The following is a 42,149-nucleotide window of genomic DNA, read 5'->3' as shown; positions in this document are numbered from 1 at the left end:
ACCCCCTCCTGCATTCACCTTGTCCCGGTTCCGGGACATCCAAAAATACAAAAAGGGGTGCCCTTTTGAGACACCCCCTCCATGGCGTATATCCGAATCACTGATCTCTTAGTCTGCCCTCGATAGTTCCCGCCATTGCCTGAATGTAATGAAAATCCTTCACGTCATCAACAAGAAGAAAAACGGCCAGGTTGTCTTTTGGCAGAAGAATGGCGCGGTCGCTGTTATAGCCCACGAACTCCTGAAATTTTCTCAGTTCATCCTTTGCCGCTATGGTGTCATTATAAAGGATCACATAACAGACGATATCATCACTGAAGGGCTTCTCCCGGTTGGCCAGTATAGTCACATGTATCTGCGATACCTTCGTGTAATCCCCCCCGGGATATATGTGCTGGGTAAGTTTTTGGATGGCGTTTCGGTCCATGAGCCAGGGATTTCCCTTGAAGACGACCTTGGCTGGGCCGGGTATCTGCCCCAACATGAATCCTTCGGGGATTTCCGTATCGGAAAGGCGTACCTTGTCGATTATATCGGTCTTGAATTTGCCGATGGCGAATCCCGAAGATAAAATGAACATCATGGCCAGCGTAAAGGAAAGGGCAGTAATTTTTTTCATGGCAATTCTCCTTTTATACACAGTGCCGGTTTCGTGCACAGGTATCATGAAATATTAAGATTTATATAAACATTTTCTGATGTGATGTTTTTCGTTTAGTGAAAAACCCGTTTGTTCAGGCGGGGGTTCACACCAGATCGTTGTTTATGCTTGGAACACATTTCCTCAGGATATATTATCGGCAGATTCGGGATTTTTTTAAAAAAATTTATTGGAGACATAATATTTTATTTGACTTAAATTCAAAAAGTGTTAATCATAGTGTAACATTCAAGACAAATATTATGTCGCATTGGAACTGGTCTCCAGTCTAAACCCAAACTACATCAATTATGCATTACATAAGTAGAGCATATTATTATGCCCTGACCGGTATTTCATTCTTTTTTTAAACAATGTTTCTGTTCCCGGAGTGATTTCATGAATACTGCCCCTAAAACCACATATATCCGCAAAAGGGATGGACGCATCGTTCCCTTCAACCCGGAGAAGATCACCGATGCAATTTTCAGATCGGCCGTGGCCGTGGGTGGCAGCGACAGGAGCGCGGCCGTTTCGGTCACGGAATCCGTCATCGGCATTCTGGACATAATATACAAGGATGGCAGAACTCCCACCGTGGAGAACGTCCAGGACCTTGTTGAAAAAATGCTCATCGAGCGCGGCCATGCCAAGGTTGCCAAGGCCTTCATTATCTACCGGGAGCAGCACAGGAAGATACGTGAAGCCGCCAGCCTCATGAACGAAGGGCTGCAGCTTATCGAGGATTACCTGGACCAGTCGGACTGGCGTGTCAACGAGAACAGCAATATGAGCTATTCCCTCCAGGGGCTCAACAACCATATAGCATCGGAAATAACAGCGCGCTACTGGCTTGAGAGAATATATCCGCCGGAAATCCGCGATTGCCATATAAAGGGAAAATTTCACATTCACGATCTGGGGCTACTGTCGGCCTACTGCGTGGGCTGGGATTTGCGGGATCTGCTCATGAAGGGCTTCGGCGGTGTCTCGGGAAAAATAGAGAGCAGGCCAGCCAAGCATTTCGGCAGCGCCCTGGGTCAGATAGTCAATTTTTTCTACACCCTTCAGGGCGAATCGGCAGGAGCCCAGGCCTTCTCGAATTTTGATACGTATCTCGCTCCCTTTATCAGGTATGATAACCTTACCTATGACGACGTGAAGCAGTCGCTGCAGGAGTTCATCTTTAATATGAACATACCCACGCGTGTTGGATTCCAGACGCCCTTTACCAATGTGACCCTGGACCTGAACGTTCCATCAAATATAGCCCATGAATACGTGGTCATCGGCGGTGAGCTCATGAACGAGACCTATGGTGAGTTCCAGGCCGAGATGGATATGTTCAATTCAGCCTTTGCCGAAACTCTTATTGAAGGCGATGCAAAAAACAGGATTTTCACTTTCCCTATTCCCACCTATAATATAACAAAGGATTTTGACTGGGGCAACAGGAAGCTCGATGCGGTCTGGGAGATGACGGCCAAATACGGCATCCCCTATTTTGCCAACTATGTAAATTCCGACATGGACCCGGAAGACGCCCGTTCCATGTGCTGCCGCCTGCGTCTTGACAACAGGGAACTGCGAAAAAGGGGCGGCGGACTTTTCGGCGCCAATCCCCTCACGGGAAGCATCGGGGTGGTGACCATCAACCTGCCACAGCTGGCGTATATCAGTAATACCGAGGAGCAGTTTTTCACGGAACTGGAGATTCTCATGAAACATGGCCGTGATTCCCTGGAGCTGAAGCGCAAGGTCCTGGAAAAGTTCACGGATAACAATCTTTATCCCTATACCAAGTACTATCTTTCCGATGTGAAGATGCGTGATAAGCGGTACTGGGGAAATCACTTCTCCACCATAGGTCTTGTGGGCATGAATGAGGCCTGTCTCAATCTTCTCGGCGCCGACATCGCCTCCATAGAAGGAAAGGATTTCGCCAGGCGAGTCCTCGATTTTATGCGTGATACAATAAAATCTTTTCAGGATGAAACGGGAAATTTCTACAACCTGGAGGCCACTCCGGCCGAGGGTGTCAGCTACCGCCTTGCCAGGCGCGACAGGAAAGATTTTCCCGAAATAATTACGGCCGGGACCGATGAGCCCTATTACACCAATTCAGTTCATCTTCCCGTTTCTTTCACCACTGATCTCTTTGAGGTACTGGATCATCAGGACGAACTGCAGACCCGCTTTACGGGCGGGACCGTGGTTCATCTTTTCCTCGGTGAAAGGGTCAAGGATATCGATGTCGTAAAGGGACTGGTGAGAAAGATCGCCGAAAATTATTCTCTTCCCTATTTTTCCATTACGCCCACATTCAGTGTCTGTCCCGTACACGGGTATCTTCCCGGGGAGCACAAATTCTGTCCCTATGAGCATTCGCCCGAGGATTTGCGCCGTTTTGGCATTGAAGTTGAAGCTGAAAAGGAATAATACCGATAATAATAGCAGGGGAAGGGCTCCGGCCCGTCCTGTTGATAGAGCATATAAAAAATTACAGATATAAACATACGGTAATAAGGAGACATAATAATGGAAAAAAAAGAAGTCAAGGTTCCCGTTGAGGTCTATTCCCGGGTTGTGGGCTATTTCAGGCCGGTAAACCAGTGGAACAAGGGCAAAAAAGAGGAATTTAAAGAGAGAAAAACCTATAATTTCGAAATGGATCCGGCTTACATGTATGAATATCCGAGGAATATTTAAGACTTCTCTCATAGATTTTCCCGGCAGGATAAGTGCGGTTATTTTCACCGGCGGGTGCAACCTGCGGTGTCGATACTGCCATAATCCTGAGCTTGCCAGGGACAGCAGCGAACTCGACCTGTTACAAAACGAAGAGGTGCTGTCCTTTTTGCGCAGGCGGAAGGGACTCATAGACGGGGTCACCCTCACGGGCGGTGAACCCACGCTGCGCAGCGACATTGATGCATTTCTGGAGCAGGTCAGGGATATCCCCCTGGATATCAAGCTCGACACCAATGGACTGAGTCCCGCGGTCCTGGAACGGCTCATATCGAAAAAGCTCGTGGACTATGTCGCCATCGATATAAAAACCTCTCCGGAAAAATATCACCTTCTCACGGGGCGATCCGTCGATTTCAGCCTCATACGCCGAAGTATTGACATTATCCAGGAAAGCGGTGTGGATTACGAGGTGCGAACCACCTGCGTACCTGAATTCGTCACTGGCGAGGACCTGGAAAAAATACATCTCTCCCTGGGATATGTGAAAAAATACTGCCTCCAGCAGTTTGTTCCCACGGTTCCCCTTATTGATGAATCACTCCGGGGTATACGCCCCTATTCACCCGCCGAGCTTTACCGCTTCTGTGATTATGTGGAAACCTTTACACGGACCTGCGAAGTACGCGGCGTGTAAGGGATCACAATGATCGAATATCACCGCTTCCCTTTTTTCAAAATCTGATATTTCAGGAAAAAATGTGTTGATCTAAAAACATAACATTGTTATGTTTGTCTCGAGTATTTCATACAGCTCATTAAAATGAAAATTTCATTGCTGATGAAATATAGTGCAGAAGTAATCTATAAAAGAGCACCACAGGGTCACTGGGTCACTGGGAAAGCACAGGGGGAAGAGGGCGTTTCTTAATTTGTCATAGAATTTGTTTTGGTTGAAAAACTTCAGATGTTCGGGAGCAGGATTGGAAAGATTCTCTTCTGAGCGATGTTGTTTTACCGGTATTTAATTCAGGTAGCTGGATATAACCCCTTCTCAATCCCGTGACTCTGTGCCACTGTGGTTGCTTTTCTTTTAAATAATTAATAGCAGTTTCAGTTGCATAATTCAGTGCGGTTTTATAGTTGACAGTGCCGGAAGCGGGCTGTTTTGTAAGGTACGCACTGGCAATTTCTCCCGGATTGATCTGCTATAATCGGGAGACAAAATTTTAAAAAGGTGAGTGTCATGTTCAAAAATCTTTTCAGCCCCATCAAGATCAATAAACTGGAAATAAAAAACCGCATTGCTTATCCATCACTGGGTCTGCTCTACTCCTATGATGGAAAGTTCAATGATAAATATTACGATTTCTATCAGGAAAGGGCGCGGGGAGGCGCAGGGATAGTCACCGTAGGACCCGTGGGGTTCAATGCCGTGGGGAGTGGCATGGTGACGCTCCAGCTCGGTGATGATTCGGCCATTCCCTCCTTTGCCAGGGCCGCGAAACTCATTACCGACGAGGGGGCCCGGGCCTTTGTCCAGCTCTTCCATGCCGGGGCCTATTCCTATTCCAAGAAGCTGGGCGGTGAGACTCCCGTGGCGCCGTCGGCAATATTTTCCAATTACCTCAAGGATATGCCCAGGGAGCTGACGCTGGAAGAGATCAAGGAAACACAGGAGGGATTTGTCCGCACAGCCGAGAGGGCCCGCGAGGCCGGGTTCGACGGCGTGGAGCTTATCGGTTCAGCCGGATATCTCATCACGCAGTTTTTATCCCCCCTGAAAAACCAGCGCACCGATGAATACGGCGGCAGCTTTGAGAACCGTACACGTTTTCCACGGGAAATAATTGAAATGATGCGTAAAAGGCTGGGTCCTGATTTTGCCATAACGATACGTATGGCCGGCAATGATTTTGTTCCCGGCAGCAACACTGACCTGGAGACGCCGGAGATAGCGAAGGTATATGAGGCGGCAGGGATAAACGCTATCAATGTAACGGGTGGGTGGCATGAATCGCGTGTTCCCCAGCTCTCCATGGAACTGCCCCGGGGCGGCTTCACCTACCTTGCCTCGAATATCAAAAAGGCCGTATCCATTCCCGTAATGGCTTCCAACCGCATACCGGATCCCTTCACGGCGGAGCAGATACTGAAGGATGGCATTGCAGATATTATCAACCTGGGGCGCGTACTCATCAGCGATCCCTACTGGCCCGAGAAGGCACGGCAGGGACGGGTCGACGAGATACGGCCCTGCGTATCGTGCTCGCAGGGATGCACCGACGAGCTATTTTCCGGCAAACCCGTTTTCTGTATCGCGAATCCCTGTGCTGGATTTGAAGGCGCCAGGAAAATAGAGAAGGCCGCCAGCCCGAAGAAGGTCATGGTGATAGGCTCCGGTCCCGGCGGGATGGAGGCGGCATACCGCGCCGCCGAGGCAGGCCATACCGTGGAACTCTATGATAAAAGCGAGGATATCGGTGGACAGCTCTGGATCGCCGGCACGCCTCCCCACAAGCAGGAGCTCTGGGAGCTCGTCCGTTTCTATGACACCATGCTGGACAAATATGAGGTAGAGGTGATCCTGGAGCAGGAAGTGGATCTTGATTTCATCAAAAAAAGAAATCCCGATTTCGTTATCGTTGCCGAGGGGTCAGAGCCCCTGGTCCCGCCTATCAAGGGAATTGATGATCCTTCGGTTATTTCGGCCTGGACAGTGCTCGGGGACGATCCGGCATTGGGACGCCGTGTCGCTGTCATCGGCGGCGGTGCCGTGGGCCTTGAAACGGCCGAGTTCATCGGCTCCAAGGGTACTATCAGCCCCGATGCTCTCAGCTATCTCTTCAAGTATAATGCCGAGAGCACCGATCGACTGCATGAGCTCATGCGGAAGGGCACCAAGGACGTCACGGTATTTGAAATGATGCCGAAAGTCGGGAAGGGTGTGGGCAAGTCAACGAAGTGGATACTCATGGGAAATATCGAGATGCTCGATGTGAATATAATCGCCGGTGCGAAGGTCACTTCCATAGAAAAAGGTGTGATCACCTTCGAGAAGGACGGCAAGGTGTCGACCATGGAGTTCGATACGATCGTCAATGCAGCCGGGTCACGCTCCGTGCGTAAGGTGGCCGATGCCCTGGAAGGTTCAGGCATCCCCCACGCCGTGATCGGGGACTCTGTGGCGCCGCGTCAGATTAACAATGCCATCCACGAGGCCTTTCTCGCCGTTATGAATATGAATAAATAACGGAAATTATGGGCCGGTCTCTGCGGGAGCGGTCCATGACGGATTATTCTTTCAGGATAAAAAAAGGGGCCCGACACAGGGCTCTTTTTTATTTTTCAGAAATGGATTCGGCTTTTCGGGCTCCAGGTGCCGCTGATTTTCTGCCGGATGTATCGTCATGAAAATTCGATATCACCCCATCGATGAGAATATATCCAACAAAAAAGGGGGTTGACAGATATATGACGATAATATCATTATTATCCGTTAATTTTATTAACGGATTGATTATTATCAAATAAAGAGTAGTTCACTATGACATCAGATGACAATACCAGCAGCACCAATACTACCGGAAAACCCATGGCCCTTGTCCTGGCCGGGTATAACCGGTTTGATCCTGTAACCAAAAAGAAATATAAAAGCGAGATACAGGAGGCCTATGATGGAGAGGAGATCTATCTCGGGGAAAACAAGTTCCTGTATATGCTGGCGGGAAAACCCGTAATCCATTACGTTATCGATGCCGTAAATGGGGCCCGTAAGGATGGAGAGCCCCTCTATGATAAGATATATGTCTATAACGATGTAAAAAGTTTCCGCCAGATGATTGATGTGGACAGGTATCCCCACCTGATCCTGAAGCAGATGACCGATTCCGTGGGAGGCCACTGGAAGGATTTCTACCGGCAGATTGATTACGGTCAGCGCGTCGATGTGTTTTTCGGCGACACGCCGCGTATAACCTCCGAAGATGTGGAATATATACATGGAGAATACAGTAACATCCTGGGAAAGGAAAAAGATCATCGCGGTGTTCTGATACACATGGCCTTTGGCGTCGTTGAGTTTACCGACATGACCGACGACTGGCTTGCTCACCGCGTAAAATACATCAAGCATGGACAGAACAAGGGCAAATTGAAAAGCTACGTGGGATACGATACCTACCAGGGGAGGGTGGGCAACACGGGAGCCATAATAAAGCATAAAAGTATCGATGATCTCATGGAATACGAATGCGTTAATTTCCTGTATAATCTGCGCAAGGCACTGACCCCCAGTTCTTTTTCCAAGATTCTTTTCCATCTGTGGAAGACAAGAAATTACGAGATGATCCGGCAGGTGAAAAACCGCTGCATCAATGAAAATTATTTTTATGATACGGTTCTTGAAATTTATGAAAAGCTGTATAAAATTGATCTCAGTAATTATGGCGGAAAAATATATCATATCAAAAAAAATCCGGCGCACTGGGAGAATGATATTGACGGTCCCAATGACCTGATGGAACTTCAGCGGCGATTCGTAAAGATGAAAGGTTGAAGCGTGCTGACATATGGTTTTCACTACAGGAATAGAAGGGATCAAGGCATGAGTTCATATTTTAAATCGATAATACTGCTGATACTGATATCAATATCAACGCAATCCTATGCTGCCGGTATGCGCATTGCTGTCATGGATTTTAAGGCCGACGGGGTTCCCGAAGCCACGGCCCGCCGTGTTTCAGAGCTCATCAGGACAGAGATGATCAACAGCGGTGAGTTTATCGTTATCGAGCGCAAGCAGATGGATATGATTCTTAAGGAGCAGGGATTTCAGAAATCGGGATGTACTGATGAGACCTGCGCCGTGGAAGTGGGGAAACTTGTTTCGGCGGAAAAAATACTCATCGGCACCGTGATGAAACTGGGCGATAAAATTATAATAAACGGCAGGATCGTCGATGTTGAAAAGGGCATTGCCGAAATAGGGGAAAGAGAGGAGGCGGCCACCATGACTGAACTGGCTGATGCCTCGGTCGACTTCACCCGGAACCTGACGACGAGGATGTACGGCCTTGCAAGTATGTCTCCTGGCGAATCTTCCATGAAAGGTAAAATCAGTCCGGACCAGAAGAAAAAAGATGAACTGGCCTTGAGGGCCGGTCTGCTGTCGGCTCTTCCCTTCTGGAGCGGTTCCATCGGCAACAATACTCTGGCCGGCGTCGCCTTTGTGGGTATCAAGCTTGCAACGCTGGGATTCGGGATCAAGTACGGAATCGATTACGGCAGCGATCATAAAGACGGAGACCTGGCCATGTTCACCCTTCTTGCCGGAGCATTCCTGGCCACGACAATCGTTGATGTCATATATTCATATTTTTCCGTAGGTGAGCAATACAGCTTTTTTTTCGGCGCCAATGATCATCCGCTTATGCCGGGAAGTGTCGTTATCGATGTGATCCCGCGTTTTCATGTTGATTATCGTACAACGGCCTGCATTCGAATGCCCGACGGGGCAAATCTTTCAATGACCCGGTATTTTTGATCATGGCCCGATGATCTGAAGCGGGTGTGATGACAGAATGATTTTTATCAAAAAAATACGATATATTCCGGCGGTATGCACGCTGTTTTTTTTACTATACTCCGGGGTAACGGGTCAGGGAGCGGACAAAGGCCTGCGGCCCGGTATGACCCATATTCGGATCTCCGTATCGGCACCATCGGCCTCTATCGAAGAGACTGTTCCCGTTGATATATATGTTCCGGACTGCTCCGTTATACGTGGTGATGTTCTGGTACTGCCGGGATGGAAATTTTCACGGGACCGGTGGTACCGTGAGACCGATTTGCTCCGTTTCGCCGATAGCCGTGGTTTTCGGCTCATCTTTCCGGAGATGAATATCACGCTTTATGAGTCCAGCTATTTCGAAGAAACCACACTGAAATGGGCTGCAGTTCCAGGCGGGCAATGGATAAGGGACGTGATGATCCCCTTTCTCCGGGAAAACCACGGGCTTCTCATGGAGAAAAAACGCAATTATCTCCTGGGACTTTCCACGGGTGGAAGGGGAGTCGCCCTTGTACACCTTCAGAATCCCGGGATCTTTACAGCCGGGGCGGCCCTTTCGGGAGATTTTGACCAGGTACGGATGCCCGGGGACCGTCTCATGGCGCGTGTCTACGGAGCCTTCAGTATCCGGGGAGAGCGCTGGGAAACAGTGGATAACCCGCGGCATGAGGTGGAAAAGGGCAATTGGTCCATGCCCATATACATCGGGCATGGAAAAAAGGATGGAGTGGTTCCCTTTGACCAGAGCGTACGGTTCTTCCAGGTGCTGAAGAAAAATTGTCCTGATCTTCATGTTGTTTTCAGCGATCCCGACAATGCGGGCCATGATTTCGCTTACTGGGGATCGGAGATTGAGTCGGTGTTCGAATTTTTTGATAACGTGAAATGAAATAGCCGCCAGGTAATGAATAGAGCGGACATCGGGGAATGAACCTGCCACTGCAAGGGTTTCCCTTACATATATGAGGTACTGCATGCAAAAGAGAATCGTATCCTTTTTATTATTCATAATCATCGCCCCGGTGTTCGCCGTTTATGCCGGAGTCCCTGGACAGGGAATCGTCGATGGCAGGATGATTGGCCAGAATGCCGCGACGGACAACGAGAAAAAAAACGGCCAGAATGACTATCCTATCGAAATTTATCTTGAAGACGCACACTTCCGTTACAGCGCCGAAGGAATCAAGCGATATACATTTAAAAGGAAATACCGGATACTGAACCAGGTAGGGGCCAGCAACTGGAATTATGTCAGTGCGGCATGGTACCCCTGGTACCAGGAAAGGCCGGTCATAACGGCCCGGGTCATTTCTCCCGAAGGAAGGGTGACGGAACTGGACCCGAAAACCGTGGGTGAAGTATCGGCAAAACAGAACTCACCGCTTCTCTACAGCGACAGAAAGATGATCAAAGGCCCCCTGCCCGCCATTGAGGTTGGATGCATCGTCGAGGAGGAATATGTCTACCAGGACAGGTCCCCCTTTATAAAATCGGGAAGTCAGCAATCTTACCGGTTTAACGGAACAATACCCATAAAAAAATCCGTGGTGAAAATTGATTTGCCCGAGAAAATGCCCTTCAGGTTCAAGCTGCATAACCTGGACGTGAAGCCCCTGGTGACATCGGGAGACGGCTACCGGTATTACACCTTCGAAGCCAAAGATCTGCAGGCCAGGGAATCATCGCCTCTCTATACTCTTCCGGAAAATCTTTTCTGGTCCTCCCTGGAGTTTTCCACGGTGGCTGACTGGAACAGTGTTGCCAGGGAGTACAATGCGAAAGTTGAGAAACAGCTGGGCGGTGATAACGGTGTTGACCAGCTAATGAAAAAGGCCGTTAAGAGCCGGGGCAACAGCCGCGCCGATGTTGAGGAGCTGGTGCGCCTCCTGCACGCCGAGATCCGTTATACCGGCGTTGAGTTCGGTGACGCATCAATTGTTCCCCGTTCACCGCGCGAGGTGATAGAAAGGAAGTACGGCGACTGCAAGGATAAGGCCGTGCTTCTGGTCGCGATGCTGAGAAAGGCCGGCATCAAGGCCCGCGTGGCGCTCCTCAGCGCCGGTCATGACCGGGACGTTATGCGCGATATTCCGGGCATGGATTTTTTTAATCACGCCATCGTGTACATTCCCGCTCCCCTTGATCTCTGGATAGACGCCACGGCCGATTTCACTCCCGTGGGAGAGCTGCCTGCCGTCGACCAGGAGCGCTTTGCGCTTATAATTGACGAAGGGACAAAAGACCTGGTCCGGACCCCGGGCAAGAAGCCGGAGCAGAACACGGTTCTTTTCAAAAGGGATGTGTATCTCTCTCAGCTGGGCAAATCAAAGGTGATGGAGACCTATACGGTAACGGGCGACTTTGCTTCGTCGAGCAGGGCCTTCTATCATGAAGAGGGGAGGGAAAGTCTGACCAAACAGTTTGTGGAATATATAAAGAATAATTTTAACACGGAATCCTATGAAAAATTCGATTATACCACGCCCGTCGATCTGAAGCATCCCTTCACCTACTCCTTCATGATTCCCGAAACGAATTACGGTTATACCGATATTGATGAAGCGGGGACCAGGCTGGACTTGAGCTTTTTTATTTCCAAGTTTCCCGAGGAGCTTACCGATTTCCGGGAATTTGACGAGGTGAATGTCGCTGAAAAGGAAAAGTCTCCCTGGAAGGATCGGGATTGTGATCTCCTGATTCCCATGCCGCACCTGTACAAGCTGATTTATGCCGTCCATATCCCGCCGGGCTTTGACCTTCTCCAGATGCCGGAAAACCGGGAATTTAAGATAGGGGAAACGGTTTTCTCCTATTCGTTCAAACGCACGGAAAATGATGTTACGGCCGAGTATTCCGTCAACACCGGCAGGGGACGATACAGTCCGGATCAGCTGAAGCAATTGCGAAAACAGCTCTACGAGATAAGAAAAAACGATACGCTGGAATTGAAATTCGTTTCTCAGGCATCGCGGTTCCATGAGAAGGGAGAAATAGACAAGAGCATAAGCTATTACAAGGACCTGGTTGCGCGTTACAGCAATGAGCCGGGCAATTATATCAGGCTGGGCAATATAATCCTCACAGCCGGTTTCCGCGATGCATCCATTGAGTATTATAAAAAGGCAGTCAGTCTCAACGCGAAATCCGTGGAAGCGAACATGGCCCTGGCATGGGCATATCTTCATGATCCCTTCGGCAGGCAGCTGACGGGAACCATTGAGATTGAAAAAGCCAAGGAGGTCTACGGCACCGTTGTGAAGCTTGATCCGACAATCGCCAATGCCTGGAGAAACCTGGCCATATTGTGGGAGTATGACGCTGACGGCAACCGATACAGCCCCTTTGCCGATTATAAGAAATCGCGGGAATACTATGAACATTACCGAAGCGAACTGAAAAATGATGACCTTGATTTCAATTATCTTCTTGTCCTGTTTCATGCCGGTGAGTATGATAAAATTCTTGAGATGGATGACGTAGTTTCGCGCACCGGGGATGCCTGGCCCATTTACCTTATGGCCATGGCCGTCCGGAAGGGGATTGACCCGGTCTGGGAAAAACTTGATTCCATAACAAACAGCAAGGAAAAGCGCGAGGAAATTCTCGGGAATACGGCCAACTATCTCGCCCATGCCAGGTACTACGCCCTGACGTCCGACCTTCTTAAGAAGCTGAGCGGCTTTTCCTCCAATTCGATTGAGCACCGATCCAGGGCCGCCTACACGGGAAAGCTGAAAAAATGGGAATCCATCACGGTCGATCCCGGTTCGCCGGTCAGCGCGGTATACCGCCATGTGAAGGCAAATTACATGGATCAGGTCGATGAGAAGGGCGTACGGGAACTCTATTCAGCCCATGCTCTGAAACTTAAAAATGCCGAGGATCGTCTGAAGGAGCACACCGCCACCAGGAAGGATTTCATCCGTTCCGTCACGTCGGACAGAAAGAATTACCTGAACGTTTTTGATATTATCTATTCCAATATGAATTTCAATGTGAGTGGCGATGATGGTACGGGATACCGGATCAAGGTGACATTTGATTTCTGGGACCGACAGATAAAAACCGTATACTATGTGGTCAGGGAAGGGGGAACCTACCGGGTGCTTGATACCTCGGATAAATTTCCCATGGGGCTGGCCCTGCTGGCGCTGGCACATACAAAGGAAAAACAGTACGCACGCGCAACACAGGTCCTGGACTGGGTCCTGGAATTTGAACAGCTGTCACAGAAGCGTGATATCCGGGATATTCCCTTTTTCTCCCTGTGGCAGCGCGGCAGCAATGATGAAAAGAGGATCATGATTTCGATTTATCTCCTCCTGGGCATGCTACGGGAATATGGACCGGATCTTCTCGCTATGCGGGCATCGGTGACTGATGATGAATGGCTCTACCAGATTGACAAGGTTCTGCTGGTGCATTATATGGGCAAGGAGGATTATGTAAAAGCCCTGCCCGTCGTGGAGAGGATAATACAAAAGAAGGGATTTGAGAAGGATATTCTCGAGACCTATTATGTCATTCTTGCCGAGAGCGGGAAAGCAGCCACGTTCGAGACGAAAATAAAGGAACTGCTGGATAAAGAGCCCGATAATGCCGACTATATCCAGTATTATTCCAACTGCCGGATCAGGCAGGGCGATCTGCCGGGCGCCAAAAAAATCCTGAAGGACGCCCATGAGCGGAACGTGGGCAATGCCCAGACCTACAATCTTCTGGCCTGGATGGGACTTTTTTATGACGACTCCCTTGACGAACTGCTCAATTACGCCATTATCAGCAACCGCCTGAGTAACTTCAGCATCCACGCCCATCTTCATACCATGGCCACGATCTATGCCGATATGGGTAAAATAACCGAATCAAAGCAGGTCATTTACAAGATGCTGGAAAACAGGGGAGACGACCGGGTCCTCGAAGAGGACCATTATGTCCTGGGGAGGAATGCCGAAACCCTGGGATTGCCCGATATCGCCCGTTATCATTATGGACAGATTAAAAAGTCACGTGATGAGATCGGTGAACTGGCAGTATATGAGCTGGCCGTCCGCCGGCTCAAGGTCCTTGATGATGGAAAAAAAGGACAATGATTATTTTGTGATTGATTAATTATTTTCATTTTGTATATGATACGGACCGGATGAGCATTAATCTTTCATATGCGGATACCGCGGAATCCAGAAATTATGACTCGAAAATTCTGATCGTCGAGGACGAGGTTATTATCGCCCTCTACATTCAGAATGTTCTGCATAAAAACGGGTATCCCGATACCAACCTTGTATCATCGGGACAGGCATGCCTGGATGAGCTGAAAAAACAGAGAGTAGACCTCATTCTCATGGATATAAGCCTGGACGGCGATATGGACGGCGTGGAAACCGCCGAGATTATCAATAAATCCTATGATATCCCCATCATTTTTCTCACGGCCTATTCGGACAACGACATACTTCAGAAAGCCAAGCTCATCAATCCCTACGGCTATATTATTAAACCCATCAATGCCAAGGAACTCTACGCTATGGTGGAGACATCCATGTACAAGCATAAGATGGATAACCGTCTCAAGGAGAGCGAGCAGAAGTTCAGAACCCTCTTTGAGCAGTCAAAGGACGCCATAATACTCTGCGACCGGAAGGGACTGATCCAGACCATCAATCCATCCATGATTCTCATGCTGGGATATTCCATCGAAGAAGCCGAGGGGATTCATATCGGGGAAATATTCGCCGACCGGGAAGATCTGGATGAAATCCTCTCGGCCCTGTTTGAAAAGGGCTTCATCAACGATTACGAGGGCCGCTTGAAAAGAAAGGACGGCAAGGCCGTTGATTGCTCCGTTACCGTGACAGCTCTCAGGGATGAAGAAAATGAAATCAAGGGTTACCAGGGCATCATTAGGGATATCGCCGAGCGCAAGGAAATGGAACTCAAAATCATGGACTCCGTGGACCGGGAACGGCAGCGCATCGGCCGGGACCTTCATGACGGCCTGGGCCAGATTCTCACCGGGACCGGTTTTCTCTGTGAACTGCTTATAAAGAAACTGGCAGGGCAGAATATCGGTGAAGAGGCCAATGCCAGGGAGATATACCGCCTTCTCAACGAGGCCAAGGAACAGACCCGCAATATTGCCCGGGGCCTGAGTCCCGTGAATCTGGGCGAGGGGGGATTCATCGTTTCGGTCCAGCAGCTCTGTCTGAATATCGAGCAGCTTTTCAATATACGCTGTTCGCTGGACTACGACGAGGATTTCACCATGAAGGATGAGAACAAGGGCGTCAATCTCTACTATATAATAATGGAGGCCCTGAACAACGCGGTCCGGCACGGCAATGCCCGGCATATATCCGTCGAGATCAGGATGGGTGACGACAGGACGATTCTCACCGTCGCCGATGACGGCAGCGGACTTACGGGGGTCAGGAAGAGCGGCGGTAACGGACTGGGATTTCACATAATGAAATACCGCGCCGGGCTTATTGGGGCAACACTTAACATTGAACGGGGAAACAGCCGGGGGACACTGGTTTCCTGTGTATTGAAAAATACGTGAACAATATAAAGGGGACAGTGATGAAAAAATGAGTGAAGAGAAGGAAATCAGGGTTTTTATCGTCGACGATCACTCCGTTGTCAGGCAGGGACTCAAACAGTTTATCAACACTGAGGCGGATATGTGCGTATGCGGCGAAGCCGAGGACTCAAGCGAGGCCGTCAGACTTCTGGAGCAAACAAATCCTGATATTGCCATTGTGGACATAAGCCTCAAGGGCGCCAACGGTATTGAACTCACCAAGGCGATAAAACACCGCTTCAATGTTCCTGTTCTCATTCTCTCCATGCTCGATGAGGGCATATACGCGGAGCGGGCCATAAAAGCCGGGGCTAAAGGTTACATAATGAAGAGTGAATCCATTGAACGGGTGATATTTGCCGTGAGGGAAATACTGGCAGGCAGGATTTACATGAGCCCCGTTCTTAAGGAGACCCTCCTGGTTAAACTCCTGGCCGATCCGTCGGACCGCGGCAACTCTCCCATCGATTCTCTCACCAACCGCGAACTGGAAGTATTCCGGCTCATCGGCGAGGGGCTCAGTACGCGCCATATCGCCGGTGACCTGCTTCTCAGCGTCAAGACCATCGAAACCTATCGTGAGCGCATCAAGAAGAAGCTGAACCTGGCGAGTTCCGATGAACTGGTCCAGTACGCCATACAGTGGCGTCTCGATGAGGGCAAGTAATACGCTTACGACTGATTCTGCAGCCGATCCAGGTCGCGCATTTTTCCAATGAGAATCATGATACTTTTTTCAGTTATCAGCTCATCGGCCGATGGAGCGATGATAATTCTTTCCCTCTCCGTTTTTGATCCCGGTTTCCCGTTTTTTTCAGGCAAATATTTTATCCCGATGACCTGGCAGTTATAGCGGGGCCTGATCTCCAGCTCTTTCAGGTTCTTGCCGAGAAAGCCCGGCGGGGGAGTAAGCTCGATGATGCCGTAATCCTCGCCGAGGGGAAGATAGTCCATGACATTTTTTGACGCCAGCCGGTTTCCCATCCTGACCCCCATGTCGTGTTCGGGAAAAACAACCTCGTTCACGCCGATCATGGTGAGGATCTTGCCGTGGTCCTCCGATACGGCCCGCACGATAATGCTCTTTACGCCGATTTCCTTCAGGTAGAGAGAGATGAGAATGCTCGAGGCCATGTCCTGACCGATACTGACGATAGCACCGTCGAAGTCCCTGAGGGAAAGCGACTCCAGCACCTCACGGTTGGAGGCGTCGCCGATGAGAACGTGGGTCAGGAATTCCTTGGCGTAGTTCACCGTGTTTTTTGAGGTATCTATGCCCAGGACCTCGCAGCCGTTATCCTCCAGCGTCTTCGCCACGCTTAAACCGAAATTACCCAGCCCGATTGCCACAAATTTTTTCATAGTTTATCCTATCATGATTTGTTCTACGGGATATTCAATGGAAACATCCCGGTGTTTTGATGTGAGGCCCAGAATGAGAGTAAGAGGCCCCAACCGTCCCACGAGCATGACAACGGATATGAGAAGCTTCCCGTATGCCGAAAGATGGTTTGTGACTCCCATGGAAAGACCCACAGTGCCGAAGGCAGAGGTTATCTCAAAGAAGGCCGAGAGAAAAGAGTTATTCAGGTCGAATTCATGAATGGTGAGCGTAAGGAATGTAGCGAAGAAGATAAAGGACATAGCCAGAATCATTAGGGTCATGCTTTTGTCGATAGTTTCCGGGTCCAGGGCCCGGTCCCCGAGGCGTATCTGTTTTTCACCTTTGAACTTTGCATAGATGAGCAGACATATGACGCCGGCCGTGGTGGTTTTGATGCCTCCGGCAATTGAACCGGGAGAGCCGCCGATGAACATGAGCATGATCATGATGAAAAGCGTGCTCTGGCGCAGGGACCCTATGTCGACGGTATTGAAGCCCGCCGTTCTGCAGGTCACGGACTGGAAAAAAGAGGTCAGAATTTTTTCATGGACCTGCTGTGTCGAAAGCATGTGTTTCCATTCCAGCAGGCCGAAGAACAGCATCCCTCCCGCAATGGCGATGATGGTAAGAATGAGAACGAACCGGGTATGCAGAGTAAGAGCATTTCGACGCATCCTCCGTTTTTTCCTGAAGGCAATGAACTGGGCTATCTCCTGGAGGACGAGAAATCCCAGGCCGCCCAGGATTATGGAACACGCCACGGTCATGATGACCACGGTGTTGTTGTAGTAACCCATGAGGTTGTCTGAAAAAGTGGAGAACCCGGCGTTGCAGAAGGCCGAGATGGAGTGGAAGACCGCGTGCTTCAGGGCTGTTCCCGGTTCAAATTTTTGTATAAACTGTGTGTATAGAAGGACCGCCCCCGTTGATTCGATTACCAGTGTATACAGAACGATACGCTTTAAAATACTTTTTACCGGCTTGCTGTGGATGTCGTTATAGATGTTTTCAAAGGCGTACCGCCATTTCAGGGAGAGGTTTCCCCCGGCCAGGGAAAAAAGGGAAAGAGAAAAAGTCATAATTCCCAGGCCGCCGAGCTGAATGAGGCCCAGGATTATCATCTGTCCTGTGAAGGTGAAGATTGTGGAGGTGTCAACGGTGATGAGTCCCGTGACGCAGACCGCCGAGGTGGACGTGAAGAGAGCGTCAATATAGGAAATGCCCTTCACGGTGGAAAAAGGGAGCATGAGGAGGCCCGATCCAAGGAGTATAAGGAATAAGAAGCTTATCAGTATTTTCTGTATGGGTGTTATCAGGACTTCTTTCAAGGGAGGTTTCCTTTTTATCCCCGATTGTCCGGGCAATTGAAATTAATAGTGACGAAAAATAATTTGTCTCAGCATAAACTCAATAGTCCCGGACAAAGCAAGCGTTTTTTTATGCAGAAAGATGTATAAATGTCTTGAATTTTTACACCGGTCTATAGTATGGCATCCTTAAATGAAGGAGATACTCTTTTATCTGACCTTTTTAAGGATCAAATAAAAACATCAAAATGGACACATACTCGGGATTGCAGAAACTAAGCGTACGAATCCGCGATATCTATTTCGATACCGACATCTCCCGCTATATATCCCACATTATCATTTCCATAATTCTGGGCCTTGCCGCCGGCGGCGGGGCTGTGCTCTTTCATGTTTCTCTCGGCGGCATGCGGGATTTTTTTGATCCGCAGAACGTCGGTGCCTTCTTTTCCTTGCAGGGCAATTATATTTTCATTATCCCCTCCATCGGTGCCATTATCATCGTCATCATGACCAGGGCATTCCCTGTCGTGGCGCGTGAGCGGGGCATTATCAGTGTTATCAGATCTATGATACTGAATAACGGCTTCATACCGCTCAAGGTGACACTCTTTCATTTTATAGCTCCCATAATCGCCATTGGTACGGGCGCTCCCCTGGGCCCCGAAGGGCCGGCGGCGAAAATGGGGAGCGGCATCGGTTCCTTTATGTCCCAGGTCTTCCGATTGAGTTCCCGGAACATGAAGATGTACACCGCTGCCGGTGCCGGCGCGGCCATATCGGCCGTGTTCCATGCCCCCATTACGGGTGTATTTTTCGGCATTGAGGTTATCCTTCTCAACGATATGAAGAGTCAGTCCATGAGCGGCCTTATCGTATCGTCCGTTGTTGCCGACATTCTTTCCCGTGCTGTCCTGGGCAATGACGCGGTTTTCAAGATACCGCCCTATTCCGTGGGCGCCCTGGGAGAATACCCCTTTTTCCTGCTGCTGGCGGTCCTCTGCGGAATTATATCCCTCATGTATTTTAAACTGAACGGTTTTACCAACTGGCTGCTCAATGAAAAATTAAGGATTAAGAACGAATATCTAAAGCTGCTCCCGGTTACTATCGTCTTCGGCATCGTTCTTTTGAAATACTACCAGCTCTACGGGCTTACCTATTCCGTCATGAACGACGTCCTGAACGCCCAGATTCCTTTTGAGACGATTATCATTCTGCTGGTTTTGAAGATCGTGTTTCTCTCCCTTTTCCTACATGCCGGCTCCTACGGCGGCACCTTTGCACCTTCCCTCATGATCGGCGTGCTCCTGGGATACGCCTTCGCCGTTTCATTCAACTATCTATTCGGCCTGGACCTCAATGCCGTGGCCTTCGCCCTGGTAGCCATGGGCGGCATACTCGCGGGAATAAACTCCATACCCCTGACTTCCATAATGCTGGTCTTTGAGACGACCAATGATTACCGGTTCATTCTTCCCCTCATGCTGGTATCGGTTTTATCCTACCTGGTAACCCTCTACGTCAACAAGGGAACGGTGTACGCCATAGGACTGCAGAAGAGCGGTATCGACATCAGCCCCATGGGGCAGGTCGATGTGCTGAGCCGCATAGAGGTCAGCGATCTCATGATACGGGACCTGGAAAAAGTGAATTACCGCATGCCCTTCCGCCGTCTCACCGATGTACTCATGCAGTCGCGTTTCGGCGATGTCATTGTCGTTGATGACGGCGACCGGCTCATGGGCATTGTATCCCTGCGCGATGTACGGCAGGCCCTGCTGTCCACGGAGCTCACGGACCTGCTCATCGCCGGCGACATCATCTCGCCCGTGCCCGTGGTGATGGAGCACGACAAGGTTTCCCGGGCCATGAAGACTATCGAGAAGTACGACCTAGAGAATGTCCCCGTGGTAAGCGGTGATGAGCAAAGGAAAATTGTCGGGCTTCTCACCCACAAGGACATTATCCAGGCCTACAACAGGCTTCTGGAAGAGTGGGAAACGGACCGTTTTATCCACGATCGCCGCAAAAAACAGTGAAATTTTAACCCGTGTAAGAGAATTCCTTACATAATTTTGAGGTTATTCCTCCACAGTACTATCAGCAAATGCCCGATTGACCTATCATTACCTGCCTGCTATACTCACGACATCAGATCGAATGCCATAATCTCAATCACGCTGACGGAGATATGACCTATTTTGTATCCCCAGCATAGATGGACAGAGCATTACTGGAACTAATTGCGGGAATACTATAATAAATAGGAAGGAGAAATATTATGAGCAGAATAAGAGACATGAAAATACAGAAACGGCTCTTTCTGTCATTCGGTCTGGTAATCGTACTCATTATTATAACAGGTTTTTTTAATTATTATGGCTCCATGAAAATAAAGAACGGTACACTGAATATGCTTGCCACAGATGCCCATCTGGCCGAGTATACGGCCCGTGCCAGGGCCAACATTCATGCTCTGCGGCGTTTTGAAAAAGACGTCTTCATAAACATCGATAACTCCGACAGCGTAAAGAAATACACGGGGGAATGGGAGGACGAATATAAGAGCGGTTTGGAAAAAATTGACTTGTCCCTGAAAATCGTTTCAGGAGAAAAGGTAAAGCCTTTTGAAAAATTACGGGAAGATTTGGTGAAATATGAAACTGGACTCAAAAATGTCCTAAATAAAATAGAAACCGGCGAAATCAAAACTACAGTTGCGGCAAATATGGCCATAGGGCAGTACAAAGATGAGATCCACGCCGCGGAAAAATTATCGAAAGACCTTGCCGCTGAATATACCGAGAAAATGCAAAATGTTTCCATCATAGTTGAAGATGCATCAATGACGATGATGATTGTTCAATTCGTTGTCATTGCCGCAGTGATAATCTGTTCTATCATTATATCCTTTCTCATCAGCAGAAGTATCATTGAGCCCATAAAGCTGGGCCTGGCATTTTCAGAGAGCCTGGCGAAGGGGGATCTCACCGGGAAAATTGATCTGGACCAGAACGATGAGATGGGCCAGCTTGCCAGGTCCCTCAATGAAGCGGCAGGCAATCTGGAGGGACTCATATCCAACATGATTGTATCAGCTCAAAACCTGTCTCAGGCCGTGCAGGAGATTACCAGCGGTAACGAGAATTTATCCCAGCGCACGGCTGAACAGGCATCGTCTCTTGAGGAGGTGGCATCCACCGTTGAGGAGTCCAATGCCACGACGAGGCAGAACGCCGAAAATTCCAAGAAGGCCGAGGACCTGGCCCGCAACAGCGCGGTCCTGGCCGACGAGGGCGGTCGGGTTTCCGAGCAGGCCGTGAAGGGCATCGGCGAGATAAACCAGGTGAGCAAGAAGATAGGTGAAATAACATCGGTTATAAATGAAATTTCCTTTCAGACGAACCTCCTGGCCCTGAACGCCGCGGTTGAGGCGGCCCGTGCCGGTGAGCACGGACGCGGATTTGCCGTTGTCGCCGGAGAGATCCGCAATCTGGCGCAGCGGTCGGGAAATGCCGCCAAGGAGATTGAGTCCCTCATTAGGGATACCGTTGAAAAGATCGAGACCGGCACAACCCTGGTGAATAGGAGCGGCGAATCCCTGCGCGAGATCATCAACGCCATTGACCAGGTTAGCAGGACTATTTCGGAGATCACGGCTGCAACAATAGAACAGCAGCAGGGCATCGAACAGATCAACATAGCCGTCACGGAGCTGGACAACATGACGCAGCAGAACGCGGCTCTTGTTGAAGAAACCGCCTCGGCCAGCGAGGAGATGAGCAACCAGGCCCAGGAACTGCTGAGCATGACAGAGCGTTTCAAGATCAGCAAAACGACCTTCTCGGACACCTATAGTACCAAACACAAGGAACTGCATGTTGCGGGGGCCGGTAAGGGAAAAGAGAAACCGGCTACCAAAAAGCTCAATAAACCCGGTGAAAAAAATGTCCTGGCCATGGCGGAGAAGAGGGCAATATCTGAGAAGAAAGAAGCCAGTCTGGATTCACTCATGACCGAAGAGGGTTTCGAAGAATTTTAATTATCCGTTAATGGTGAGAACCGGGAGGTGAAATAATGAAAGCAGATGAAGCGGGTAGAACCATGGCGGAAGCGGCGGTTCAAGGCAGGGGAGTTTTCAGGGATGCTGAAGAGAAGGAACAGTATGTAAGCTTTATCATAGAGAAAGAATTTTACGGTGTCGATATTCTCAAGGTTCAGGAAATTGTGGGGATGACTAAAATTACCAGTGTCCCCAGTATGGCCGCCTACATGAAAGGAGTCATAAACCTTCGCGGCAAGGTGGTGCCCGTTGTGGATATGCGGATGAAATTCCGCATGCCCGAGAGGGCCTATGACATGACTACGGTCATTCTCATTGTAAGTGTTAAGGGACGCGAAGTGGGCATGATAGTTGATTCGGTTTCCGATGTCATTGACATTCCCAGGGAAAAAATTCAGGATACGCAGCATTTCAAGGCGAGCATTGAGGCCGAGTTCATCATAGGGATCGGCAACGTCGACGACAATCTGATAATTCTTCTCGACGTTGACCGCATACTATCGGCCGACGAGCTTGAGCACATAGACAAAAACCAGTAGCCATGAAAAATGCTGGATACCTGATTTCACGCGGAGTGTCAATGGAATCAATTTCAGTACTTCTTGTTGAGGACGACGAAAGCACGGCAAGGGATATTGAATTCCAACTCCAGGCTATGGGGCATTCTATTGCCGGGCGCTGCTGTTCACTGGAACAGTGTCCGGCGGTCTCACGGGATATGAAGGCAGACCTGATTCTCCTGGACACAGATTGTCAGAGCGGAGAGATTATTTTTGAGACTGTACATTGGATGCGGAAAGAGCTGGATATCCCCTTTATTCTTATCGCCGGGGATAACCTATTACAAACCTTAAGCAGCACCACCGATGTGTTTCCCTATGGATACGTGTCGAAACCGGTTACGCCCGAAATGCTTGATCTGGTTATTAAACGGGCCATGGAGCGGTTTGGGCATGATATTAATCCGGCCGGGACTCATGATGAAAAAGCGCCGGTAAGAAATGTGCCGGGAAAACTCATTACCGGAATAACAGCCATTCTGGCCGGTCTTCCCCAGATGGTTCTCTTCATGGATGTCCATGGTAAAATCCTGGAATCAAACCATGATATTATGGGGCTTTCCCTGACAAAAGACACTCTCCTGGAAGGGCGCCTCTGCAGTGAAATTCTGAATCTCGAACCCGGTGAGTGCCCCTGCTTGAGGGCCGTTGAAACGGGTAAAATGACGGAAAGAGAGATTTGTTCCAGGGACGGTCAGTGGTACGCCATACGATCCATCCCCGTCCCCGGTGAAGAGGGAGGAGCCCCGGGAATCATTGGTATCATCGATAACATCACTGAAAGAAAGATGACTGACCGGGCGCTCAACGACAACCAGAGAAGATTGGAGGTAATCCTGAAGGGGGGAAGCCTGGGATTCTGGGACTGGGACCTGGATACGGGGTACGTGATATACAACCGGCGTTGGGCAGCCATACTGGGGTACTCCGCTGACGATATTGAACCGGAAATAGATACATGGCTGGGGAGAATCCATCCCGACGACAGGGAAAATGTCACGCTGGGCCTGCAGGAACATCTGGAGGGCAAAAAACATTATTTTGAATCGGAGCATCGTCTTCTTGCCGGAACGGGGCAATGGAAGTGGGTCCTGGTGAACGGCAATGTCATGGAAAGGGATGATTCGGGCATGGCGAAGCGGATCGCCGGGACCGTTCTGGATATCAGCAGGCGCAGAAGGGCCGAGGAGGAAGCGGCCCGTCTGAACAATGACCTGGAGCGGATAGTGGAGGAACGCACGGTTCGGCTTGAGATGGCAAACCGGGAGCTGAATGAATTCGCCCATGTGGTCTCCCATGACCTGAAGGCGCCTCTGCGGGGCATAAACCAGCTGTCTGAATGGCTTAAGGAGGATTACTGGCATCTCCTCGACGGAGAGGGACGGGAACACATTGACCTTATCCGCAGCAGGGTGAAGAGAATGGACTCCCTTATTGATGGCATCCTCCAGTACTCCCGTGTGGGAAGAAACATGGGTAAAGAGGAATGGATTGATCTCAATACCCTGCTCAGGGATATTATTGAAATCATCATGCCCCGCGAACATATATCGGTTGTTATTGGAAACCGTCTTCCTTCGGTGTACGCCGAGCGGATATGCATGGAACAGGTTTTCCAGAATCTTCTGGGAAATGCGGTCCGGTACATGGACAAGGAGGAGGGAGTTGTCACGGTTACGTCGTCGGATTGCGGTTTTTGCCATGAATTCTGTGTGAGCGACAATGGTCCCGGCATTGACCCGCGGTATCATGAAAAAATTTTCCAGATATTTCAGACTCTTACACCCAGGGACTCCATCGAAAGCACGGGCATCGGTCTTGCCCTGGTTAAAAAGATAATCGAGGTCATGGGCGGTGAAATCCGGGTTCAATCCGAGGTTGGTTACGGCAGCAGTTTTTATTTTACTCTTCCCATGAGAGAGGGATTGCATGAGGAACAGAAAACCCATACTGGTTATTGAAGACGACAGAATCGATGCCATGCATGTAAGGAGGGCCTTCGGCGAATGCAATATTGCCAACTCCATCATCGTCCTCGGCGATGGCGAAGAGGCGCTTTTGTATCTCCATGACGGGAAAAGGGAAAAACCGGGAATAATGATCGTGGACCTGAATATGCCCAGGATGAACGGTGTTGAATTCTTGATGGAAGTGAGGAAGGATAAGGGTCTGATGAAAATACCCGTAGTTATTCTCACCACATCAGGTGACATGAAGGACAGGAAGGCTTGCTTTAATCTTGGCGCTGCCGGTTACATGACAAAACCGGTGGCCAGGAAAGACATCTATGCGATGATACAAACCCTTGAAGAATACGGGGCTTCCGGTGATACCTGCGACGAGGAGTGAGTATGAGTGAATCGGCCATTAGAATTCTCTTTGTTGAGGATGATCAGGTGGACCGCCGTGCCTTTGAAAGATTTATGGGACATGCCGGCACGGGCTATACCTATGACCTGGCCGGTTCCATCGCTGAGGCCCTGCCTCTTCTGGAGAAAAACAAATATGACGTGGTGATACTCGATTATCTTCTCGGCGACGGAACCGCCTTTGATCTTTTCGGCAGCACACGGGGGGCCCCGGTCATCATTATAACGGGGACCGGCGACGAAGAAGTGGCGGTAAAGGCCATGAAGGCCGGGGCTTACGATTATGTGATCAAGGATTCCGAGGGCTACTATCTCAAGGCACTGCCCGCCACCCTGGAGAATGTCCTCAAGCGGCGAAATTCTGAAGTGGAACTGGCGCGGTATCGGGAAAACCTGGAAAACCTGGTGCGCATCAGGACCGAGGACTTGCAGAAGGAAATAGAGGAGCGGAAAAAAGCAGAAGAGCTGGTGCGGGCCTCCCTTAAGGAGAAGGAACTGCTGCTCCGGGAGATTCATCATCGCGTGAAAAACAACATGCAGATAGTTACCAGCCTGCTCAACCTTCAGGCACAGAAGGCCACGGACGCCCGGAGCATAGAGATGATCAAGGACAGCGAGAATCGCGTCAGATCCATGGCGCTCGTTCATGAAAATCTCGATGAGTCGAACGACTTTTCCCGGATCGACTTCAGGTTGTATATCAACAGTCTTCTGGAATACCTTTTCGGTTCCTATGGAGTGGGATCTGATACGATCACGACCAGGGTCGAGATCAACAATATTTTCCTTGAGTTGAATACGGCCATTCCCTGCGCACAGATTATAAATGAACTGGTGACCAACTCAATAAAATATGCCTTTCCCGGCGGCCGGAAGGGGAAAATCGGCATCGAATTATCAAAAAACGGGGCGGGATATGTCCTCACCATAAGCGATGACGGCGTTGGAATCCCCCCACAGTACGACATAGGCTCCGCCACATCACTGGGACTTCAGCTTACCGGGGCGCTGGCTTCACAGCTCAAAGGTACCATCGCTCTTGACAGGGATAGTGGCACCAGATTTACCCTGCGATTTTAAAAGAGCAGTGCGTTGATAAAAAAATAATTGCCTTCCCGGAAGTAGCCTGGTGAGGTCCTGTGCACTAACCAAGTCATCGCAGCGACTTGTTCAGTGGTGCAGGTTCTTTAATAATGAAATGAGCTTTTCAATATCAACGGGTTTTTCCAGGTAATCGAGCGGCCCGGTCTTCATGGCGTCACTCCTGGTCGCGTCATCGGTATTTCCCGTAATATAGATAAAGGGAATCCCTGTTCTCTTTCTGATTTCTCTCGCTACCTCTATCCCGTTCATTTTTCCGTCAAGCACGATATCAACGATGGCCAAATCCGGAAGTTCTTTTTCAGCGAGCGCGATGGCTTCTTCTCCATTCATGGCGATGAGGGCTTCATCCTCGACGATCAGTATCCGGTACCTTTCCCGTGCTGTTGAATGTAGTTTAAAGGCGAACGGCAGCGCAGTAAAATCATTTCCGGGATGATGGAATATTTTGATAAGTGTTGACGCATACCGGCGGTGTGGCGTATACTTGATATCAGGCTGGCCGTTAATCCCGCTGACTCATGGGATCACGGTGCTGAAAAAAGATTGCAGGATCGATAAGACATGAAAAAAGTTATGGCGGTATTTTTCACCTGCCTGATGACATCCCTTGTTTCCGGGGTCGAAATTAAAAGTGATGAAACGGTGGTCTTTTATCCTACCTATGCATTTCTTTCCGGGAGCGATGTCATGACCATCAATATTCACGGGAGTATCTATGAGCCGGAAGAAGACTCGTTAAAGAGATCGGTACTGCTCAGGATCATTGCCGGGACCGCCGATATCGAAGAGGGCGATCCGGGGTATCCACTTTTTGCAGAACGTACGAAACTTTTCCTTGTGGATAACAAAGGCGGAAAGGATATTCGCGTAAGGCTTGGAGGTGGAATTATTGACATGCCCGAATCGGACGGAAATGGGCACTTTGCGAAAAGTGTAGTCATGAAAAAGGGAGAGATTCTACCGCTTTTTAAAAGAAACCTGCTGCACATCGGCACCGTGACTGTGACCGATGACGGTAGGAAATTTACCGGTGAAATACGATATATTCCCACGCAGGGTATCTCGGTCATTTCCGATATCGACGACACCATTAAGATCAGCAATGTTCTGGATAAAAAGGAACTGGCAAAGAATACCTTCACCAGACCATTCAGGTCAGTCCCGGGCATGGCCGACCAATACCGGAGCTGGACCCGGAAGGGTGCTGTGTTCCACTATGTCTCGGGGAGCCCCTGGCAGCTCTATGAGCCGGTCCGGCGCTTCATGGACGACGAGAAGTTCCCCCGGGGGTCCATGCATCTCAAAAACTTCAGGCTCAAGGATTCCTCGGCACTGGATTTTCTCACGGCCGATCAGCGGGAGTACAAGATAGGTGTCATATCGTCCATTATTAATGATTTCCCGGAAAGGCGCTTCATTCTCGTAGGTGATTCGGGGGAAAATGACCCTGAGGTCTACGCCGAAATCGTTAAGAAATACGGCAGGCATGTGAAGGCCGTATGTATCCGTGATGTGAAAAATCCTGCTGATAAAAAGGATCGCTTCACCGGGCTCTTCGGCAATTACCGCGATACCCGGTTTATCCTGTTTCGTAATGGCCGCGAGCTGCAATATCTTTTACGATGATAAAAATAATCATGGTGCCGATACTGATCTGCCGTTAGAAGAAATCTCTTGTTGCTCGGATGGCGTATTATAATCCAGACTCCTTTCCTGATAGAAGTGTATAAAAAACACTTGACAAAATACTAAACATATGTATGGTGTAATTATCAACGGAGGTATGTTATGAACTGGAAACGACTGATTATCTCGACACTTGCTGTCTTTCTCGCCTTTCAGGCCATGGATTATTTTATCCATAATGTTATTCTCATGTCGGCCTATGAGGCCACGACAAAACTCTGGCGTCCCGAAATGATGGACCTCATGTGGATTATGATCCTCACGGGGATTTTCCTTTCATTCATGTTCGTGTTCATTTTCGTGAAGGGATACGAGGGCAGGGGACTTGCGGAAGGGCTGCGCTACGGGCTTGTTATAGGACTTTTCATGAATGTTCCTGCAGCGTTCAACCAATATGTTGTGTATCCGCTGCCTTTTTCGCTCTCCATGCAGTGGCTTGTTTATGGAATGGCTGAATTCATTGTCGCCGGTGTGATTGTTGCTGCTGTGTATCGTCCGGTTAATGCGTAATTCACGGCCTTTATTCTTCCTTATATTGATCCCGTATCTCGAAAACCGGCTAATCTAATCCCTCATTTTTATCGATACTGTAATGAGACAATCTCCGGCCTTCCCCTGGAGAGCCACGGGGACAAGGCCGGAGCGATTTCCACCATGGAGACGGGGCGATGAAACGAAAAGCGTTATTACTTCTTATTATCATGGGCCTCTACGGCACGGCCTTTTCGGACGGTATGCAGGATAAGAGATGTGCATGGTGGCAGAATCACCTGCGGCTTATCAGGCTGGAAAAAGAGAAAATTGAAAAGAAAAATGTTCTCGATGCTTCAGTGACAGCATATCTCGACCGTGAAATACAAAGAACGGAAAAAATGATCTCCGTGTTTCAGGGCTCCCATGAAGATGTTAAAAACAGCCAGAATACCCCGGTCAGTGTTACCCATGAATATATGGAAAAACGCGTTGATGTGACTGTGAAGCCCCTGGTATCCCTGCAGCTGTTAAAGGAAGCTGTCATGGAAATAGACCGCGGCAGTTTTACTCCGCAGGTGCGGACCATGGTGAAGGACCGCCTTACAGTCATGGCACGGACCTTTTTTGCCGAAGACACCGATGAACTTGTGCAGATTACCATGAACACACATATAGACAGGGAGGGCTGGAAGATCATGGCCGGGGAAGTGATGCTGGGCAGCATAGACTCGTCCCGTACCGCCATTATCAATGATGTAAAAGGAAAAATAATAGAAGAGCTGACGGAGGGCAGTGCAAACTGGAGCATGAAGTCCCTTGATGAAGCCATCCTTGCCGGCGCCATGAAACATATTGCGGCCTCAGAGGGTATCCGGCCCGATGAAAAGGCACTGGACAAGTCATGGTGCTGGCAGCAGGTCCATTGTCGTGTAGACAGGGAGTTCGGCCATTATAGTGAAATAAGAACGATACTGCCGCGCGGGAATGATATTCCCCTGGCGAAAATACAGTATTACTACCGGAATCCCCAGGCCATGGATACCTCAATTTTCACTCCGCCCTCAGTCATTTTACCGGAAGGGGAGTCCGAATCCCTTTTACCGGCGGGGAAAATACACGAAAATCCTGTAGTGCTAACCATTCCAGCCCTTCCCGATACAAGCCTGATCTGCCGGGAGATTGACAGCCTAAGGCTTAAGGCCCTGGCCCACATCCGTGACAAAAATGACGAGGCCTATGTTGGGGGCCTTAACGAGGAATTTGAAAAGATTATCATCACCCATACGGCACGCTGTAATAATATCCTTCTCCATGAGGATAAGAGAATTAAAGACAACGGCTACCATAATGAAGATATGGTAAATTTTAACGAATTTGAAAGGGCGAAAAGGGAATTCAGGTCTCAGATGCAGATCTGTTATGATCACAAGGCCAGGTCCATGGATTTTCTCACCCGCGTGTCACAGTGGCGCAGACTTCCGCGTCCCCGGATCATGGAACTACTCGATTATCAGATGAACCAGGGAGGCCGCTATATGGCCCTGGTGACTTCCCTGGTACGTGATTGCGGCACACTGTCGCGTCTTGAGGACCGGAAAGTTTACATCGATTATGTTGCTGCTATAAAGAGGATTGACGGCATTCCCCGGTTTGCCATGAAGGGCATTGTATTTGACAGGGACGTGCTCGCTTCCCTGCCGGCAAATGATATCCGTTCTCTGCGTTTAAAACAGACTGATTGTGCCGCCGGGATTAAAGGCAGCCGCTATGAGGCGGGCATCCTGTACCATGAATTTCTAAAGAACCGCGATGCCGCCATCAGGAATGAAAAGAACGTGGACAGCACCATGAAAAACCTGGCAGCACAGTTTGAGATTGATACCATCACGGGGAGTCTGAAGGACTGCCGTGAGAGTTTCGCACGGTATCGGTATGCAGAAACGGCTTTTGCCGGGTATCGCATTGCCTTCGACAGGCTGCAGAATGATGCTCTGACGGGCGGCGTTACCGCCGAGTTGGGACAGGTCTTGGACAGGGGAACGCTGATTCCCGGCCTAGAAGGTTTTGACCGTGATACCCTGGATAAAGAAATGCGGGCAAGAAATTATTTTTTCCGGAAAACAAGGATTGAACTCTCGCGCCTCGTATCGGTTCTGCAGTATTATCGGCATGCCGGTATAACTGTTGAAGGCTATCCTTCTGCTGATGAAATGGCGGAAATTGAATCTCTTCTGAAGAAAAGACCCTCTGTGAAAATAGCCTCATGGGACATGCATGAATCCAATTTCGATCTGGTCGACCGAAAGGCGGCGGCGCTGATTTCCCAGACCATGAAAAGAAGCTTGTGGAAACCGGTGAAGAAAGAGGACGATATTCCTGCTGAAAACTATTTGCCAACCGTTACGGTGACATTGCTTGAAAAGGGCATTACCCTTTCGATACCTGCGGGCTGGCGGGAATCACATAATAAGGCGCCTAATAATAAAACAGGTGTTATCCGACAATTTTCCAGTATCGACAGTGAAACGAGTATAAGCCTGGTGAGCCTGCCGCTGGATAAAAAAAACATAAAAGAAATATCAAACCGGTGGCTCAGCGGGCAGGGAAGCAAGCCCCTCAAGGAGCGATGGGGCAGGCAGGATGACGCTGATTACTATTGGGTTCTGGCCCGGGGCAGGGACAACAGGCTTTCCGAATGTTATGTAATCGGCAAAGACGGCTTCGCCTTCATCGTGGAAGGGAATTCGACAAAGAACAAGTATGTCCTGTTCAGCCAAAAGCTGGGCGATGTTTTCAGGTCCATCAGGTAGAGAGTGAACCGGCTGGTTCACTGAAGAGGCTCATTGTTCCCCAGTTGCCTTTCAGCGTATCATGTTCAAGCTGGGTGTGCAGTGAGGATATAAACTCGCTACGGGGGATCTCCCGGGCACCCAGGCTTTCCAGGTGCTGTGTATAAACCTGGCAGTCAATGATGGGGAAATTCAGCGACTGTAGTTTTGCCGTGAGCGTAATAAAGGCCGCCTTTGATGCGTTGGGAACCAATGCAAACATAGACTCGCCGAAGAAACACCTTCCAAGAGATACGCCGTAAAGACCACCGGCAAGCTTGCCGTCATGCCAGGCTTCGACTGAATGGGCGAGTCCCAAGCCGTGGAGTACGATATAGGCCTCCATCATCTGATCCGTGATCCAGGTCCCTTTCTGGCCCCTTCTTGTTCCGCGGCACTGACCGATCACCGATTCGAAGGCACGGTCGAAGGTTATATCAAAGTAACCGCGACGAAGCACCTGCCGCATGGTTCTGGAAATCTTTATTTCTTCGGGGTAGAGGACAAAGCGCGGGTCGGGCGACCACCATACAATGGGGTCATCGTCGGAAAACCAGGGAAATATCCCCATGCTGTAGGCCGTAATGAGTCGTTCCGGTGAAAGGTCCCCCCCCACGGCGAGGATACCGTTCTCCTCGGAAAGTTCTACGGGGGGAAATATGATTTCATTGGTCAGGGCGAATATCATTAGGCTCCCGGTATATCACCTGATAAATCGCATCGCCGCCAAAACATTTCAGTGCGATGCTATCCTGACTTTCACAGTATCGTTCTCGATGTCCGCCTCGGTTTTTCCGCCGTTTTGCAGGGCGCCGAAAAGCACCTCGTCGATGAAAAAAGATTTTATTTTATCCTGTATAAGCCGGGCGATTTCCCGGGCGCCGAATTGCGGTGAATATCCTTTTTCCGCAAGCCACTGGTAACAGGTATCGGTCACTTCCAGGATTATATTTTTACTTTCCAGCTGTGACTGGAATTCCCGGACATTTTTTTTGACGATTTCGAGAATGATTGTCATATCCAGGTTGTTAAAGTTGACCACGGCATCGAGCCTGTTCCGGAACTCCGGCGAGAAAAAACGTTCGATTGCTGTTGATATGGCCTCGTCCTTGACGGTTCTGTCTCCAAAACCCAACTGCTGTTTGCCGATTTCCCGGGCGCCGGCGTTGGAGGTCATAATAATGATGACGTTGCGGAAATCGGCTTTCTTCCCCGAGTTGTCCGTGAGCGTGGCGTAGTCCATGACCTGCAGGAGGGCGTTGAAAATATCCTGGTGCGCCTTCTCTATCTCGTCAAGGAGAAGCACGGAATAGGGGGTTTTCCTGATAGATTCCGTCAGGAGCCCTCCTTCCTCATATCCCACATACCCCGGAGGGGCGCCGACAAGTCGCGACACGGTGTGTTTCTCCTGATATTCACTCATATCGAAGCGGTGCAGGGCGATGCCGAGATAATTGGCCAGCTGTCGCGCCAGTTCGGTTTTACCCACACCCGTGGGACCCACGAAGAGAAAGGAGGCCACGGGACGGTCGGGGTTGCCGAAACCGGCGCGGCTTCTCTTTATGGCCTCGGCAACCATTTCGATGGCCTTGTCCTGCCCATATATCTGCGTTTTGATTTCCGATGTCATATCTTTGAGCCGTGTCATTTCCGAAGAGGAGACGCTCTTCTCGGGGATCTTCGCCATTTTGGCGATGATGCGTTCTACTTCCGGCACGTCAATGACGGTCCTTTCGTCGCCTTCTTTGCCGTACATTCGGGCATAAGCCCCGGCCTCGTCAATAACATCGATGGCTTTATCGGGAAGATGGCGGTCATTTATATATTTCGATGAGAGCTCGGCCACTGCCGCAAGCGCCTCATCGGTATAGGTGACATGATGGTAGTTTTCGTAGTGGTCCTTCAGGCCCCGGAGAATATCAACGGTTTCCCCGATGGTGGGCTCGGGTATGTCGATTTTCTGAAAACGGCGGGAAAGGGCCCGGTCCTTCTCGAAGTACTTTTTATATTCGTCATAGGTAGTGGAACCGATGCATTTGACATGGCCCGACGAGAGGACGGGCTTCAGCATGTTAGAGGCATCCATGGAACCGCCGGATACAGCCCCGGCACCCACGACAGTATGTATCTCGTCAATGAAAAGAATGACATTTTCCATTTTCTGGAGCTCGGCCAGGACCTTTTTCATGCGCTCCTCGAAGTCGCCCCGGAACCTGGTCCCCGCGATGAGGGCCCCCATATCGAGCTGGTAGATTTTACAGTTTTTAAGGGGTTCCGGCACGTTCCCGTCGGCTATCCGCTGGGCCAGGCCCTCGGTTATGGCGGTCTTGCCGACGCCGGCCTCACCGACATGAATGGGATTGTTTTTTATACGGCGGCACAATACCTGGGCCGTACGCTCAAGAATATCCTCCCTGCCGATGAGGGGGTCGATTTGGCCTCCCCTGGCCTTTTCCGTCAGCTCCGTAGTGAAGGACTCGATGATTTTATTTTCAGTGCCGGGTTTCTCCTCGGTTTTTTCAGTCGCGATCTTTTCACCGTCAATCTCTGGGTCAGAGCCGTAGTAATCGTGTTCGGGATAAATGGACACGCCGTGGGAGATGACATTGAGAAGATCGTAACGCGTGATTCCCTCATCCTTCATGAAATATGCGGCGAAGGAATCCTCCTCATCGAAGATAGCGACCAGGACATCGCCCAGATCCAGTTCTTCTTTCTGGGCCGAGGTGGTATGCCATATAGCCCTCTCCATGACGTTCTTGAAACCCGAGGACTGCACCGGTTCGGTGTCCTTTACCCGGGGCATGTGTTTTTCGAAATATTCTTCGAGTTTTGTTACCAGGTGGTTAACCGTTCCTCCCGTGCTTTCGATGATTTTCTTGCCTATGTTGTTGAAAAGGGAGGAGTAGAGTATATGCTCGGGCGTGAGGTATTCATGATTGTTGCGCTGGGCTTCGTTGAAGGCAGCCATGAGTACATTATTCAGTTGCTCGTTTATTTCCATTATTATGCTTCCTCATAAGAACATTTAAGGGGAAACTGCCGGTTTTGGGCCATTTCGTGAACCTGTGATACCTTTGTAGCGGCTATATCAAGGGAATATACGCCGCAGATTCCCATGCCCTTTTTGTGAACATCCAGCATAACCTGCGTTGCCTGGGCCGCGGGCATGTGAAATATCTTCATTAAAACCTCCACAACAAAATCCATCGTTGTGTAGTGATCATTGTGAAGGAGAACGCGGTACATCCGCGGTGTTTCTACCTTCTGTTCGTAATCGGTCTTCAGACCGCTGTCTGTTCCGCTGTTGGTTCCATGGCTGTCAGGCATTACTGTTTCTCCGGAATAATGAAAAGTGCTTTTATCTTATGTCTGATCCAGCCATACTCATCCATAAAGATATTAAATCCACAACTTTTTTCAATAGTTTTTCATTCAGTAGAGCCATTAATTCAGGGCCCCCATATTAATTATATATATCAATGGAAAAGGTTACAATTAAAAAAGTTTCATTACTGCCTCGGCCATGAGGCGGTATCCTTCCACCGTGGGATGGACCTGATCGCTCTGCACCAGAGATGCATGGCTGACTCCCGAGGCAACGCATTCCTTCCAGTACTGGTGCACCCTGGCCAGGGGGATGTTTTTCGCTGACCCGATTTCTTCTATCATGCCGTAAAAAAGTTCCGCCATGTGGTTTTCTTCTTCATTGTGGATAAAAACTGATGTGACGAGGATAATCTCGGCATCCGTATCGAGGGAAATCTGGTCCACTATAGCCTCCAGATTGTTTTTAAACCGTTGGGCTCTGACCCCCATATAGGCATCATTGAGGGCGAACTGCACAAGAACGAGATGGGGATTTTCGCCAAGGACATCGTGCCGAAGCCTGTACAAGCCGTCTTCCGTTGTATTGCCCGGTATGCCTCGGTTAACCAGAGTAAAGCGTGCCGCAGGATAGCGCCGGGCCAGCATCTCTTGCAGAAAATCCACATATCCCTTTCGGACCATCCAGCCCTGTGTCAAGGAGTCGCCAAAGGCCACAATGGTAAGTTTTTCACCCGTTTCCAGTTTCTTTTTCGCTTTTTCCAGATGCATGATTTATTTTCCTGTTAATCGTTTATATAGGCCGCTTTATATATTTAAAAAAAAATGTATAAATATACATTTTTTCAGTGATGGGCTATTATTTTATTGATTTTAGATATGCTATATTGTATAATCATTATGAGAGCATACAATGTTGTATTAATATAGTCCCATTTTTTTAATTTTTCATGGAAAAAAATGCATGTTCTCATTGTACAATACAAGCTTTTTTTAGGGTTGTGCAGGTCTGATACATGAACGGACCGGTCACGGGTTACCAGCTATTATTACAGATAGAAGGATTGAGAGGCGTTTATGAAAATCGAAATAACCATTCTGGGTCTACTTATGGAAGGCAATCTATATGGTTATGAGATAAAAAAGAAGATTGTTGAGAGGCTGGAAGATTATGTCGACATTAAATTCGGCTCCATTTATTACGCCATAAAAAAGGCCGTGGATAACGAATGGGTAAAGAGAGTCGGCACTGAAAAGGAAAGCGGCAATCCCGAGCGATACGTCTATGAAATATTACCAGCCGGAAGAAAGCATTACAAGAAGCTTCTGAAGCAGTATTTTGACCAGAACCTTATTCACTTCGATATCGATATCATACTCATGTTTTTTAATTTTCTCACCGAAGAGCAGAGGGAGCAGTTCATCGAGGAAAGGCTTATCATAGTCAATGAAAAGATTGAATCCATAAAAAAGAAGATAGAGCTCGATAAGGAGCTGCCCGTTGATCAATCACACAGACATATCCTGACCTACCTGGAACAGCATCTGAACGCTGAAATGAACTGGCTTAAATCCATCACTGTTGAGCCGCAGTAACCGGGGGTTTGTCCCCGGACCGGTTTCTGTGAAAATCCCGGAAGACCGGGCCTACAGCAATTCCGAAACATCCTTCAGAAAATCGGCCTTTTTTTCGTAGATGGCGTCCTGCACCCTGCTTTTTAGCGTTGCCAGATCCTTCATGGCCTGCTGCGACAGCGAGGCCTTTTTGTGTGTCGCCGCCTCGCCATCGAGCTGATTGTTTACCGTCTTTTCCGTGATATCGGCGATTTTTATGACATTGTAATAATGGCGCTTCGCCAGGGACAGAGCAATGGCCTGGAGAATGGAGCTTTCCTTCTGGGCCACCTCCTTCAGGTCCTTCTTCGTGATACGGGTCAGGACTACACTGTTCTTCGCTTTCAGAGTTGCCGTGCGTTTCTGGCCCAGGAGCAGGGCCATCTCGCCCGAAACGGTGCCTGGCTCCTCGATAGTTGCCACACAGTTGCCGCCTATAAATACGTCGATGGCGCCGCTCTGGAGGATGTACATCTCGTCTCCCTGTGAATTTTCCTCGCAGATCACGGAGCCGCGGCTGTATTCAACCATTTTATCCGAGAGGCTTTGTATTTCCGTGATTTTCACCGGTTCGGCCGACCGGTAATAGGCCTCGCCGCGCTTGCAGGTCAGGTTCAGCTCGAATTCCTTTAAGATAACGGCGATCCAGGGCAGGCGGCGCTTGTCATACTCCTTGCGCAGGCGCTCAATAATGGTGAAATATTCCATAGAAAGCTCCCTGGTCTTCTTCTCATCGCCGGCCAGTTCGTTCAGGTTCTTGTTTATGATCTGGTTGGTGAGAAGGACCTGCTGGGCCAGCACCATGGATACATTGAGGAGAAACGAATAGGTCTCCATACCGGCCCGGAATTTATCCAGGGACATGCGTTTGATGCGGCTTTCTTCGCCTGTAACGGCCGTTTCAATGCGCAACATCGGCATGTGGGCCATGTTTCCCATGATGATTTCCGTGGCGCCGAAGATGAGGCCATGGCCGTTAATAGCGTATTTATCGGCCGTATTGGGATAAAAAAAGACCCTCCCTTCCTCAAGGAAAAAGGCGCAGTCCGGTTCCGTGTTTTGGTTGTACAATCGGATGTACTTGCTGGTCATAGGTCTGGTTTTATTTAGCCTTCAGGGCATTATTGACCGCATCGAGAAGGCTGTCCTTGTCAAAGGGTTTGGTTATAAAAGCCGAGGCCTTTATATGGGGTTCGTTCTGTCTGATGGTATTCTCGTTCAGGGCCGATACGACCACAATTTTCGCCGTCGGGTCCAGGGATGTAATCTCCATCACGGCCCGTATGCCGTCCTTTCCTCCCATGGTGATATCCATGGTGACAAAATCCGGTTTCAGCCTTTTATAACATTTGATCCCGTCGGCGCCGTTATCGGCCTCCTCAATGATCTGGTGGCCCCCTTCCTCCAGGGTGGAGCGGATGATACGCCTCATGAATTTAGAGTCGTCAACAATCAATGCTTTTGCCATGATTATTTCCTTTATTTTTCTGGTTGTTTACAAGGTACATTATGCCCGGCATGGGCAGTTTTATCAATAACTTTATTGGAGCGGGGGGATATTTCAGCGCAGAATTTTATTGTTCCGCCGGGGCTCTGACCCCGGCGGAACAGAATCAGTTCATTTACCAGACAAAACCGGCCGAGATACCAACATTGAAGCCGCCGGGAAAGTAGAAGGTGACGGGTATATCTATCATGACCGGCCCGGCACAGAAACCCAGGCCCACCATAGCCTTGGGTGCGAAGACCTTGGGATTGGCCCCTTTTACTCCAGCATTAGTGTAGATATAACCGGGGGTTGTGGGTTCTATAAGGTTGTCCGTATTGTCATATACTTTTATATCACCTTTTAGTTTGGCGACCAGATCGGATTTACCGAAGTTGATGTCGGCGCCAACACCTATCGAAAGATTTAGAAACCAGGCAATACGGATGGCGGTATTTATCTCCAGGGGTATGGTGACGATATTGGAATCCAGGGCAAAAGTGAGACTAGGATCAACACTCATGCTATATGTTCCGTCAGTTTGTGGAGTCGGCTCGGCAACATCAAGAATAACACCGGTGGCATTTTTCTGGTACAAGAGACCCGATTCCACGGTGATGCCACGCCATACAAAGGCGCCGGTGATGGACCGTGCCTTGAGGATCTGGTAGTCGGCAATGGCGCCTATGGAGATATAGTCCACCTTGAGCTTATTGTCACCAATGGGCATGTTGAATTTTACCACGCCCAGCTTTAGTCCCAGGTAGAGGCCGTCGAGGAGCCACGGCGAGGTGTTGAGACCCACCTGCATTGCCCAGGCCTGCCATCCGGCACCCACTTCTACGTCGCCCTTGTTTTTGAGATCGTCCTTCAGGTCTTTTAACTGGCTTACGTCGTAGCTTGACATATGACCGGCGAACATGGTGCCCAGGGTCACGGCAAAGAGGTCATAGCCCTGGTAGCCGCGCTGCGTGGCGGCGAAGTTGGAATAGGTGCCCGCGTTGGCGAAGCTTTCGGCAAGCTTTTTAGGGGTCGAATCAATAGTGCCAACATCTGAATCTATATCATTCAATATATTAGTCAAGTAAGCTGAAACAAATGTATCTATTGGGCCTCCACTATCATAATTAGGTGTTACATGCTGTACTGTCAGAGCAAACACACTGTTCACTCCCAGAAAACACATGGCCATGAATATCATTATGCCATACTTAATCCTCTTCATCGAATGTATCCTCCATAACAAATTGTTTTTCATTGGGGCTCTGACCCTTTGGGGGAGCCTTTTACTTCATACCCTACTATATATAAAATGACGCAAGAAGACAACCAAAAAATTTAGGAAATGATAAAATATCTATTATAATGTTTATATTTAATTGAATATATAAAATATATATTCAATTAAAGTTATGCAGGGATTGTTTTATTTGAGGGGTCAGAGCCCCTTGCTTTTTTCCTATTTAAAGATTATTTCCTTCCCATTAAAGTCAACCTTGACCTTCTGCTCTTCGGTAATATCGCCGCCCAGGAGCCGCATCGACAATGGATTGAGCAGGTGTCGCTGGATGGCCCGCTTCAGGGGTCTGGCCCCGAACTGCGGATCGAATCCCTCCTGGATGAGAAAATCCATGGCCTTGCGGCTCAGCTCCAGGAGAATGCCGCGCTCTTTCAGTCTTTTTGCCACCTCGTTGAGCTGAAGCTTGATGATCTCGCCGATATGCTCCTTGCCCAGGGGATTGAAGATGATGGTCTCATCGACGCGATTGATGAATTCAGGCTTGAAATATGTCTTCAGTTCCTGTTCAACGCCGCGGCGCCGTTCCTCCATGGGAATTGTGGTGTCGCTGATATAGGCTGTTCCGATATTTGACGTCATGATAATGAGCGTATTTCTGAAATCCACAACACGGCCTTTTGAATCGGTAAGCCTTCCTTCGTCGAGGATCTGCAGAAAGATATTGAACACATCGTTATGCGCCTTTTCTATCTCATCGAAAAGAATGACCGCATAGGGACGGCGGCGTACCGCTTCTGTAAGCTGACCGCCCTCCTCGTATCCCACGTATCCCGGAGGTGCACCGATGAGGCGCGATACGGCGTGCTTTTCCATGTATTCCGACATATCAATGCGCACCACGGCCTTTTCATCGTTGAAGAGAAATTCAGCCACGGCCTTGGCCGTTTCAGTTTTTCCGACGCCCGTGGGACCCAGGAAGATAAAGGAGCCCATGGGCCGGTGCGGGTCCTGTATCCCCGAGCGCGAGCGGCGTACGGCGTCAGATATGGCCGTCAGGGCCTGGTGTTGACCAATGACTCGCATTTCCAGAAGACTTTCCATTTTCAGGAGCTTTTCCTTTTCGCCCTCCAGCATCCTTGATACGGGTATGCCGGTCCAGCGTGATACAACGGCGGCGATCTCCTGTTCCGTCACCTCCTCTTTCAGGAGCGTGTTTTCTCCAAGGGCTTTTATCTTCTCGTTGATTTCCCCGAGCTTCTTTTCAAGCTCCACGATTTTTCCATAGCGAATCTCGGCCACGCGGTTCAGGTTTCCTTCGCGTTCGGCGCGCTGCTCCTCCTGTTTCAAGTGGTCTATCTCTTCTTTAACGGCGCTGATATTTTTAATCAGTTCCTTTTCGCGGTTCCACTGCGTCACCAGGACGGCCTTCTTCTCGTTCAGGTTGGCCAGTTCCTCCTCGAGTTTGTCCAGGCGTTCCCGCGAGGCCTTGTCCTTTTCTTTTTTCAGTGCCTGTTTCTCAATGGTGAGCTGCCGGATGCGGCGCTCGATCTCGTCGATCTCGATGGGCATGGAATCGATTTCCATTTTGATAAGCGACGCCGATTCATCGATGAGGTCCACGGCTTTATCGGGCAGAAAGCGCTCGGTGATATAGCGGTCCGACAGCATGGCCGCGGCAACAACGGCCGAGTCAGATATTCGCACGCCGTGATGCACTTCATACCGTTCCTTCAGTCCCCGCAGGATGGCGATGGTATCTTCCACCGAAGGTTCCTTGGTAAAAACGGGCTGGAAACGGCGCTCCAGGGCCTTGTCTTTTTCGATATATTTCTGATATTCGTTCAGCGTCGTGGCGCCGATGGTGCGCATGGCGCCGCGGGCAAGAGCGGGTTTTAGCATGTTCGATGCATCGTTGCCTCCCTCGGCTGCCCCGGCACCCACCAGGGTGTGCACCTCATCGATAAAGAGTATGATATCGCCGTCGGACTCTTCGATCTCCTGGATCACGGACTTGAGGCGTTCCTCGAATTCTCCGCGATACTTGGCGCCGGCAATGAGGGCTCCCATATCGAGACCTACGAGCCGCTTGTTTTTCAGGTTTTCCGGTACATCGCCTTCCACCATACGCTGGGCCAGGCCTTCGACAATGGCGGTTTTTCCCACGCCAGGCTCGCCGATGAGGATGGGATTGTTCTTGGTCCTGCGTGAGAGGACCTGCATGACGCGGCGTATCTCCTCGTCACGGCCGATAACGGGATCGATCTTGTTCATGCGAGCCAGACGCGTCAGGTCCCTGCTGTAGCGGTCCAGGGCATTATACTGCTCCTCGGCAGTTTCCGTTGAAGCGCGCTTTGAGCCGCGGATATCCATAAGAACCTTCAGGATATTTTCCTTTATGAATCCGTGGGCGTTCAATATTTGTTTCGAGCGGTCGTTTTCAGTGGCAGCCAGGGACAGGATGAGATGCTCGGTGCTGAGATAATGATCTCCCAGACCCACGGCCTGGTTCCATGCCTCGTTCAGCGTGTTTCGCAGTGACTGGGACATGACACCGCCGCCGGGACCGGCACCGGTCTGACGAGGGAGTTCGTTCATGGTTTTATTGACTTCGTCCTTTATTTCATTTACCGGAGCGCCTATCTTCAGGGCAATAGATGTAAACATGCCGCCCTCCTGTTCTGTCAGTGCCTTCAGGAGGTGGAGGGGCTGTATCTCGTAATGATTTTTTTGCGTGGCAATATCCTGCGCCGTATTAAAGGCGTCTTGTGCCTTCAGAGTGAGTTTATCCATTCTCATAATGTTCTCTCCTTTGTGTGATGTCCATCTCGGTTTTTTTCAGGGATATTTTTGAGTCTTTGACACAGGCCCTTCATTAATTGAAAAATCATCCCTGTCTATCCAGGATCATCCTCACCAATAATTTCTGGTCCGGGGAAAGTTTGTGCAGGATATTAATAAACGATTAGTAATGCAAGTATAATGCATTCAGTATGCTCTGAATGCTTTTTTTATCTTTATATTTATATCGTAATTAATATACAATGAAATGCAGAGATCGTCAAGAAAAATGTCAGCCATCAGGTGCGATGAGTGACAGTTTGTGATCTTGTATCTATCCTTTAACAACAGGCTCTGACCCCATGGTATATTTCTTTAAAAATACAGGGCCAGCCTTTTACGGTATGCCTCTTCAAACCAGAGAAATTTCTCCACACACTGCT

General features: G+C 49.5%; 31 protein-coding genes. 19 read left to right on the top strand and 12 right to left on the bottom strand.

Translation table 11 applies throughout. The features are described 5' to 3' along the window. Positions 1 to 97: 97 nt before the first annotated feature. Complete coding sequence (locus tag CVV44_07840) at positions 98 to 619, bottom strand: hypothetical protein (protein PKL40116.1); 522 nt, start codon at positions 617 to 619, stop codon at positions 98 to 100. Between the two features lie 420 nt (positions 620 to 1,039). On the opposite strand from CVV44_07840, the gene CVV44_07835 reads away from it, so the two are divergent. From CVV44_07835 to CVV44_07795, 9 genes are all read left to right on the top strand, one after another. Beyond that, positions 1,040 to 3,079: a ribonucleoside triphosphate reductase gene (locus CVV44_07835; protein PKL40115.1), complete on the top strand. Its 2,040-nt coding sequence runs from the start codon at positions 1,040 to 1,042 to the stop codon at positions 3,077 to 3,079. A 247-nt stretch (positions 3,080 to 3,326) separates the two neighbouring features. Next, positions 3,327 to 4,025, top strand: coding sequence for an anaerobic ribonucleoside-triphosphate reductase activating protein (locus tag CVV44_07830; GenBank protein PKL40114.1), 699 nt, complete (start codon positions 3,327 to 3,329; stop codon positions 4,023 to 4,025). A 549-nt stretch (positions 4,026 to 4,574) separates the two neighbouring features. Further along, entirely contained in the window at positions 4,575 to 6,581 is a 2,007-nt protein-coding gene (locus CVV44_07825; GenBank protein PKL40113.1) for an NADH:flavin oxidoreductase, read from the top strand. A gap of 294 nt (positions 6,582 to 6,875) precedes the next feature. Then, on the top strand, positions 6,876 to 7,886 hold the full coding sequence (locus CVV44_07820; protein PKL40112.1) for a hypothetical protein: 1,011 nt from the start codon (positions 6,876 to 6,878) through the stop codon (positions 7,884 to 7,886). Positions 7,887 to 7,934: 48 nt separating this feature from the next. Continuing rightward, positions 7,935 to 8,873 carry a hypothetical protein gene (locus CVV44_07815; protein PKL40111.1) on the top strand — a complete coding sequence of 313 codons (939 nt, stop codon included), beginning with the start codon at positions 7,935 to 7,937 and terminating at the stop codon, positions 8,871 to 8,873. A gap of 37 nt (positions 8,874 to 8,910) precedes the next feature. After that, positions 8,911 to 9,789: an alpha/beta hydrolase gene (locus CVV44_07810; protein PKL40110.1), complete on the top strand. Its 879-nt coding sequence runs from the start codon at positions 8,911 to 8,913 to the stop codon at positions 9,787 to 9,789. 73 nt (positions 9,790 to 9,862) lie between these two features. After that, complete coding sequence (locus tag CVV44_07805) at positions 9,863 to 13,993, top strand: hypothetical protein (GenBank protein ID PKL40109.1); 4,131 nt, start codon at positions 9,863 to 9,865, stop codon at positions 13,991 to 13,993. A gap of 11 nt (positions 13,994 to 14,004) precedes the next feature. Beyond that, positions 14,005 to 15,462 carry a hypothetical protein gene (locus tag CVV44_07800; GenBank protein ID PKL40108.1) on the top strand — a complete coding sequence of 486 codons (1,458 nt, stop codon included), beginning with the start codon at positions 14,005 to 14,007 and terminating at the stop codon, positions 15,460 to 15,462. Positions 15,463 to 15,490: 28 nt separating this feature from the next. Further along, positions 15,491 to 16,150, top strand: coding sequence for a DNA-binding response regulator (locus CVV44_07795; protein ID PKL40107.1), 660 nt, complete (start codon positions 15,491 to 15,493; stop codon positions 16,148 to 16,150). 5 nt (positions 16,151 to 16,155) lie between these two features. Here the strand turns inward: CVV44_07795 and CVV44_07790 are convergent, their stop codons facing one another. Both CVV44_07790 and CVV44_07785 read right to left on the bottom strand, forming a co-directional pair. After that, complete coding sequence (locus tag CVV44_07790; protein ID PKL40106.1) at positions 16,156 to 16,845, bottom strand: hypothetical protein; 690 nt, start codon at positions 16,843 to 16,845, stop codon at positions 16,156 to 16,158. A gap of 3 nt (positions 16,846 to 16,848) precedes the next feature. After that, a complete protein-coding gene (locus CVV44_07785) occupies positions 16,849 to 18,195 on the bottom strand; it encodes a hypothetical protein (GenBank protein PKL40105.1) in 1,347 nt (448 codons plus the stop codon). A gap of 227 nt (positions 18,196 to 18,422) precedes the next feature. Between CVV44_07785 and CVV44_07780 the strand changes: the two genes are divergently transcribed. From CVV44_07780 to CVV44_07755, 6 genes are all read left to right on the top strand, one after another. Next, complete coding sequence (locus tag CVV44_07780; GenBank protein PKL40104.1) at positions 18,423 to 20,216, top strand: hypothetical protein; 1,794 nt, start codon at positions 18,423 to 18,425, stop codon at positions 20,214 to 20,216. Between the two features lie 242 nt (positions 20,217 to 20,458). Beyond that, positions 20,459 to 22,219 (top strand): hypothetical protein, encoded by a 1,761-nt coding sequence (locus tag CVV44_07775; GenBank protein ID PKL40103.1) that lies wholly within the window; start codon positions 20,459 to 20,461, stop codon positions 22,217 to 22,219. A gap of 62 nt (positions 22,220 to 22,281) precedes the next feature. Further along, complete coding sequence (locus CVV44_07770) at positions 22,282 to 22,779, top strand: chemotaxis protein CheW (GenBank protein PKL40150.1); 498 nt, start codon at positions 22,282 to 22,284, stop codon at positions 22,777 to 22,779. Between the two features lie 2 nt (positions 22,780 to 22,781). Then, positions 22,782 to 24,761, top strand: coding sequence for a hypothetical protein (locus CVV44_07765; GenBank protein PKL40102.1), 1,980 nt, complete (start codon positions 22,782 to 22,784; stop codon positions 24,759 to 24,761). Further along, complete coding sequence (locus CVV44_07760) at positions 24,730 to 25,149, top strand: two-component system response regulator (protein PKL40101.1); 420 nt, start codon at positions 24,730 to 24,732, stop codon at positions 25,147 to 25,149. The genes CVV44_07765 and CVV44_07760 overlap by 32 nt, the downstream gene beginning before the upstream one ends. 2 nt (positions 25,150 to 25,151) lie before the next feature. Continuing rightward, complete coding sequence (locus CVV44_07755; protein PKL40100.1) at positions 25,152 to 26,249, top strand: hypothetical protein; 1,098 nt, start codon at positions 25,152 to 25,154, stop codon at positions 26,247 to 26,249. A gap of 90 nt (positions 26,250 to 26,339) precedes the next feature. On the opposite strand, the gene CVV44_07750 is transcribed toward CVV44_07755, so the two are convergent. Continuing rightward, complete coding sequence (locus CVV44_07750; protein PKL40099.1) at positions 26,340 to 26,603, bottom strand: hypothetical protein; 264 nt, start codon at positions 26,601 to 26,603, stop codon at positions 26,340 to 26,342. Positions 26,604 to 26,834: 231 nt separating this feature from the next. On the opposite strand from CVV44_07750, the gene CVV44_07745 reads away from it, so the two are divergent. The 3 genes from CVV44_07745 (at position 26,835) to CVV44_07735 (ending at position 31,243) form a co-directional block, all read left to right on the top strand. Next, positions 26,835 to 27,899: a hypothetical protein gene (locus CVV44_07745; protein ID PKL40098.1), complete on the top strand. Its 1,065-nt coding sequence runs from the start codon at positions 26,835 to 26,837 to the stop codon at positions 27,897 to 27,899. 162 nt (positions 27,900 to 28,061) lie between these two features. After that, positions 28,062 to 28,469, top strand: coding sequence for a hypothetical protein (locus CVV44_07740; protein ID PKL40097.1), 408 nt, complete (start codon positions 28,062 to 28,064; stop codon positions 28,467 to 28,469). 158 nt (positions 28,470 to 28,627) lie between these two features. Further along, positions 28,628 to 31,243 carry a hypothetical protein gene (locus tag CVV44_07735; protein PKL40096.1) on the top strand — a complete coding sequence of 872 codons (2,616 nt, stop codon included), beginning with the start codon at positions 28,628 to 28,630 and terminating at the stop codon, positions 31,241 to 31,243. Here the strand turns inward: CVV44_07735 and CVV44_07730 are convergent. The 4 genes from CVV44_07730 to CVV44_07715 all read right to left on the bottom strand — a co-directional run bounded on the left by CVV44_07730 (position 31,236) and on the right by CVV44_07715 (position 35,359). Next, positions 31,236 to 31,949 carry a leucyl/phenylalanyl-tRNA--protein transferase gene (locus CVV44_07730; protein ID PKL40095.1) on the bottom strand — a complete coding sequence of 238 codons (714 nt, stop codon included), beginning with the start codon at positions 31,947 to 31,949 and terminating at the stop codon, positions 31,236 to 31,238. The genes CVV44_07735 and CVV44_07730 overlap by 8 nt on opposite strands. A 48-nt stretch (positions 31,950 to 31,997) precedes the next feature. Further along, a complete protein-coding gene (gene clpA / locus CVV44_07725) occupies positions 31,998 to 34,265 on the bottom strand; it encodes an ATP-dependent Clp protease ATP-binding subunit ClpA (GenBank protein ID PKL40094.1) in 2,268 nt (755 codons plus the stop codon). Positions 34,266 to 34,267: 2 nt separating this feature from the next. After that, complete coding sequence (locus CVV44_07720) at positions 34,268 to 34,591, bottom strand: ATP-dependent Clp protease adapter ClpS (protein PKL40093.1); 324 nt, start codon at positions 34,589 to 34,591, stop codon at positions 34,268 to 34,270. Positions 34,592 to 34,759: 168 nt separating this feature from the next. Then, the gene (locus tag CVV44_07715) at positions 34,760 to 35,359 is read right to left on the bottom strand and encodes a hypothetical protein (protein PKL40092.1); all 600 of its coding nucleotides are present in this window, start codon (positions 35,357 to 35,359) and stop codon (positions 34,760 to 34,762) included. A gap of 306 nt (positions 35,360 to 35,665) precedes the next feature. Between CVV44_07715 and CVV44_07710 the strand changes: the two genes are divergently transcribed. After that, on the top strand, positions 35,666 to 36,184 hold the full coding sequence (locus tag CVV44_07710) for a hypothetical protein (GenBank protein ID PKL40091.1): 519 nt from the start codon (positions 35,666 to 35,668) through the stop codon (positions 36,182 to 36,184). Positions 36,185 to 36,235: 51 nt separating this feature from the next. Here CVV44_07710 and CVV44_07705 read toward each other — a convergent pair whose 3' ends face one another. From CVV44_07705 to clpB, 4 genes are all read right to left on the bottom strand, one after another. Further along, entirely contained in the window at positions 36,236 to 37,294 is a 1,059-nt protein-coding gene (locus tag CVV44_07705) for a hypothetical protein (GenBank protein ID PKL40090.1), read from the bottom strand. Positions 37,295 to 37,304: 10 nt separating this feature from the next. Beyond that, entirely contained in the window at positions 37,305 to 37,670 is a 366-nt protein-coding gene (locus CVV44_07700) for a two-component system response regulator (GenBank protein ID PKL40089.1), read from the bottom strand. Between the two features lie 154 nt (positions 37,671 to 37,824). Beyond that, the gene (locus tag CVV44_07695; GenBank protein PKL40088.1) at positions 37,825 to 38,913 is read right to left on the bottom strand and encodes a hypothetical protein; all 1,089 of its coding nucleotides are present in this window, start codon (positions 38,911 to 38,913) and stop codon (positions 37,825 to 37,827) included. Positions 38,914 to 39,147: 234 nt separating this feature from the next. Next, a complete protein-coding gene (gene clpB, locus CVV44_07690; GenBank protein ID PKL40087.1) occupies positions 39,148 to 41,724 on the bottom strand; it encodes an ATP-dependent chaperone ClpB in 2,577 nt (858 codons plus the stop codon). Positions 41,725 to 42,149 lie beyond the last annotated feature (425 nt).

Source organism: Spirochaetae bacterium HGW-Spirochaetae-1 (assembly GCA_002839375.1).
GTDB lineage: Bacteria > Spirochaetota > UBA4802 > UBA4802 > UBA5550 > PGXY01.
Note: the sequence above shows the minus strand (reverse complement) of the source record. Positions and strands in the feature narration are given on the sequence as shown.

Bases quoted from the DNA above. Each gene is read 5' to 3' on its own strand.
- CVV44_07840 (PKL40116.1), bottom strand. From the start codon at position 619: ATGAAAAAAATTACTGCCCTTTCCTTTACGCTGGCCATGATGTTCATT.
- CVV44_07835 (PKL40115.1), top strand. From the start codon at position 1,040: ATGAATACTGCCCCTAAAACCACATATATCCGCAAAAGGGATGGACGC.
- CVV44_07830 (PKL40114.1), top strand. From the start codon at position 3,327: ATGAATATCCGAGGAATATTTAAGACTTCTCTCATAGATTTTCCCGGC.
- CVV44_07825 (PKL40113.1), top strand. From the start codon at position 4,575: ATGTTCAAAAATCTTTTCAGCCCCATCAAGATCAATAAACTGGAAATA.
- CVV44_07820 (PKL40112.1), top strand. From the start codon at position 6,876: ATGACATCAGATGACAATACCAGCAGCACCAATACTACCGGAAAACCC.
- CVV44_07815 (PKL40111.1), top strand. From the start codon at position 7,935: ATGAGTTCATATTTTAAATCGATAATACTGCTGATACTGATATCAATA.
- CVV44_07810 (PKL40110.1), top strand. From the start codon at position 8,911: ATGATTTTTATCAAAAAAATACGATATATTCCGGCGGTATGCACGCTG.
- CVV44_07805 (PKL40109.1), top strand. From the start codon at position 9,863: ATGAGGTACTGCATGCAAAAGAGAATCGTATCCTTTTTATTATTCATA.
- CVV44_07795 (PKL40107.1), top strand. From the start codon at position 15,491: ATGAGTGAAGAGAAGGAAATCAGGGTTTTTATCGTCGACGATCACTCC.
- CVV44_07790 (PKL40106.1), bottom strand. From the start codon at position 16,845: ATGAAAAAATTTGTGGCAATCGGGCTGGGTAATTTCGGTTTAAGCGTG.
- CVV44_07780 (PKL40104.1), top strand. From the start codon at position 18,423: ATGGACACATACTCGGGATTGCAGAAACTAAGCGTACGAATCCGCGAT.
- CVV44_07775 (PKL40103.1), top strand. From the start codon at position 20,459: ATGAGCAGAATAAGAGACATGAAAATACAGAAACGGCTCTTTCTGTCA.
- CVV44_07770 (PKL40150.1), top strand. From the start codon at position 22,282: ATGGCGGAAGCGGCGGTTCAAGGCAGGGGAGTTTTCAGGGATGCTGAA.
- CVV44_07765 (PKL40102.1), top strand. From the start codon at position 22,782: ATGAAAAATGCTGGATACCTGATTTCACGCGGAGTGTCAATGGAATCA.
- CVV44_07760 (PKL40101.1), top strand. From the start codon at position 24,730: ATGAGGAACAGAAAACCCATACTGGTTATTGAAGACGACAGAATCGAT.
- CVV44_07755 (PKL40100.1), top strand. From the start codon at position 25,152: ATGAGTGAATCGGCCATTAGAATTCTCTTTGTTGAGGATGATCAGGTG.
- CVV44_07750 (PKL40099.1), bottom strand. From the start codon at position 26,603: ATGAATGGAGAAGAAGCCATCGCGCTCGCTGAAAAAGAACTTCCGGAT.
- CVV44_07745 (PKL40098.1), top strand. From the start codon at position 26,835: ATGAAAAAAGTTATGGCGGTATTTTTCACCTGCCTGATGACATCCCTT.
- CVV44_07740 (PKL40097.1), top strand. From the start codon at position 28,062: ATGAACTGGAAACGACTGATTATCTCGACACTTGCTGTCTTTCTCGCC.
- CVV44_07735 (PKL40096.1), top strand. From the start codon at position 28,628: ATGAAACGAAAAGCGTTATTACTTCTTATTATCATGGGCCTCTACGGC.
- CVV44_07730 (PKL40095.1), bottom strand. From the start codon at position 31,949: ATGATATTCGCCCTGACCAATGAAATCATATTTCCCCCCGTAGAACTT.
- clpA (PKL40094.1), bottom strand. From the start codon at position 34,265: ATGGAAATAAACGAGCAACTGAATAATGTACTCATGGCTGCCTTCAAC.
- CVV44_07720 (PKL40093.1), bottom strand. From the start codon at position 34,591: ATGCCTGACAGCCATGGAACCAACAGCGGAACAGACAGCGGTCTGAAG.
- CVV44_07715 (PKL40092.1), bottom strand. From the start codon at position 35,359: ATGCATCTGGAAAAAGCGAAAAAGAAACTGGAAACGGGTGAAAAACTT.
- CVV44_07710 (PKL40091.1), top strand. From the start codon at position 35,666: ATGAAAATCGAAATAACCATTCTGGGTCTACTTATGGAAGGCAATCTA.
- CVV44_07705 (PKL40090.1), bottom strand. From the start codon at position 37,294: ATGACCAGCAAGTACATCCGATTGTACAACCAAAACACGGAACCGGAC.
- CVV44_07700 (PKL40089.1), bottom strand. From the start codon at position 37,670: ATGGCAAAAGCATTGATTGTTGACGACTCTAAATTCATGAGGCGTATC.
- CVV44_07695 (PKL40088.1), bottom strand. From the start codon at position 38,913: ATGAAGAGGATTAAGTATGGCATAATGATATTCATGGCCATGTGTTTT.
- clpB (PKL40087.1), bottom strand. From the start codon at position 41,724: ATGAGAATGGATAAACTCACTCTGAAGGCACAAGACGCCTTTAATACG.